At 63.0% G+C, this 57,671-nt stretch carries 44 protein-coding genes, 2 tRNA genes and 1 pseudogene (1 of these 47 running past the window's edge); 28 read left to right on the top strand and 19 right to left on the bottom strand.

The genetic code is table 11. The features are described 5' to 3' along the window. Window positions 1-140: 140 nt before the first annotated feature. From DW136_RS03625 to DW136_RS03650, 6 genes are all read left to right on the top strand, one after another. Window positions 141-1,073, top strand: coding sequence for a 1-phosphofructokinase family hexose kinase (locus DW136_RS03625; protein WP_118289096.1), 933 nt, complete (start codon window positions 141-143; stop codon window positions 1,071-1,073). Window positions 1,074-1,274: 201 nt separating this feature from the next. After that, on the top strand, window positions 1,275-2,669 hold the full coding sequence (locus DW136_RS03630; protein ID WP_118289097.1) for a CCA tRNA nucleotidyltransferase: 1,395 nt from the start codon (window positions 1,275-1,277) through the stop codon (window positions 2,667-2,669). A 127-nt stretch (window positions 2,670-2,796) separates the two neighbouring features. Next, window positions 2,797-2,873: transfer RNA gene (locus tag DW136_RS03635), tRNA-Glu, on the top strand. A gap of 22 nt (window positions 2,874-2,895) precedes the next feature. Beyond that, a tRNA-Glu gene (locus DW136_RS03640) sits at window positions 2,896-2,972 on the top strand. Window positions 2,973-3,122: 150 nt separating this feature from the next. Continuing rightward, on the top strand, window positions 3,123-4,430 hold the full coding sequence (locus tag DW136_RS03645) for a lysylphosphatidylglycerol synthase transmembrane domain-containing protein (RefSeq protein WP_117765642.1): 1,308 nt from the start codon (window positions 3,123-3,125) through the stop codon (window positions 4,428-4,430). Window positions 4,431-4,546: 116 nt separating this feature from the next. Further along, entirely contained in the window at window positions 4,547-5,158 is a 612-nt protein-coding gene (locus tag DW136_RS03650) for a TetR/AcrR family transcriptional regulator (protein ID WP_158565217.1), read from the top strand. Window positions 5,159-5,161: 3 nt separating this feature from the next. Here the strand turns inward: DW136_RS03650 and DW136_RS10105 are convergent. The 6 genes and pseudogenes from DW136_RS10105 to DW136_RS03680 all read right to left on the bottom strand — a co-directional run. Then, window positions 5,162-5,386 (bottom strand): annotated as a pseudogene (locus DW136_RS10105) (DDE-type integrase/transposase/recombinase); the annotation flags it as partial. Window positions 5,387-5,415: 29 nt separating this feature from the next. After that, on the bottom strand, window positions 5,416-6,744 hold the full coding sequence (locus DW136_RS03660) for an ABC transporter ATP-binding protein (RefSeq protein ID WP_118289098.1): 1,329 nt from the start codon (window positions 6,742-6,744) through the stop codon (window positions 5,416-5,418). Next, window positions 6,745-7,767, bottom strand: coding sequence for an iron ABC transporter permease (locus tag DW136_RS03665; RefSeq protein ID WP_118289099.1), 1,023 nt, complete (start codon window positions 7,765-7,767; stop codon window positions 6,745-6,747). A 22-nt stretch (window positions 7,768-7,789) separates the two neighbouring features. Then, a complete protein-coding gene (locus DW136_RS03670; RefSeq protein ID WP_147351637.1) occupies window positions 7,790-9,361 on the bottom strand; it encodes an ABC transporter substrate-binding protein in 1,572 nt (523 codons plus the stop codon). A 4-nt stretch (window positions 9,362-9,365) separates the two neighbouring features. After that, a complete protein-coding gene (locus DW136_RS03675) occupies window positions 9,366-9,899 on the bottom strand; it encodes a hypothetical protein (protein ID WP_117639387.1) in 534 nt (177 codons plus the stop codon). A 144-nt stretch (window positions 9,900-10,043) separates the two neighbouring features. Beyond that, window positions 10,044-10,970, bottom strand: a complete 927-nt coding sequence (locus DW136_RS03680) for a sirohydrochlorin cobaltochelatase (RefSeq protein WP_117639389.1) — start codon at window positions 10,968-10,970, stop codon at window positions 10,044-10,046. 458 nt (window positions 10,971-11,428) lie between these two features. Here DW136_RS03680 and cobM point away from each other — a divergent pair, with 458 nt between their 5' ends. From cobM to cobK, 17 genes are read left to right on the top strand one after another with little or no spacing between them, the layout of a single operon-like run. After that, entirely contained in the window at window positions 11,429-12,220 is a 792-nt protein-coding gene (cobM, locus tag DW136_RS03685) for a precorrin-4 C(11)-methyltransferase (protein WP_118289101.1), read from the top strand. Then, window positions 12,189-13,406 (top strand): cobalt-precorrin-5B (C(1))-methyltransferase CbiD, encoded by a 1,218-nt coding sequence (gene cbiD / locus DW136_RS03690; protein ID WP_233546528.1) that lies wholly within the window; start codon window positions 12,189-12,191, stop codon window positions 13,404-13,406. Before cobM ends, cbiD begins: the two co-directional genes overlap by 32 nt. Further along, window positions 13,399-14,088 (top strand): precorrin-2 C(20)-methyltransferase, encoded by a 690-nt coding sequence (gene cobI / locus DW136_RS03695; protein WP_118289102.1) that lies wholly within the window; start codon window positions 13,399-13,401, stop codon window positions 14,086-14,088. Before cbiD ends, cobI begins: the two co-directional genes overlap by 8 nt. Continuing rightward, complete coding sequence (locus tag DW136_RS03700) at window positions 14,089-15,222, top strand: cobalt-precorrin 5A hydrolase (protein WP_118289103.1); 1,134 nt, start codon at window positions 14,089-14,091, stop codon at window positions 15,220-15,222. Then, window positions 15,222-15,965, top strand: a complete 744-nt coding sequence (gene cobJ, locus DW136_RS03705; RefSeq protein ID WP_118289104.1) for a precorrin-3B C(17)-methyltransferase — start codon at window positions 15,222-15,224, stop codon at window positions 15,963-15,965. Before DW136_RS03700 ends, cobJ begins: the two co-directional genes overlap by 1 nt. Further along, complete coding sequence (gene cbiE / locus DW136_RS03710; protein ID WP_118289105.1) at window positions 15,953-17,425, top strand: precorrin-6y C5,15-methyltransferase (decarboxylating) subunit CbiE; 1,473 nt, start codon at window positions 15,953-15,955, stop codon at window positions 17,423-17,425. Before cobJ ends, cbiE begins: the two co-directional genes overlap by 13 nt. Further along, complete coding sequence (locus DW136_RS03715; protein ID WP_233546529.1) at window positions 17,422-18,804, top strand: cobyrinate a,c-diamide synthase; 1,383 nt, start codon at window positions 17,422-17,424, stop codon at window positions 18,802-18,804. Before cbiE ends, DW136_RS03715 begins: the two co-directional genes overlap by 4 nt. Then, window positions 18,797-19,939 carry a nicotinate-nucleotide--dimethylbenzimidazole phosphoribosyltransferase gene (gene cobT / locus DW136_RS03720; protein ID WP_117842463.1) on the top strand — a complete coding sequence of 381 codons (1,143 nt, stop codon included), beginning with the start codon at window positions 18,797-18,799 and terminating at the stop codon, window positions 19,937-19,939. Before DW136_RS03715 ends, cobT begins: the two co-directional genes overlap by 8 nt. Beyond that, window positions 19,936-20,484, top strand: coding sequence for a bifunctional adenosylcobinamide kinase/adenosylcobinamide-phosphate guanylyltransferase (locus DW136_RS03725; protein ID WP_118289135.1), 549 nt, complete (start codon window positions 19,936-19,938; stop codon window positions 20,482-20,484). Before cobT ends, DW136_RS03725 begins: the two co-directional genes overlap by 4 nt. Beyond that, a complete protein-coding gene (cobS, locus tag DW136_RS03730) occupies window positions 20,481-21,248 on the top strand; it encodes an adenosylcobinamide-GDP ribazoletransferase (RefSeq protein WP_158571429.1) in 768 nt (255 codons plus the stop codon). Before DW136_RS03725 ends, cobS begins: the two co-directional genes overlap by 4 nt. 41 nt (window positions 21,249-21,289) lie before the next feature. Continuing rightward, window positions 21,290-22,246, top strand: coding sequence for a histidine phosphatase family protein (locus DW136_RS03735; protein WP_233546530.1), 957 nt, complete (start codon window positions 21,290-21,292; stop codon window positions 22,244-22,246). After that, entirely contained in the window at window positions 22,246-23,220 is a 975-nt protein-coding gene (gene cbiB / locus DW136_RS03740; protein ID WP_118289108.1) for an adenosylcobinamide-phosphate synthase CbiB, read from the top strand. The genes DW136_RS03735 and cbiB overlap by 1 nt, the downstream gene beginning before the upstream one ends. Beyond that, a complete protein-coding gene (locus DW136_RS03745; RefSeq protein ID WP_158571430.1) occupies window positions 23,217-24,440 on the top strand; it encodes a histidinol-phosphate transaminase in 1,224 nt (407 codons plus the stop codon). The genes cbiB and DW136_RS03745 overlap by 4 nt, the downstream gene beginning before the upstream one ends. Continuing rightward, complete coding sequence (locus tag DW136_RS03750) at window positions 24,433-25,932, top strand: cobyric acid synthase (protein ID WP_233546531.1); 1,500 nt, start codon at window positions 24,433-24,435, stop codon at window positions 25,930-25,932. The genes DW136_RS03745 and DW136_RS03750 overlap by 8 nt, the downstream gene beginning before the upstream one ends. Next, window positions 25,929-26,444, top strand: a complete 516-nt coding sequence (locus DW136_RS03755; RefSeq protein ID WP_118289111.1) for a cob(I)yrinic acid a,c-diamide adenosyltransferase — start codon at window positions 25,929-25,931, stop codon at window positions 26,442-26,444. Before DW136_RS03750 ends, DW136_RS03755 begins: the two co-directional genes overlap by 4 nt. Then, complete coding sequence (locus DW136_RS03760) at window positions 26,445-27,086, top strand: precorrin-8X methylmutase (RefSeq protein WP_118289112.1); 642 nt, start codon at window positions 26,445-26,447, stop codon at window positions 27,084-27,086. Then, window positions 27,083-27,856, top strand: a complete 774-nt coding sequence (gene cobK / locus DW136_RS03765; protein ID WP_118289113.1) for a precorrin-6A reductase — start codon at window positions 27,083-27,085, stop codon at window positions 27,854-27,856. The genes DW136_RS03760 and cobK overlap by 4 nt, the downstream gene beginning before the upstream one ends. Before the next feature lie 233 nt (window positions 27,857-28,089). Here the strand turns inward: cobK and DW136_RS03770 are convergent, their stop codons facing one another. The 6 genes from DW136_RS03770 to metK form a co-directional block, all read right to left on the bottom strand. Beyond that, window positions 28,090-29,304: an ABC transporter permease gene (locus DW136_RS03770; RefSeq protein ID WP_118289114.1), complete on the bottom strand. Its 1,215-nt coding sequence runs from the start codon at window positions 29,302-29,304 to the stop codon at window positions 28,090-28,092. Beyond that, window positions 29,301-30,074 (bottom strand): ABC transporter ATP-binding protein, encoded by a 774-nt coding sequence (locus DW136_RS03775; RefSeq protein WP_089571814.1) that lies wholly within the window; start codon window positions 30,072-30,074, stop codon window positions 29,301-29,303. Before DW136_RS03775 ends, DW136_RS03770 begins: the two co-directional genes overlap by 4 nt. Then, window positions 30,074-31,486, bottom strand: coding sequence for an efflux RND transporter periplasmic adaptor subunit (locus DW136_RS03780; protein ID WP_118289115.1), 1,413 nt, complete (start codon window positions 31,484-31,486; stop codon window positions 30,074-30,076). The genes DW136_RS03775 and DW136_RS03780 overlap by 1 nt, the downstream gene beginning before the upstream one ends. 132 nt (window positions 31,487-31,618) lie before the next feature. Next, window positions 31,619-33,334: a L,D-transpeptidase gene (locus DW136_RS03785; RefSeq protein ID WP_158571431.1), complete on the bottom strand. Its 1,716-nt coding sequence runs from the start codon at window positions 33,332-33,334 to the stop codon at window positions 31,619-31,621. Window positions 33,335-33,483: 149 nt separating this feature from the next. Next, the gene (gene sdaAA, locus DW136_RS03790) at window positions 33,484-35,091 is read right to left on the bottom strand and encodes an L-serine ammonia-lyase, iron-sulfur-dependent, subunit alpha (protein WP_118289117.1); all 1,608 of its coding nucleotides are present in this window, start codon (window positions 35,089-35,091) and stop codon (window positions 33,484-33,486) included. A gap of 310 nt (window positions 35,092-35,401) precedes the next feature. Continuing rightward, window positions 35,402-36,682: a methionine adenosyltransferase gene (gene metK / locus DW136_RS03795; RefSeq protein ID WP_089571822.1), complete on the bottom strand. Its 1,281-nt coding sequence runs from the start codon at window positions 36,680-36,682 to the stop codon at window positions 35,402-35,404. A gap of 238 nt (window positions 36,683-36,920) precedes the next feature. On the opposite strand from metK, the gene gltX reads away from it, so the two are divergent. The 5 genes from gltX to DW136_RS03820 all read left to right on the top strand — a co-directional run bounded on the left by gltX (window position 36,921) and on the right by DW136_RS03820 (window position 44,231). Further along, window positions 36,921-38,396 (top strand): glutamate--tRNA ligase, encoded by a 1,476-nt coding sequence (gltX, locus tag DW136_RS03800; protein ID WP_118289118.1) that lies wholly within the window; start codon window positions 36,921-36,923, stop codon window positions 38,394-38,396. 210 nt (window positions 38,397-38,606) lie between these two features. After that, complete coding sequence (priA, locus tag DW136_RS03805) at window positions 38,607-41,033, top strand: primosomal protein N' (RefSeq protein WP_118289119.1); 2,427 nt, start codon at window positions 38,607-38,609, stop codon at window positions 41,031-41,033. A gap of 18 nt (window positions 41,034-41,051) precedes the next feature. Beyond that, window positions 41,052-41,588: a peptide deformylase gene (def, locus tag DW136_RS03810; protein WP_117790334.1), complete on the top strand. Its 537-nt coding sequence runs from the start codon at window positions 41,052-41,054 to the stop codon at window positions 41,586-41,588. 325 nt (window positions 41,589-41,913) lie between these two features. Beyond that, entirely contained in the window at window positions 41,914-42,834 is a 921-nt protein-coding gene (gene fmt, locus DW136_RS03815; protein WP_118289120.1) for a methionyl-tRNA formyltransferase, read from the top strand. Continuing rightward, on the top strand, window positions 42,831-44,231 hold the full coding sequence (locus tag DW136_RS03820; RefSeq protein ID WP_118289121.1) for an RsmB/NOP family class I SAM-dependent RNA methyltransferase: 1,401 nt from the start codon (window positions 42,831-42,833) through the stop codon (window positions 44,229-44,231). Before fmt ends, DW136_RS03820 begins: the two co-directional genes overlap by 4 nt. A 141-nt stretch (window positions 44,232-44,372) precedes the next feature. On the opposite strand, the gene DW136_RS03825 is transcribed toward DW136_RS03820, so the two are convergent. The 7 genes from DW136_RS03825 to glgB form a co-directional block, all read right to left on the bottom strand. Then, the gene (locus tag DW136_RS03825; RefSeq protein WP_118289122.1) at window positions 44,373-44,609 is read right to left on the bottom strand and encodes an FmdB family zinc ribbon protein; all 237 of its coding nucleotides are present in this window, start codon (window positions 44,607-44,609) and stop codon (window positions 44,373-44,375) included. An 88-nt stretch (window positions 44,610-44,697) separates the two neighbouring features. Next, on the bottom strand, window positions 44,698-47,994 hold the full coding sequence (locus DW136_RS03830) for a 4-alpha-glucanotransferase (RefSeq protein WP_118289123.1): 3,297 nt from the start codon (window positions 47,992-47,994) through the stop codon (window positions 44,698-44,700). Window positions 47,995-48,424: 430 nt separating this feature from the next. Beyond that, on the bottom strand, window positions 48,425-50,746 hold the full coding sequence (glgA, locus tag DW136_RS03835; RefSeq protein WP_199580155.1) for a glycogen synthase GlgA: 2,322 nt from the start codon (window positions 50,744-50,746) through the stop codon (window positions 48,425-48,427). Window positions 50,747-50,836: 90 nt separating this feature from the next. Next, window positions 50,837-51,964, bottom strand: a complete 1,128-nt coding sequence (glgD, locus tag DW136_RS03840; protein ID WP_118289124.1) for a glucose-1-phosphate adenylyltransferase subunit GlgD — start codon at window positions 51,962-51,964, stop codon at window positions 50,837-50,839. A gap of 4 nt (window positions 51,965-51,968) precedes the next feature. Continuing rightward, window positions 51,969-53,117: a glucose-1-phosphate adenylyltransferase gene (locus tag DW136_RS03845; protein ID WP_035138263.1), complete on the bottom strand. Its 1,149-nt coding sequence runs from the start codon at window positions 53,115-53,117 to the stop codon at window positions 51,969-51,971. 106 nt (window positions 53,118-53,223) lie between these two features. After that, window positions 53,224-55,650: a glycogen/starch/alpha-glucan phosphorylase gene (locus DW136_RS03850; protein WP_118289125.1), complete on the bottom strand. Its 2,427-nt coding sequence runs from the start codon at window positions 55,648-55,650 to the stop codon at window positions 53,224-53,226. A 94-nt stretch (window positions 55,651-55,744) separates the two neighbouring features. Then, window positions 55,745-57,671, bottom strand: the 3' portion of a protein-coding gene (gene glgB, locus DW136_RS03855; RefSeq protein ID WP_199580161.1) for a 1,4-alpha-glucan branching protein GlgB. Its footprint extends 335 nt past the window's final position; 1,927 of the gene's 2,262 nt are visible here — the last part of the coding sequence; its start codon lies beyond the right edge, outside the window — the gene reads right to left on this strand; it ends in the stop codon at window positions 55,745-55,747.

The raw sequence follows: 57,671 nt of genomic DNA on the forward strand, positions 1-57,671 counted from the left end.
GCTGAGTCCTGAGGCTGTTGCAATGAAAATGAGAATCAAGGTACTTCATCGCTTCCACACCGTTCACCGAGTTGTTGTAGCCTTTTATCGATGCGTGGAATATACTTTCATTAACTCGTTGCCTTGTGAAAGGAACATTCATGATTTATACGCTCACTGCAAATCCTGCCATTGACTACAACATCGCCTGCGACGGCCTTTCGGCCAACACCGTCACCCGCACGCGTAACGCGGTCTACACGCCCAACGGCAAGGGCCTCAACGTCTCGTTCACCCTCGATCACTACGGCGTCGACACCACAATCCTGGGCTTTTTTGCCGGCTTCTCGGGCGAGTTCATCGTCAAGGGCGCCGCGGCCCTGGGCGTGCCCGTCAAGCCCGTGTGGACCGACGGCATTACGCGCGTCAACGTCTTCCTCAACGCCGGTCCCGATACCGAGTACAACATGGTCAACGCCGGTGCCGCCATCAACGAGGCCAACGAGCAGGAGATGTTTGAGCTCATCGATTCACTCGACGATATGACCTGCCTGGTCATCAGCGGCTCGCTGCCTCCCAACACCTCCGAGGGTTTCCTGGCCGAGGTGCTTCGCCGTGTTAAGGCAAAGGGCGCCGAGTTCGTGCTCGATATCTCGAGCCATCAGCTGGCCGACCTTATTGCCATGGAGCCGTTGCTCATTAAGCCCAACGACGACGAGCTGCTCGACATCTTTGGCATTAAGGTGAGCGGTGGCGACGACGAGTCTGTCAGGGGCGCGATGGCCGAGCTGCATGCCAAGGGCGCCAAGAACGTGTTGCTGACCCTCGGCGGTGCCGGTGCATACTTCTCCAACGGGGAGCACATCTGGTTTGCCAAGCGCACCTTCGACGTCAAGCTGCTGTCGACGGTCTGCGCCGGCGATTCCTCGCTGGCCGCTTTCCTGTCCGTGTGGCACGACGCTCCCGAGCGCGTCGAGGACGCCCTGCGCCTCTCGATGGCCACCGGCGCCAACGTGGTCGAGTGCCCGGGCCTGGGCGACTTTGCCAAGGTCGATGAGTATCAGAAGGGCATTGCCATCCGTCAGGTCTGCTAGCGCAACGTACGGGCCTTGGTTTCTTGCTTTGTTGAGCACCCGTCTCGGATTACCGAGGCGGGTGCTTTTTCATTTTGGTAGCCGAGGACTTGGCACTCAATCACGCGAGATGTGGGTTCGCGTGTGCGCCCGCTCTCATTTCTTGCTAGACTTCTTGGAAACCGTCAATCGATATGCCCGCAATTGCAGGAGGCCACAGGAATGTGCAATGTTTCGCTCAACGCTACGCAGCCGTCAGCCGCCTCTCTGTGCGTGTTGCGAGCCCTCGAGGATGCCGGTCTTGAGGCCTGGTACGTGGGCGGTTGGGTACGTGACGCCCTGATGGGACGTCCCAGCCACGATGTCGACATGTGCTGTAGCGGCCTGTGGCTGGAGTCCAAGGCGGCACTCGAGGCCGCCGGCATTGCGGTAGTTGAGTCGGGCATTAAATTTGGCGGCATTACGGCTATTTGCGATGGCGAGCGCATTGAGGTCACCACCTATCGCCTGGACGGCTTCTATACCGACGGTCGTCATCCTCAGAGTGTGGAGCGCGCCGCTTCGCTTGAGGACGATCTGGCGCGCCGCGACTTTACCGTCAATGCCATGGCGTGGCATCCCGAGCGCGGCCTTGTCGACCGCTACGATGGCCAGGGCGACCTAGACCGCAAGCTGATTCGTGCCGTCGGAGATCCCAAGCGCCGCTTTAACGAGGATGCCCTGCGCATGTTGCGTGCGGTGCGTTTTGCCTGCCGCCTGGACTTTGTGATTGAGCCCGAGACCAAGTGTGCCCTTGCCGAGTGCGCGCCGCTGCTCGATGCCGTGGCGCGCGAGCGCGTGGGTATTGAGCTCGAGGGCATTCTATCGACCGGCCACGGGGGAGACGCGATGCTGCGCTACCCCGAGCTCATCTGCGCCGCCGTGCCCGAGCTTGCGCCGGCTCGTGGGTTTGACCAGCGCAGTGTCTATCATGCGTTTAACGTCTACAAACATATCGCCCGCGTGCTGACGGTGGCAGGGGAGCTGGCGCTGTGCGATGGCGTGGCGCCTTCGCCGAGCTTAATGTGGGCAGCGTTTTTGCATGACGTCTCCAAGCCCGATTGCTTTACGGTCGATCACGCCGGCAGCGGCCACTTCTACGGTCATCCCGAGCTCGGCGCCAAGAAGGCGCGCGTCATTATGGATCGCCTGGCGCTCTCGCACGATTTGGTGCGCGATGTGTGCCTGCTCATCAAATACCATGACAAGCCGCTGCGCCCCGAGCGCTCCTGCCTGCTCAATATGATGCGCGCGCTTTCGGGCGAGGGCGTCGACACGCCGCGTCTGATGGACGAGCTCATGGATCTTAAGCGTGCTGACACACTTGGTAAGGCCCCGTCGTGCTTCTATTACGTCGAGACGATTGAGGAGATGCGCGCGATGGCGCACGAGCTGCTGAAGGCGGGGGAGCCCTATACGCTCAAGATGCTCGCCATTAACGGCGGCGACCTGATCCGTGCCGGAGTCAAGCCCGGGCCCGAGCTAGGCCAGCTACTCAACTCCGCCCTCGACGCCGTGATCGAAGACAACATTTCCAACGAGCGCGAAGCTCTTTTGGTCCATCTCAACTTGAATTAGCTATCCTGTTTACCTGCGTGTTCCATAACCTGCCGACAATTTTTCGGCAATTTGGAATTTCTTCTTGCGCTGACGTTTTTTGTCCCGTAATATACTTCCTGGCAGCACGGCAGTGCAGATGTCATGTGGCCCGTTCGTCTAGCGGTTTAGGACGCCGCCCTCTCAAGGCGGAGATCACCAGTTCGAATCTGGTACGGGCTACCACTTCTTTTCTGCTGAGGCTTATGGCCCGTTCGTCTAGCGGTTTAGGACGCCGCCCTCTCAAGGCGGAGATCACCAGTTCGAATCTGGTACGGGCTACCACGCATCTGATACCCGGACTTCCCATGGAAGGCCGGGTTTTTTATTATCAAACAACCGTCTGCAATTCCCGTTTGAACAAGAGCTTTGCGTTCTGCTTATGGCCCTTACGGGTACAATTACCAAGATATTTTGACTGTTAGAAGGAGTCTCATGACGGAGTCCTCTCAGCATACGTCCAAGCCCCAGGTCGAGGTTGAGGCCTCGGGCGGCGATGACAATAAGAGTGCACGCCGCGGCGCCATCTTTATCGGCGTCGTGCTGGTGGGTTATATCGTCTATCTGGTGGTAACCGGGCAGATGGGGCAGTTTTGGGCCGCTATGTCGAGCGTCCAGGCGCCCTGGCTCGTTGCCGCGTGTCTATGCATGTTCATGTATCTGTTCTTTGGCATTGTGGCCTATGCGATCGCCGTCTGGCTCGACCCCAATTCACCCGTCGGCATTCGCGACCTGATCTCGGTCGAGGCGAGCGGCATCTTTTTTGGCAATCTCACGCCCATGATGATGGGCTCGACTCCCGCCCAGATCTACCGTCTGACCAAAGCGGGCCAAAATGTCGGCGAGGCCGGAGCCACGCAGTTCACGCGCTTTATCGTGTATCAGTTTGGCCTTGTTGCCTGGGGCGCCATTCTGCTGCTTGCCCGCATGCCGTTTTTCGCCGAGCGCTATGGCGACATGACGCTGCTGTGCGTCTTTAGCTTTGGCGGCCACTGCTGCATCTTGCTTGGTATCTTCGCCGTCGCGCTCATGCCTAAGACCGTCACGCGCGTCGCCCATTGCATCATCAATTGGCTCGAGCGCATAGGTGTCTCGGCCACTAAGATCGAGGGATGGCGCACGTTTGTCGACGGCGAGATCTACTCCTTCTCCGAGAAGTTCAAGCTTTCGGCCGGACATTTTTCTTCCATGCTGCTCACCGTGTTTATCACCATGCTGCAGCTCGCGTTTTTCTATCTGGTTCCGTATTTCCTGATGCTTGCCTTTGGCCATCACGAGGTCGACTTTTTCTCGGTCATGGCCGCGAGTGCCTTTGTCCAGCTGCTGAGCTCTGCGGTTCCCTTGCCCGGTGGAACTGGTGGCGCTGAGGGCGGCTTTGCATTGTTCTTGGGTCATTTCTTTGGGTCGGCTTCGACCGCCGGCTATCTGCTGTGGCGCCTCATTACGTTTATTGCGCCGACCATTTTGGCTGCGCCCCTGCTGGGACTTAAGAGCGCCCACAACGAGAGCATCCATGCGCGCTGGGATCGCGTGATGCGCAAACTCGGCCGCACGTCTCAGACGCCCTCTGCGCCCACTAAGCCGCACCCTACGAATGCGGTTACCGTTGATCCCAAGAAGCACGCTCAGAAGGCTTCTGGGACCGCTAAGCCGGCTCATAAAGCCTATGTGCGCCAGACGGGCGACGGTATTCGCGTATCTCCGTCGGCACTCAATAAGAAGAAGCACCCTAAGTCGCAGTAGGGCAGTCGTGCGTTCTTCATGATGCGGGGCATATTTGTGCTGTATGGGGGATAATCCTCTTACGTAGATTATCTCTCATCTGTTGATGAATGCCCGTATATCGAAGGGACACACCCATGGCCACCAGTAAACCGCGTATTGATCGCCGCATCGTTCGCAGCCGCAATGCCATCCTTTCCGCTTTCGAGCGCCTGCTCATGGAAAAGCCGCTGGCAGACATTACGGTGAGTGCCATCGCGCGCGAGGCCAATGTCGACCGCAAGACCTTCTACGTGCACTTTGGTACGGTTGATGGCTTGCTCGATGCCATTGCCGTCGATGTGGTGGAGATGATTGTCGACTCGGTCGAGAAAACGCTTGCTTCCATGGACGGTGACACCAACGAGCGCGCCCTGGGCGCGGCGGCGACCTTCTTTAAAACCGTTAACGAGGCGCTGTGCAACAACCTGGTGCTCAATCGTCAGCTGATCGAGAACATTCCGCTCGATGATTTTATGGCTCGTCTTCGTGCGCCGCTCGAGCACGAGATTGCCGAGCGCGATCTGCTGCCCCAAGGTCTCAAGGACGAGATGTTCGACTACTATCTGGCGTTTTTGCTGTCGGGTATTATCGGAATCTATCGCACATGGGCGCTGTCTGACGGCTCGGTTCCTATCGAGCGCGTCTCGGAGGTCGCCAACGACCTGACTCTCAATGGCCTGTCGAGTCTGGAATCTCGCTTGGATTAGGCGCAGGCTTGAGTTCGCGAGGCGCTTGTCGGGGTGCAGCCCGATCGACCAGGCGACGAGCATCCCGCCGAAGCAGTCGATGACCGGGCTCAGGTAGACCTTCTCGCCGCCCGGGAGCCTGAACTCGGTGATGTCGGTGAGCCACAGCAGGTTGGGCTCGTCGGCGTGGAAATTCCTGTTTACGAGGTTCTCCGGCGCCTTGTAGACCTCGCCGGCGTAGGAGCTGTAGCCTGAGGATCCTTAAAAGAAAGTCCAGTTTATCCTTTCCACCCCAATTGGGAATCCTCCGATGCGCCTTCGCACGCTCGCATGACCTCGATACCGTGCGAGCGTGCGAACTCGACGAGCTCTGCGTTGCGGGCGTTTATGGTGCCGAAGGCGGCGGGACACACGATAAGGCGCGCGCAGTGGACGAGGAGCTCTTTGGCGCGGGCTATGGTTCTATCCCCGATCGGCTCGAAGGCGCGCTCGGTCACGCATTCCGCCGCCAGGTCGCGCGCGAGCTCGCAGTCGATGTCCCCTTCGTGCAGAACGCCCGTGTAGAACGCCTTGCCCTGCCGAATGAGCTGGCGAAACACAGCCGACCCCGTACCTGCGCCGGCGATGACGAACGTGTGCGCATCGCCGTGCGGGCGCCCAATTTCCACGCTGCCGAAGCGCTCGTTGAAGGTGCCATGTTGAAGACCGTAGAGCTCGCCAATCGTCTCGCGCGTGAATATGTCCTCGGGTGCGCCGGCGCGGAAGACCCGGCCGTCCTTCACGCAAATCACCTTGTCGGCGCTTTTCTGCGCGAGCTCGAGTTCGTGGATGGACATGATGACAGCCACATTCCGCGATTTCGCAAGGTGGCGAAGTATTCGCAGCAGGTCGATCTGGTAGCGGATATCGAGATGCGACGTGGGCTCGTCGAGAACGAGCACACGCGGATCCTGCGCGATGGCGCGTGCGAGCATGACTCGCTGGCGTTGCCCGTCGCTTATCTGCATGAAGTCGCGCTCGGCGAGCTCTTCCACATGTGCGGTTTTCATGGCCTCATCGACCCGACTATGGTCGTCGGGCGAGAGTGTGCCCATTCGCCCGGTGTAGGGATGCCTTCCCGCCTCTACGATATCGCGGCAGGTGAGGAGCTCGGTCCGGGGGCGATCCGTCAGCATAACGGTAAGGTTCCTTGCGAACTCCGCCGTCTTCCATCGGGAAATCTCCCGTCCGTCGAGCTCGACCGCACCGGCAAGCGGTGCCAGATGGCGTGTGATGGTTTTCAAGATGGTCGACTTGCCCGAGCCGTTCGGCCCGATGAGCGCCACGACGTCGCCCGCGCGAACCTCCAGATCGACGCCTTTGACTACAACCTTCTTGTCGTAGCCCGCCGACAGGTCGCTTATGCGGAAAAGCGGCGCTCCGTCAGCCTGCGTTTCGACCTGGGTTTCGACCTGGGTTTCGAGGTTCGATTCCGCTCGGAGGAGGCGTTCCGCGCGCGGTTCCGCATGAGCCGAAAGTGCCTTCTGGCGCTTTCGTGCGAGCTCAGGACTGTCTATGCATGGAATGTCCCCTCCGGGCGTTTTGGGCCGCGGCACGAATTCCCCCATCTACCTCACCCGTTTCTTCAACATGAGCGCGATAACCACCGGCGCGCCGAAGATGGCGGTGACGGCGCTGATGGAAAGCTCGACGGGAGAGAACAGTGTGCGCGCGATCAAATCGCAGCCCGCGCAAAAGATGGCGCCTCCCAAGAAGCACGCAGGAATCACGCGGATGGGCTTCGACGTCTTTAGCGCCGACTTCACGAGATGCGGAACCGCGATGCCTACGAACGACACCGGACCAGCGAACGCGGTCACGCAGGCGGAGAGCATGCTCGCTAGAAGGACGAGCACCACGCGGAAGCGTGCGACGTTCACGCCGACGCTTTTCGCGTAGGCCTCTCCCAGCTGGAAGGCGGAAAGGGGCTTCGATATCGCGAATACGCATGCGCTCACGGTGATCACCACGACCGCGATGACCGCGACGTCGTCCCAGCTCGAACCCGAGAAGCTACCCAAAGACCAGTTGTGCAGGTTCACGATGGACTGGTCGTCGGCGAAGGCGATGAGGAAGTTCGTCGCCGCCGAGCAGATGTATCCCACCATGACCCCCGCCACGATGAGCATGGCCATGGAACTTATGCGCCGTGCGATGAGGAGCACGAAGCCGATGGTGATAAGCGAGCCCAGAAACGCTGCGGCCACCATGGCCGGCGAGGACATGGCCTGGTTCGCGCCTAGAAGTACGATCATCGTAAGCGCGACGATGAACTTTGCGCCCGAGGAGACGCCCAAGATGAACGGGTCGGCGATGGGGTTGTTGAAAAACGTCTGCAGTAGGAACCCGGAGAGCGAAAGTGCCCCGCCGAGAAGCACGGCTGAAAGCACGCGCGGCAGGCGAATCTCCCAGATGACCTGGCTTTCCATGGAATTGGCCGCGCCGCCCGAAAGGATGCCGGGGATGTGGTCTGCGGGCACGAGCACGCTCCCGATGCACAGGTTGGCCCCGACGAGCACGATGAGGGCAACAGCGAGCAGCGCCGTCACGACGCGACACCGCGCGGCGCGCCCCGATTCGTCATATGTCATGGAAAGTCGGCTTCTCATGGTGCTAGCCGAGCTTCCTCAGATAATGGAAGTCGCTCGCGTCATCGCCGGTGAACGCCCCGTGCAGCTCGTCGATAATGTCGGCGGTAGAAGTCATCTGCTGGTACATGTCGGCGCTTGTGACCCAGACGTTGCCGTTCTTCACGGCTTTGAACTGCGACAATAGCGCGTTTTTGCTTACGAAGTCGTTCAAGGTGGCAACCGATTCGTCGATGGTGCCGTTGTAGACGATGATGTCGGTATCCTTCGCCGTCGCGTAGAAGCGCTCCATTTCGAGCGTTACTGACGAACCTGACGTCGACGCCGTCTGCGCGTCATCGAGCGCGTAGCTGCCGCCTGCAAGCTCGATCATCTGCGCCACGTAGTCGCCCGCCCGCCGCGTGACGGCGGCCCCGTTCGAGTTAATGTAGAAATACGCCACGGTTTTACCTGACGACGCGAGCCCCGACGTTTGCTCGACGCGGGCCTTCTGCTCGTTGAACAGGTGCGTGGCCTCGTCTTCCTTGTCGAACAGGACGCCGAAAAGCTTAATCCACTCGACGCGCCCGAGTGCTTCGGGCTCGCTTGACGACTGCTCGGTGAGCACGACGAGCCCGAGCTTCTGCAGCTTTTCCTTCACATCGGGTGTGTGGTTGATCATGGTGTTCTCGATGGCGAGCGTGCAGCCCGAGGCCGATATTCGCTCGTAGTCGGGCGCGCTGTACTTGCCGCCGTAGGCGATCGCCCCACTTTCGAGCGCGCTTTTGAAGCCCGCGACCGAGCAATCGTCGGCCTTCGTGCCCGACATTAAGATATTGTCGTTCGCATCGAGCGCGTCGACCAGGCACATCGTCGCCGACGACACGAGGTACACCTTGTCGGCGGGGCGCCTTATGACCGCGATGTCGGAGCTCAACCCATCAGGTACCTTCGCATCTTGCGGCACCACGAGGAAGCGCTCCCCGTTCGAAATGCAGATAAGCCGCAGGCCGCCTTCGTACTCGTCGACAGTGAAGAGCTTGGCGTATTCAAGCTGAAGCGCCCCCGTCGGCTCCCAGCCGCAGCCCAAATCGGCGTTGTGGAAGTCGGCCGCGGCGCTTGAAGCCGTTCCTGCAGGGGAGCCGCCGCTTGCATCGTCGCCCGATTTCTCCTTCATGGTGGATGAGTCGAAGTGGATCGTGTAGTCGATGGTGTGCGGCGTCGACATGGCGACGGTCTCGGCCGACACGGCGATGTCCTCGTCGAGCGTGACGGGTATCTCGAACGTGGAGTTGCCGCCGTCGTTTACGGGCGCGTAGTCCACGCCGTCGACGGTCATCTTGTCGTAGTTCGAACTCGACCAGGTGATGGTCGCGGTGTAGGTGTCGCCATCCTTCACAATTGTGGTGGGTGAGGCGATGCTTGCGCGCCCTGACCCGCCGGAAAGCGAGACGCTCACAGTGTATTCCTGAGAGCCCGCCGTGCCACCGGTCGCGTTCGGGCTCGCACTGCACCCCGCGAAGGGAAGCGCGAGCAGGGCGACGAGAGCGCAGGCGATCGCGCGCGCCGCGATGCTGTGGCGCTTCCTGTTTTCCCCCTTGGGAAGAATCGACCGCATGGCGTTACTTCAGTGCGTCGGCGCGCAGATCGACGCCGGCGGATTCGAACACGAGCGTGCGGTCGTACCACCGCTCCCTTTTAATGCTCCACGCGGCGCAGGCGGTGTCCTCGTCGAGCGCTTCAACGGGCACGTCGTAGGTGTACTTGCCTTCCGCGTTTTCCACATAGGGGATGAAGTCGGCCTCGCTCGCGGCGGCAGCCTCGTCGCCCGTGCCCATGAAGAGTTTGCCGTAGCCCGTGCCGGAAAGCGTCATCACGCAGTGCATGGAGCCGTTTTCCACGATGAGCTGTGCGTCCACAATCCTGAACATGTTTGAGCTGGAATCTACGGTGATCGGATAGGTGCCGTCGGCCACCTTGTCGGCGGTGATGGGGGCAGCGCTTGTGCCCTCGGGCGCATCTGCCGCCTGTTCGGTCCTTTCCTGGGAATCGGCATCGCTTGCCTTTGCGCTGTCGCTTGAATTTCCGGCGCAGCCGGCGAGCGAGAACGCGAGAAGCGCCGCCGACAGGGCGAAGACGAGGGTTTTCTTCAACATGGAGGGGTTCCTTTCAATCGCTTCGACCGCCCGCGCCGTGCGGTGGTCGGGCGGGATGCGAATGCAACGGGCATGCGCCGTCGGTCGGGGAAGGCGCATGCCCGTTGCACGGGGACGCGACCGGCGCCCCCGTGCGCGGCGAGTTTAGAGCTTGGCGATGGCGTCGTCCACGTGTGAGACGTAGATGTCGTCGACCGCGACGTTCTGTCCCAGACCCTGGAGCAGGCACGTCACTTCGAAGCCGGCGGCCACGAACTTCGCAGCCCAGCTGTCGGGGTCGGTCTCGTCTGCCATGTCGTTGTTCGCGTGGTCGCCCGCGACCACCATGAACGGCGCGAGCACGGCCTTCTTGTACCCTGCGGCGCTCGCGGCGGCGATAACATCCTCGCAGGTCGGTTCAGCCTCGACGGTGCCGACGAAGAACTGTGTCAAGCCCTCGTTCTTGAACACTTCCTGCATCTTGGCATAGTCGGCGTTGGAATCGGCTTCGGTGCCGTGGCCCATGAGGCACAGCGCCGTCTTGCCGTCGTCGAAGGACGCCATGTTCTCCTTAATGGCTGCGGCCACCTTCTTGTAGTCGTCGTCGGAGGTGAGCAACGGGTCGCCGAGCGAGATCTTGTCGAACTTGTCGGCGTACTTGTCGAGCTCGTCTTTCACGTCGGTGTATTCCAGGCCACCCATGAGATGCGTCGGCTGCACGACGATTTCCTTCACGCCGTCTTTCACGCAGCGGTCGAGCGCCTCGGTCATGTTGTCGATCGTGATGCCGTCGCGCTTCTTCAGCTTGTCGATGATGATCTGCGCGGTGAAGGCGCGGCGGATGTCGTAGTCCTGCCAGTACTTCTCGCGGATAGCGTCTTCGATGGCGCCGATGGTGATGTGGCGCGAGTCGTTGTAGCTCGTGCCGAAGCTCGTGACGAGGATGACCGGCTTCACGGCCTTCTCCTTTTCGCTCGATTTCTCGGAACTTGCGGAGGTGCTGGAGCAGCCCGCGAGCGTGATTCCGGCGAGCGCGACGGCTCCGGTTGCTGCGGCGCCCATGAAGCTGCGGCGTGACATCTGGTCGGACATGGTTTTTCCTTTCCTCGGTTTGCCGGTCCCCCGGCGACAGTTGCTTGTCGGCACAAGCGAAAGAAAAGCGCACCCCTCGGGGTTCACAAGGAGCTAACGCCACGGCGATGCCGTGAGGAAAAGGCGAAGCAGTCTGGCTTGGGGCGCGAGGCGGTTCGCCCGCGCGTCCTATACAGTAATGTCCCTTGCCCAGGATTCCCACCTGGTTCCCTCCGCAAGCCAGCGCGGGCTGTGCGGGCGCCGCGCCGGTCATTTCCTTTTATCCGATTGTCATATGCTCGTTGCCGAATCTTTTACTATGATAGTGGGCACTTGTGAACGTGTCAAAGCCAGGGCGGGCGGCATTGCGCCTCCTGCCTGCGTATTTGCGCCGATTGCCGCTGCGGGCGCCGTGTTTTGCCCGCTGCGCGAAGGGCGGCGTAAACGGTTGCGATGAGAAACGGGAAGGGAAGGCTCGGATGATTCATATCGTTGGCGCAGGCTCGGGCGCCGCCGACCTTATCACGCTGCGCGGGGCGCGTCTTCTGCGCGCGGCCGACGTGGTCGTTTGGGCGGGGAGCCTTGTGAACCCTGAGCTGCTCGCCGAGTGCAAGGAATCCTGCGTCGTCTACGACAGCGCGCACATGACCTTGGAGGAAGTGCTCGACGTGATGTGCGCGGCGGATGCGCGGGGCGAGGAAGTGGTGCGCCTGCACACGGGCGACCCGTGCCTGTACGGCGCCATTCAGGAGCAGATGGACGCACTCGACGCGCGCGGCGTGGACTACGAGGTGGTGCCCGGTGTGTCGAGCTTTTGCGGTGCCGCGGCGGCGCTTCGCCAGGAATACACGCTGCCGGGAATCAGCCAGTCGGTCGTGATCACGCGGCTTTCCGGGCGCACCCCCATGCCCGCGGGCGAGGGCATGCGCACCATGGCGGAAAGCGGCTCGACTATGGTCATCTTCCTGAGCTCGGGTATGCTCGCCGAGCTTTCCGCCGAGCTTTTGGCCGCGGGCCGCAGCTCCGACGAGCCGGCGGCGCTCGTGTATAAGGCAACCTGGCCTGAGGAGCGCGTGGTGCGATGCACAGTGGGCACACTCGCCGATGCGGGCGCGCGAGAGGGCATCGACCGCACGGCGCTCGTGGTGGTGGGCCGCGTGCTCGGAGCTCGCGGCGGGCTTGCGCACATCGGCGCGCAAGCGGAGTCGTACGAGCGCAGCAAGCTTTACGACCCTTCGTTTGCCACAGGGTATCGAAAGGCGAGCAGCTAGCGTGGCCTTCGAGCACTACATATATACCGGGACGACCCGCCTGCGCTGCGGCTACACCACGGGGAGCTGCGCCGCGCTCGCGGCGAAGGCGGCCTGTGAGATGCTCTTGTCACGAAAGCCCGTCGGCCGCGTGTCGATCGTCACCCCCGGCGGGCTGCCCGTCGAGGCGAACGTGGTAGACGCATGTATCGGCGAGGGGTGCGCCCAGTGCGCCGTGCGAAAGGACGCAGGCGACGATGCCGATGTGACCGACGGCGTACTCGTGTACGCGCGCGTGGAACATGCGGGGTCGGGCACGGGCGCTGCGGGCAGCAAGGGCGTGCCCGCGCGCGAATCGGAAGTTTCCGTCGATGGCGGCGTGGGCGTGGGGCGCGTGACATTGCCCGGGCTCGAACAGCCGGTGGGGGCGGCCGCCATCAACGCGACACCGCGCGCGATGATCACTTCGGCGGTGCGCGAGGTGTGCGCCGCGCACGGCTTTTCTGGAAATATTGCTGTGACGATTTCGGTACCCGAGGGTGTTGCCCTTGCCGAAAAGACCTTCAACCCGCACCTGGGGATAGAGGACGGCATCTCCATCCTGGGCACGACGGGCATCGTCGAGCCGCGCAGCCTCGCTGCCTTGCGCGACAGCATCGAGCTCGAGATCCGGCAGCATGCGGCTATGGGGCGGCGCGGAGTCGTGCTCACGCCCGGCAACTACGGCGCGCAGTTCATCTCGGGGCATTTCCACCTAAACGGTGCGCCGGTGGTCTTCATCTCCAACTTTGTGGGCGATGCGATTGATTGCTGCGTTCGCGAGGGATTTACCAATGTCCTTCTTGTGGGACACATCGGCAAGCTGGTGAAGGTCGCGGGCGGCATCATGGACACCCATTCGCGTACCGCCGACTGCCGCGCGGAGATTCTGGCCGCCCACGCGGCCTTGGCCGGCGCGGGCGCGAAGACCGTGCGCGAGATCATGTCGTCGGTCACGACCACGGCGGCGCTCGAGGTAATCGAGGCCGCCGGCGTGGGGGACGCTGCGCGCGCCTCGCTCGCTGCGGCAATCGAGGACAGGTTGCGCCGCCGCGCGGCGGGCGCATGCGACATCGCCGCGGTCGTGTTCGACGCCGAGCGCTGTGAGCTTTTCCGCACGTCGGGCGCCGATGCAGTTATCGGGGAATTGGGGGCGACGTATGAGTAAAGGCGTGCTGTACGGGGTGGGCACGGGGCCTGGCGACCCCGAGCTGCTCACGATCAAGGCCGTCCGCACAATCGAATCGTGTCCGGTCATCGCCGCACCGCAGACGGCGGACGGGGTCATGGTCGCGCTCGACATCGTGCGCGGCGCCGTCGACCTTACAGGCAAGACGGTGATCCCCGTGCGATTCTCGATGACGCGCGACGCCGAGCGCCGCGCGGCCGAGCATGCCTCGCTTGTTCGCGAGCTTGTCGCGCACCTGGATGCGGCCCGCGACGTCGCGCTGCTGAACCTGGGGGACCCAAGCATCTACGCCACCTTCCAGCGCATAGCGCCCGACGTGCGCGCCCGCGGGTTCGAGGCGCGCGCCATTCCCGGCGTGCCGAGCTTCTGCGCGGTCGCCGCAGCGCTCGAGCGCGACCTCACGCCCGAGATGTCGTCGCCTCTGCACATCGTGTCCGGCGGCTACGACGACGTGCGCCGCGCAATCGGCTGGCCGGGGACGAAGGTGGTCATGAAGGCGCGCCGCTCGCTTGCGGACACGAAGCGCATCCTTCGCGAGGAGGGCGCCTTCGACGGTTCCGAGCTCGTAGAGGACTGTGGGCTTCCGGGCGAGCGCGTGTACCGCTCGCTCGACGATGTGCCCGATCGGGGCAGCTACTTCTCGACGATGGTGGTGCGCTAGATGAGGGTTTCCTGCATAGCGTTCACTGAGAGGGGATATGCGTTGGCGGAGCGCACCGCACGCGCGCTTTCCGATTGCGCGCAGACAGGTGAAGATGACCCTGGCTGGGACGTTTCCGTTTCGCGCGGGTTCGGCGAGGGGAAGGCCGACCTGCGCGCATGGACGGCGCTCGCGTGGGAAGCGTCGGACGCGCTTCTGTTCGTGGGCGCGGCGGGCATCGCCGTGCGGGCGATCGCGCCGCATGTCGCCTCGAAGGCAACCGATTCCGCGGTTGTGGTGATCGACGAGGCGGGGCGCTTTGCCGTCCCACTTTTGTCGGGGCATTTGGGCGGTGCGAACGAGCTTGCGCAAACTGTGGCACGCGCGGCAGGGGCCATCCCCGTCATCACCACGGCGACCGACGTCCGCGGCGTGTGGGCGGTGGATACGTGGGCGTGCTGTGCGGGGCTCGCTGTTTCGAATCCCGAGGCTATCAAGCGAGTGTCGGCACGGCTGCTTTCGGGCGGGCGCGTGGCGCTCTATTCCGACATGCCGATTTCGGGACAGCCGCCTGAGGGGGTTGACATTGCGTCCGACCGCGCTCGGGCCGATATCGTCGTGTCGCCGTTCGCTGGCGCGAATGCAGGTGCGTCCGTTCGCGCGGCGGAGACAACGGGCGAGGTCGTACCCGCCGGTGAGACGGGGAAGCCGGCGGGCGTGCGGGCTCAGGCGCCTGCGCCCGAGCCGCTTCGCCTTGTCGTGCCCTGCATCGTTGTGGGCATAGGGTGCCGCCGCGGTGCGTGCGCCGAAGCGATCGGGGAGGCGTTTCTTCTCGCGTGCGGGCAGGCGGGTATCTCGCCTTCGGCCGTGTGCGAGGCGGCGACGATCGACGTGAAGGCGCGCGAGGAGGGTCTGCTCGCCTTCTGCCGCGCGCGCAATATCCCGCTCGCGACGTATTCCGCAGAGGAGTTGTCGCAGGTCGAAGGCAGCGTTTCGCCATCTGATTTCGTGCGCGCGACGGTGGGAGTCGACAACGTGTGCGAGCGTGCGGCGCTCGCGGACGGGGGCATACTTATCTTCCCGAAGCTCGCTCACGGCGGCGTGACCGTCGCGTTTTCCAAGGTAACTATCGAACTTTCGTTTAAGGAGCGGTGATGGGAAAGCTCTTCGTAGTGGGGATCGGCCCGGGCGGCCCCGACGGCATGACGATTGCGGCTCGGCGCGCGCTCGAGGCGGTCGACATCGTTGTGGGGTACACGAAATACGTGGAGCTCGCGCTCGCCGCCGTGCCCGACGCGGCGCATCTCGCGACGCCGATGATGCACGAGGTCGAACGGTGCCGCGTGGCGCTTTCGCGCGCGCAGAGTGGAGAAGCGGTGGCGCTCGTGTGCAGCGGTGACGCGGGCGTGTATGGCATGGCGAGCCCCGTGCTGGAGCTTGCGGAGGACTACCCCGATGTAGACGTGGAAGTTATCGCCGGGGCCACCGCGGCTCAGAGCGGGTCGGCGGTGCTCGGCGCCCCGCTTGCCCACGATTTCGCGGTCGTGTCGCTTTCCGACCTGCTCACGCCGTGGGAGGTCATCGAGCACAGGCTCGCCGCCGTGGCGAGCGCCGACTTCTGCATCTGTTTGTACAACCCGCGCAGCAGAAAGCGCGCCGACAGGCTCTCGCGCGCGGCGAAGATTATGCTCGAATGGAAGGCCCCCGACACGCTCTGCGGTTGGGTACGCAACATCGGGCGCGAGGGGCAGCAATCGGGCATGTGCAGGCTCTCCGAGCTGGGGGAGTTCGACGCCGACATGTTCACTACCGTGTTCGTCGGCAACGCGGACACGAAGCGCGTAGGCGGCCGTATGGTCACGCCGCGCGGGTATCGGGAGATTCCATGCGAAAGGTAACGATCATCGGGGCGGGGCCCGGAAACCCCGACTTGCTCTCTCGCGCGGCGCTCGACGCGATCGACATCGCCGACGTGGTCATCGGCGCTCATCGCGCGCTTGTCGGCATCGACGTGCCGCCCGACGTGGTGAGATGCGAGCTCGTGAAGACGGCGGACATCGTCGCCGCGCTCACCGATGCGGCGTCGTGGCAGCGCGCCGTGGTCGTGATGACGGGCGATGTGGGGCTGTTCAGCGGCGCGCGCCGCCTGGTGGAGGCGCTCTCCGGCGACGCGCAGGTGGACGTGCGCGTCATTCCCGGCATAAGCTCTGCGTCGTATCTCGCCGCGCGCCTCGCGCGTCCATGGCAGGATTGGCGCTTCGTGAGTGCTCACGGCGTGGCGTGCGACATCGTGGCCGAGGCCGAGCGCGCAGGTGAGCTCTTCCTCGCCACGTCGGGCGGGGAAGACCCCTCGCGGCTTTCGGGCGAGCTTGTGCAGGCGGGCTTTGAGGACGCGCGCGTGACGGTGGCCGAGCGCCTGTCGTACCCCGACGAGCGCATCACCTGCGCGACCGCAAGTGAAATCGCAGGTCAGACGTTCGACGACTTGAACGTGATGCTTATCGAGTTCGCAGGCTGCGCCGGGTCGCCTGCGAACTCTAGCGCAGCCTCCGAGTCGCCGGCCGGCGCGTCTGCGCCCGCGGCGGCTTCTTTCGCGGCGGACTCTGCGGGCGCATCCCGCGCCGCGAGCTCCCGCTGGCCGTACGCTTCCTCCGGCATTCCCGACGAGCTCTTCATCCGCGGCGACGTTCCCATGACCAAGCAGGAGGTGCGCGCCGTCGCGCTCGCGAAGCTGCGCCTTACCGCGACCGACACCGTGTGGGATGTCGGCGCCGGCACGGGGAGCGTGTCGATCGAGGCGGCGCTCGTCGCGCGAGCGGGGTCGGTATGGGCGGTCGAGCGCAACGCGGCCGGCGTGCGGCTCATCCGAGAGAACGCGGATGCATTCGGGTGCGGCAACGTTCATGCGGTCCCCGGTGTCGCCCCCGAAACGCTCGCGAAACTGCCCGTCCCCGACGCCGTGTTCGTCGGCGGGAGCGCGGGCGAGCTTCCCTCCATCGTGGAGGCGGCGCTCGAGAAGAACTTGCAGGTTCGCCTGTGCGTGCCATGCGTCACCGTTGAGACGCTCACCGAGGCGTGCGCGCTCCTCTCGGGTTCGCGCTTTAAGGGGTTCGAGGCGTGCCAGGTGTCGGCCGCCCGTGCCGAGGCTGTAGGCTCGCACCATCTTATGAAGGCGCAAAACCCCGTGTTCCTCGTCAGCGCGCGTGGTGCGGGCGCGGATGCCGAGGAGCTTGCCGATGTCGGGGCGCTTGTTGAGTCGCCTGTCGGGGAGGACCCCTCTACCGAGGGGATACCATCCGTTGAGGTGGTCTCGCTTGCTAACTGCAACGCCGCAGGTGGGGAAGGCGGTGCCCGGTGAGCACGTCCATCCCGCGCTTCATGGTCGCTGCGCCCTCGAGCGGGAGCGGCAAGACGGTCGTCACGTGCGCGCTCCTGCGCGCGCTCGCGCGTCGCGGCCTTGCATGCGCGGCCTTCAAATGCGGTCCCGACTACATTGACCCGCTCTTTCATCGCCGCGTCGTGGGTGCGCGCTCGGGCAACTTAGACGGCTTCTTCACCGACGCCCCGACGCTGCGCGCCCTGCTCGCACGCGGCGCCGCGGGCGCGGATGTCGCGGTGCTCGAGGGGGTCATGGGCTTCTACGACGGCATGGCGCCCGGCGTGGCCGACGCGAGCAGCTACCAGGTTGCGCGCGACACGGAAACGCCGGTCGTTTTAGTGGTGAACGGGCGCGGGGCGTCTTTATCGCTCGCCGCCGTAATCCGCGGCATCGCCGAGTTCCTGCCTTGTGCGAACGTGCGCGGCGTCGTGCTGAACAAGACGAGCGCCGCTGCCTGCGCCTACGCGGCGCCTGCGATCGAGAAGCACACGGGCGTCGCGGTTTTGGGGAATATCCCCGCCGACGAGGCGTTCTCGCTCAAAAGCCGGCATCTGGGGCTTGTGACCGCCGACGAGGTCGAGCAGCTCTCCGCGCGCATCGACAAGATGGCCGAGCTGGTGGAAAAGAGCGTCGACGTCGACCGCTTGCTCGAAATAGCGGCGACGGCACCCGATATCCGCGAGGAACCTTACCGGTTGGAGCCGATCGCGGGAACGCGGCCCATCGTCGCCGTCGCGCGTGACGAGGCGTTCTCGTTCTACTACGAGGAGAACCTGCGCGCGCTCGAGGACCTGGGTTGCGAGCTGGCCTTTTTCAGCCCCCTGTGTGATAGCGAGTTGCCCCGGGGGACAAGCGCCCTCTATCTGGGGGGCGGCTACCCGGAACTCCATGCGCGGCAGCTCTCCGAGAACGCGCCGATGCGCGAGGCGGTGCGGCGCGCGGTGGAATCCGGCATGCCGACGGTCGCCGAATGCGGTGGGTTTCTGTACCTGCAGCGCGAAATCGCCGATAGCGAGGGGCGGCGCTGGCCTGTTGCGGGCGCCCTTGAGGGCGCAAGCGAGAACGGGGGAAGGCTGTCCCATTTCGGGTACGTGGAGCTCACTTCCCAACGCGACGGGCTCTACGGGCCGCGCGGCACACGCATCCGCGCGCACGAGTTCCACTACTGGCAGTCCGCCTGCCCGGGCGGCGACTTCTGGGCGCAGAAGCCCCGGCGCGACAAGGGCTGGCCGTGCATGACGACTACCCCGTCCCTGGTGGCGGGCTTCCCGCATGTGTACTATCCTGCGAACCCCGACGTTGCGCGCGCGTTCGCGTCTGCCGCAGCGTCGTTCGTAGAGAGGAGACTGCATGGCTGAAGCAACCGAAACCGCGCTTGCCTGCATCCGCGAGGAAGTCGAGCGTGCGTTCTCGTCGGCGCCGGGCGCCGTGCTCGAAGCCACGCTCTCCCGGATCGCGCCCGCAGACGAGTGTGCCCGCGCCGCCGCGTACGCCGCGTGGGATTCCATCGCGCACCCCTTGGGGGGATTGGGCGACTTTGAAGACGCCGTCGCGTGTATCGCCGCAGCTCAGGGGAGCGCCGAGGTGGCCGAGTTTCCCCGTGCGCTCGCGGTATTCTTCTCCGACAACGGGGTCGTTGCCGAAGGCGTGTCGCAAAGCGGGCAAGACGTGACGCGAGCCGTCGCGCGCAACATGTGCGAGGGGGCCACGAGCGCCTGCCGCATGGCGGCGTTCGCGGGTGCCGAGGTCGTGCCCGTCGACGTGGGTATGGCCCGGGGTATAGAAGACGCGCGCATGGTGCGCGCGAACGTGCGGCGGGGGAGCGGCAACATCGCGCACGGCCCCGCTATGTCTCGCGATGGGGCCGTGCGCGCGATCGAGGTCGGTATCGCCGTCGCGTGCGGGCTTGCCCGCGCCGGCGTGCGCCTTCTGGCCTCGGGCGAGATGGGCATCGGCAACACGACCACCTCGGCGGCGGTGGCCGCGGTGCTCATCCGGGCGGACGCGCGGAGCCTCGTCGGGCGCGGCGCGGGGCTCTCGGACGCATCGCTCGCGCGCAAGCGCGACGTGGTCGAGCGCGCTATCGACGCGAACTCGCCCGATCCCGCCGACCCGATCGACGTGCTCTCGAAGGTGGGCGGCTTCGACATCGCGGCGATGTGTGGCTTCTACCTGGGGGCCGCGGCCTCGAAGGCGCCGGCGCTCCTCGACGGGGTCATATCCTGCACGGCGGCCCTGTGCGCGGCGCGCCTGTGCCCCAACGCCTTGGGCTACCTCGTGGGCACCCACGCATCAAGCGAACCCGCAAGCCAGGAGCTCCTTCGCGAGCTCGGCATAAAGGCACCACTCGACGCAGGCATGCACTTGGGCGAGGGCGCGGGCGCCATGGCGTATCTGCCCCTTCTGGATTCGGCGTTGCGCGTGTACCGGGATGGGAAGACGTTCACGGCGACTGGCATGGCTGCTTACGAGCATTTCGAGGCCGGGAAATGACGGTGACACTCGTCATCGGCGCCGCCGCGAGCGGCAAGAGCGCCTACGCCGAGTCCCTGTGCCTCGGGCACGACGGCCCCCGCGTGTACCTGGCAACGATGGAGCCCTTCGGGGAAGAGGGCGCCCGCCGCATCGCGCGCCATCGGGGGCTGCGCGAGGGCAAGGGGTTTTCTACCCTCGAGTGCACGCGTGACGTGGGCGCCGCAGTGCCCGGGCTTCCGCGCGGCTGCACGCTTCTTTTGGAGGACGTGGGCAACCTGGTTGCGAACGAGCTCTTCGCGGAAGGCGGCTTGTCCCCGCGTGACCCCGACGCTGCGGCGCGCGAGGTGCTCGGAGGCATTGAACGGCTCGCTCAGGCCGCTGCGTATACGGTGGTGGTCACCGTCGACGTGTTCGCCGATGGGATGCGCTACGATGAAGGGACCGAGGCATGGAGGCGCGCGCTCGCGCGCGTGAACGCGGGTGTGGCGGCGCTGGCCGACCGCGCAGTCGAAGTGGTATGCGGGATTCCCGTGTGGATGAAAGGCGAAGGACCTACAAGGTGAAGATAGTAGAGGCAATCGGCGCGGCGTTCGGAACGTTCTCGCGCATCCCCGTCCCGAAATCGGCCTGGACCGATTTCGGGTCAACCCATGCGCTTGCCGCGTTTCCCCTGGTGGGCCTTGCGGAAGGCTTCCTCATGACGGCGTGGGGGTACGTGGCGAACTTGCTCGGCGTGCCCGCGACCATCGTCGCGGCCGTGCTCGTGGCGCTGCCTGTGGCGGTGACGGGAGGCATCCACCTAGACGGGCTCTGCGACACCTCCGATGCGCTTGCAAGTTGGGCCCCGCGCGAGCGAAAGCTCGAGATCATGCACGACCCGCGAGCGGGCGCCTTCGGGGTCATCGGTGTTGTTGTGTACCTTATTCTGCAGTTTTCCCTTTTCACCGCGCTGTCGCTTACGGCGGGGGCGTTCCTCGCGCTTCTGTGCTCTCTCGTGTTCTCCCGCTCGCTTTCGGGGCTCGCCGTTGAATGCTGGCCTGCCGCGCGGGCGGACGGCATGGCCGCGGGGCTCTCGCCTGCGAAGAAGCGCGCGGCGATCATCGTGCCGCTTTGCGCTTTCGCTGCGGCTTCGGCTGCAGGGATGGTCGCGTGCGCTCAGGCCGTCGGCGCCCTTATGGCTGTGGCGGGGCTTTTGGCGCTCGCGTGGTACCGCCATGTTGCCCTGTCCCGCTTCGGCGGGGTGACGGGGGATTTGGCCGGATGGTTTCTGCAATGGGCCGAGCTCGCGATGCTTGCCATGCTGGTGGCGGGGGGCATGCTCCTATGATGCTCGTGGTAGGTGGCGCGCATTCGGGGAAGAGGACCTTCGTGCGCGAAAAGCTCGGGTTCGCGGCGGACGATTTCGTCGACGCGGCGCAGTTTGCGGAGGGCGGCGTGCCCGCGGCTTTTGCCGGCCGTGTCGCTTACCGTGCTGAGGAACTCGTACGCGCGCTCGACGCTGACCGGGCGCTCGAGCGGCTGATCGGCTTCGACGTAGTGATTCTGTCCTTGGTCGGCTCGGGGGTCATCCCTATGCGTGCGGAAGACGCCCAATGGCGCGAGCGCGCGGGGCGCCTGGGATGCGCGCTCGCTGCGCGCGCCGATGTCGTCGTGCGCATGACGTGCGGGATACCCCAGGTCATCAAAGGAAACCTTGTCGATGCGCCTCGAGGGGCGCAGGGTGCGGGCGCGCCTTTGGAAGTCGTCTTCGTGCGCCATGGTGCCACGGCGGGCACGGAAGACCATCGCTACAGCGGGGCGGGCACCGACGAGCCCCTGTCGAGCGCGGGTGAGCGCGCTTTGCGCGACCTCGCGTGCTATCGTGACGTGTTCCGTGTTATCACGAGCGGCATGGCCCGCACCGACCAGACGGCGCGCATCCTCTTCCCGAACGCGGAGTTTATTGCGTGCCCCGGTCTGCGCGAGATGGATTTCGGCGACTTCGAGGGGCGAAGCGCCGCCGAGCTTAAAGAGGATGCGCGCTACCGCGCTTGGGTAGACTCCTGGTGCGAGACGCGCTGCCCGCATGGCGAGGGCAAGAGCGATTTCACCCGCCGCGTCGTCGCGGCGTTTCGGGAGGCGTGCGAATCGGAGCGCGTCCAGGGGAGTGGGCGCGCCGTCTTCGTCGTTCACGCGGGTACCGTGAAAGCATTGCTCTCCGAGCTAGCTGTCCCGAAAATTGGATACTTCGACGTGCATACCGAGCCGGGCGGCGCATGGGCCGCCACCTGGGATGGGCGCTGCCTTCGCGACGTTCGCCCCGCTTCGGGGGGCGATGCCCGGTGATGACGATTCTTGCCGTCGCCGCCGGGTTCGCGACCGACCTTGCCTTCGGCGACCCGCGCTGGCTTCCCCATCCCGTCGTCGCCATGGGGCGCGCGATCACGTGGGCCGAAGGCCGCCTGCGGCGCGCATTCCCGCAAACGTCCGCGGGCACGCGCGCCGCAGGACTTGTGCTCGCCGTGGCGCTTCCGCTTGCGTGTGGGCTTTTGACCTGGGGAATCCTGCATCTTTGCGGCATGGTTCACTCCGGCCTGCGCTTCGTGGCCGAGGCATGGGCGAGCTATCAGATTCTCGCGGCATGCGAGCTGCGCCGCCAGAGCCTGGCCGTGGCCCGTGCGTTCTCGAGGGGCGGCCTTGTCGCGGCGCGTGAAGCTGTCGGGCTCATCGTGGGACGCGACACGTCTGTTCTCGACGAGCAGGGCGTCGCGCGCGCCGCCGTGGAAACGGTGGCGGAGAACGCGAGCGACGGTGTCATCGCGCCGCTTTTCTACCTTATGATCGGGGGTGCGCCTTTGGGCATGGCGTACAAGGCGGTGAACACGCTCGACAGCATGGTGGGCTACAAAAACGAGCGCTACATCGACTTCGGCTGCGCCTCGGCGCGCCTCGACGATGCGGTGAACTGGATTCCCTCGCGGTTATCGGCCCTGTTCATGATCGCCGTGTGCCCGATCGTCGGGCTCGACGCGCGCGGGGCGGCGCGCATCTGGCGCCGCGACAGGCGTCGCCATGCGAGCCCGAACGCGGCGCAGACCGAGTCGGCGTGCGCGGGTGCGCTCGGACTGCGCCTGGCAGGACCCGCGGTGTATTTCGGCAAGCTCGTTGAGAAACCGACGATAGGCGACGCGTCCCGCGAAATCGAGTGGGGCGACATCGCCCGGGCGACAAGGCTCATGCTCGCCGCGTCCGTATGCGCGCTCGTCGTCTTCGGCGCCGCGCGCGCGGCGGTCGTGCTCGCCGTGGGGGCGATGGCATGAGGAAAGACCACGCCGCGCCCCGGGCTGCCGGGGGAATCCTGCGCGCCCGCACGCATGGGGGCAGCGCGCAATCGCTCGGCATCGCTTGCGAAGGGGGCGCCTCCAACCTCATCGACTTCTCGGTGAACGTGAATCCGGCAGGCCCCTCGCCGCGCGCCGTCGCCGCAGCTTGCAAGGCGCTTTCTCGAATCGACGCCTACCCCGATAGGGAAAGCCTCGCCCTCGTTCGCGCCCTGGCGCGCGACCAGGGCATTCCCGAAGATACTATCGTCTGCGGCGCGGGCGCGTCCGACATCATCTGGCGGCTCGCCGCGGCGGTGCGCCCGAAACGCATCGTCGTGTGCGCGCCGACGTTCTCTGAATATGCGGAGGCGGCATCGTACTACGGCGCATGCGTGCAGGAGTTCCCGCTCTCCGAAGCGGACGACTTCGACGTGCCCGCCTCCTTCGCCCGCGCGATCGAGGGGCCGGGAGACGTGGCGTACCTCTGCAATCCGAACAACCCGACGGGGCGCCTCGTCGACCCCAGCGTGATCGATGCCGCGGCTTGTCGCTGCGAGCAGGTGGGCGCGCTGCTCGTCGTGGACGAGTGCTTCCTCGGATTTGCGCCCGACGCCCGCGAAAGGAGCGTGGCCGCACGCGCCGCGTGTTCGCGCCATGTGGCCGTGCTCTCCGCGTTCACCAAGCTCTACGGAATGGCGGGGTTGCGGTTGGGATATCTGATCAGCGGAAACACCCAACTCATCGAGGGGATTCGCCGGGCGGGGCAGGCGTGGCCCGTCTCCTCGGTCGCCGAGGCCGCGGGCATCGCCGCCCTGGAAGACGTCGAATACGTCTCGCGCACGCGCGATGTATTGGCGGGCGAGCGAGCGTGGCTTTCCCACGAGCTCTCCTCGCTCGGGCTTTCCGTCGTGCCGTCGGATGCGAACTTCCTTTTAGTCCGCACGCCGGCGAAAGACATCCCCGAGCGCCTGTATAAACAGGGGGTTTTGGTCCGCACGTGCGACTCGTTTTCGGTACTGTCCCGTTTCTGGTGCCGCGTCGCGGTGCGCACGCGCAAGGAGAATGCCCGGCTTGCGATGGCGTTCAGCTGCGCGCTTCGGGCGGAAGGTGCATCGGGCGAAGGCGAACCCGACGAACGAGGCGGCGCTTCTTTCAGCGGCGCTATGGCGGGCGCGGATGGCCGAGGCTCGGCGAAGGAGGTCGATACCCGTGGGTAGGGCGAAGCCCATCATGATCCAGGGCACCATGTCGAACGCGGGGAAGAGCCTGCTTGCGGCGGGGCTGTGCCGCGTGCTTTCGCAGGACGGCCTACGCGTGACTCCCTTCAAGAGCCAGAACATGGCACTCAACAGCGGTGTCACGGCTGACGGGCTCGAGATGGGGCGCGCCCAGATCATGCAGGCCGAGGCGTGCGGCATCGCGCCCGACGTGCGCATGAACCCCATCCTGCTCAAGCCTGAAAGCGGCCACCGAAGCCAGCTCATCGTGGCCGGCAAGGCGCAGGGAGCCTTCGCTGCGAGGGACTACTTCGCGCGAAAGAAGGCGCTCATGCCGCAGATTTTGGAGGCGTTCGATTCGCTCGCTGAGGAAAACGACGTCATCGTCATCGAGGGCGCCGGCAGCCCCGCCGAAATCAACCTTGCCGAAAACGACATCGTCAACATGGGGCTCGCGCGCGCCGTGTCCTCCCCCGTGCTGCTCGCGGGCGACATCGACCCAGGCGGGGTGTTTGCCCAGCTCTACGGCACGGTCGCGCTCCTTGCGCCCGAGGACCGCGCGCTTTTGCGGGGGCTTGTGGTGAACAAGTTCCGCGGCGATGTGGAAATCCTGCGCCCGGGTTTGGCCCCGCTCGAGAAGATGTGCGGGGTTCCCGTCGTGGGGGTCGTGCCGTATCTTACGCTCGACCTGGACGACGAGGACTCGCTCGCGCCGCGCCTATCTGCCCGCGAGGCGCGCGGCGTCATCGACGTTGCCGTCGTGCGTCTTCCGCATCTGTCGAACTTTACCGACTTCGACCCGCTTTCGCGCGTGCCCGGCGTGGGCGTGCGCTACGTTTCCTCGACGACCGATCTGGGCCGACCCGACCTGGTGGTGCTCCCCGGCTCGAAGACCACGCTCGACGACGCGCGCTGGCTTGCGGCTAGCGGCATCGGAGCCTGTGTACGCGCGCTTTCGGGCGCGGGCACGCCGGTGCTCGGCATATGCGGAGGCTACCAGCTTTTGGGAGACGAGCTTTCCGACCCGCACGGCAGGGAAGGCGCTGGCACCGCGCGCGGGCTCGGGCTCATCCCTGCAAGTACGGTGTTCAAGGAGGAAAAGCGCCTCGCCCAGTCGGCACTGCGCATCACGGGCGCCCAAGGCGCGTTCTCGGTGTGGAACGGCATGACGGCGCGCGGGTACGAGATTCACGACGGCGAAACGACCGTCTCCTGCGCTCCTGCGGGCACGATTGGCGGCAAACCAGAAGGCGCGGCCTGCGGAAACGTGTTCGGAACCTATCTCCACGGCCTGTTCGACGAACCGGGGGTGGCGCTCGCCCTCGCGCGCTCGCTCGCGCGCATGCGCGGCCTGCCCGAGAACGTCGTGGGTGCTGCGGGCGCGGCGTCCGCGGCCGATCACCGTGCGCGCGAGTTCGACCGCCTGGCCGACGTCGTGCGCGGGGCGCTCGACATGGAGTATGTCTACCGCATTATCGAGGAGGGCGTATGATCCACGTGTATCATGGCGACGGCAAAGGCAAGACCACGGCGGCGATGGGCCTCGCCCTTCGCATGCTCGCTGCAGGCCGCCGCGTCGTCGTCGTGCAGTTCCTGAAAGACGGCGAAAGCGGGGAGGTGCGCCTGCTCGCCGAGCATTTCGGCGTGCCCGTGTTCGCGGGGAAGGTGTCGGACAAGTTTACCTGGTCGATGACGTCGGAAGAACTTGCCGCGACGTGCGAGCTGCACGATGGGAACCTCGCTTCCGCGCTCGCCGAGCTCGAGGGCGCGCAAGAGGGACTGCTCGTGCTCGACGAGGCGCTCGACGCGCTTTCGAAGGGGCTTGTCGACGAGGCGCTCGTGGAGCGCGCGCTCGATATGTCCGCGCGCGGCGTCGAAGTAGCGCTCACCGGGCGCGCGCCTTCCCACAAGATCGTGGAGAAGGCCGACTACATAACCGAGATGCGGTGCAAGAAACATCCCTACGAGCAGGGGATATGTGCAAGGGAAGGAGTGGAGTACTAGATGGATTCCAAGGAGATGGCGCCCGGCGACATCGAGCGGCGCAGCTTCGAGATCATCACCGAAGAGCTCGGCGGCCGCACGTTCCCGCCGCTCGAAGAGCCCGTCGTGAAGCGCGTCATCCACACCACTGCCGACTTCTCGTACGCCGATTCCCTCGTGTTTACCCATGACGCCGCGCACTGTGCGCTCGACGCACTGCGCGCAGGGGCCACGGTGCTCACCGACACGAACATGGCGCTCGCAGGCATAAGCAAGCCCGCGCTCGCGAAGCTCGGCTGCAAGGCCGTGTGCTTCATGGCCGACCCTGATGTCGCCGCAACGGCGCGCGCCGCGGGCACGACTCGCGCCGTTGCGAGCATGGACAAAGCTTGCGGCATCGAGGGTCCGCTCATCGTGGCCGTCGGCAACGCTCCCACAGCACTTCTGCGCCTCGCCGAGCTCATGGACGCGGGGAAGATCGCGCCCGCGCTCGTCGTTGGGGTGCCGGTCGGGTTTGTGAACGTGGTCGAGGCGAAAGAGGAGCTACTCGCACGACGCGTGCCAGCCATCGTCGCGAGGGGTCGCAAGGGCGGCTCGACCGTGGCGGCTGCCATTATGAACGCGCTGCTCTACCAGATCACGCGCCCAGGCGGCCCGAAGTGACGGCGCCCGCATCCGCGCCGGCGCTGCGCATCTTCGCCGGCACCACCGAGGGCCGCCTTCTGTGCGAATGGGCGAGCAGGGCGGGCATCCCCGCCCGTGCCTACGCGGCAACCGAGTACGGAGGCGAGCTTTTGGGCGAGCTTCCGGGCATCGAGGTGCATGCGGGCAGGCTCGACGATGCCGACATGGAGCGCGAGCTTTCCGGCGCGTGCATCGTCGTCGACGCCACGCACCCCTTCGCTACGCTCGCAAGCGGCAACATCCGGGCCGCTTCGCTCGCCGTGGGTGCACGATGCCTGCGCCTTGCGCGCCCGGTCGAGGCGCTGCCCAAAGGCGTCGTGGCGGTCGCGTCGATCGCCTGCGCGGCGCGCTTTCTCTCCGAGAACCCGGGTCGCGCGCTTCTCACGACGGGGAGCAAGGAGCTTGCTCCCTACACGAGCGTCGCCGATTTCGCGGAGCGCTTCTTCGTGCGTGTGCTCCCGCTGCCCGGTGCTATAACGAAGTGCATCGACGCGGGGTTTTCGCCGTCGCACGTCATCGGCATGCAGGGGCCCTTCACCCGCGAGCTCAACGAGGCGATGCTTCGGCAGGTGGGCGCCCAGTGGCTTGTGACTAAGGACTCGGGAACCGTAGGCGGCACGGCCGAGAAGCTCGCCGCCGCGCGCGACGTGGGAGCGCGCTGCATCGTGGTCACCCGTCCCGCCGAGGGAAGCGGGGCCCTTTCGCTTCGGGAAGTGGAAGACGCGCTCTTACGGGAGTTCGCGCGCTAGGCGCTTGCCGCGCCTAGCGCGCCCTCCCGTCCGCGAGGAGGAGCGTCCCGAGCAAGCTCGACCCGTACAAGCCCGTCATCCATCAATAGCTCGAGGACGACGCCCAGAACTGGCGCAAACAGCCCTTCAATAAGTTGCGGTGAAATAGTGTCTGTTTTTGCTGCTAGATAGCATATTCAGTCCCTAATTCACCGCAACTTGTTGGTGGTGGCTTACTGGTAGCTGGTGGTGGCTTACTGGTAGCGTAGGCACTCCACCGGGTTGAGCTTTGCCGCGCGGCGAGCGGGGTAGAAGCCAAAGATTACGCCGATGCCGACGGAGACGCCGAAGGCCAGCAGCACCGTGGCGATTGAAAAGCTCGGTGTGATCTCCCCACTGGCACCGAGCTCGTTGAGAACCCCTGATCCTGCGGCAAACATCGCGAGGCCCCAGGCCAGCAGATAGCCAATCAGGACACCCAGCAGGCCACCGGTGACGCACAGCGCCGAGGACTCGGCCAAAAACTGCGCGGTGATATCGCGGCGACTGGCGCCCAAGGCACGGCGAATACCGATCTCGCGGATGCGCTCAGTCACGTTGGTAAGCATCATATTCATAATGCCGATTCCGCCGACAAGCAGTGAGATACTGGCGACAGCGCCCATGATGAGCGAGAAGGCGCCCATAAACGAGTTGAGTGCATCGATGGCGCTTTTCATGGAGGTCGTCGATACGCTGTCGTACTCATCATCCTCCGAGATGCCCTTCATCGCGCGCACCTTAGACTCGATGGTCTTGCAGAGCTCGTCCATGTCTGTGCCCTCGGCGGCAAGTGCCGTCACGCTGGGAAATGAAGGATTCTCGTCGCCAAACAGGCCGGAGATGGTTTCGCGTGGCATATACAGCGTGAGCGAGCCCATGGAGTCGCTGCCGCCATCAATCACGCCTACAATCTGCACCTCGCCGTTGGACACCTTGATGGTTTTCCCCAGTGCGTCCTGTTCGTTGCCGTAAAGCTGATCGGCGCCGCCGCGGCTGATGAGCGCCACGCGCGAGCCTGATTGAGTCTCTGCCTGTGAATAGACACGTCCCGCAACGAGCTTGCTGGCGCCCACGGCATCGAGCATGTCGCTATCGACGCCGTGTGCCATGACGGTATAGCTTTTATCCCCGACCTTGTACTCGGAATAGGCGCTATCGACGATGCCGATCTGCTCAATCTGCGGCACCAGTTTGCGAAGCTTTTCCACATCCGAATCGGTGAGTTCTTGGGACGAATAGATCTCTACCATGCGGGCTGCATTGAGGCCCAGGCTGTTGACCAGGCTGTTTTGGATACCGCCGATGAGCGAAGTCATGGCGATGACCGAGGCGATGCCAATGACGATGCCAAGGATGGTGAGCAGGCTGCGTCCCTTGTTGGCCTCGAGCGAGTGAAGGGCTTCTTGGACAAGATCGCGGGTGCTCATGCCTTCGCTCCTTTCGGCTGATTGGTGGTTGCAGAAATCTCGGGCAGGTTTTTGACGGCCCCGCGTAACGTATTCGGTGTATGCGCGACATATGCGCCGTCATGGATTCGCCCGTCACGGATGGTTACGGCTCGATCGGCCTCGGCGGCGATGCCGGGGTCATGCGTAATGAGTACGATGGTCTTGCCGCGTTTCTGGAGCTTGTGGAAGGTTTCCATGACGAGCGCCCCGGTTGTCGAGTCTAGATTTCCCGTTGGCTCGTCGGCCAAAATGATGGGCGGGTCGTTGACGAGGGCGCGCGCGATGGCGACGCGCTGCATCTGTCCGCCCGAGAGTTCCGATATGCGGTGGTCCCAATGGTCGACCGGCAGTGTGACGGCTTGCAGCGCGTGCACGGCGCGCATCTCGCGCTGGCTACGCGGCACATTGGTGTAGGACAGCGGCAGCATGACGTTTTCGATCACCGTCAGACGCGGCAGCAAGTTAAAACTCTGAAAGACAAAGCCGATGCTCAGCGCGCGCACCTCGGTGAGCTCATCATCGTCGAGCTCGGCGACGTTGAGCCCTTGCAGGAAATAATCACCCGCCGTCGGCTTGTCCAGGCAGCCCAGGATGTTCATGAGCGTCGACTTGCCCGAGCCCGAGGGGCCGGTGATGGCGACGAACTCACCGGGGTTCACCGCCAGGCTCACGTTGTGCAGGATGTGGGCGCAACCGGCCTCGCTCTCAAAGATGCGGTGCACGTTGCGGATGTCGATGACGGGACGCATTACTTGCCCTCGTCGGCAGACATATTGTCGCCGCCGTCTGCCGTCATGCCTGCGCCGGTATCCGTCACGATGGTGTCGCCGTCGCGTAACTTGGTAACCGGGACGTCTGGGTTGATCTCGTTGCCCTGGTCGTCGCGCTTGACCTGCGTCTTACCGACTACAGCCTCGTTGTCGTTTTGCGTCACGACGGTCACCTTCACGCGGCGCGTCTTCTTGCCTTCCGAATCGGTGGCCAGATTGACGTAATAGTGCTCGCCATCTTCGGTCATCAGCGCCATGGTCGGCACCATAACCACGTCGTCGAGCTTCTCGGTCACTACCGAGACCTCGGCAGTCATACCCGGCTTAAGGCGACTGTCGGGTGCTTCGATGAGGATGTCGACGTTAAAGGTCACGCTGCCGCCGCTACCGGAGCCGGAGTCAGAGTTTGCCACCGAGGCGATAGCCGTGACGGTGCCCTGGCTCACGATATCGGGAAACGCGGGATAGGTCACGTTGGCGCTTTGGCCCACGGCAATTTTGGCGATATCCTTTTCGCCCACCTGAACCGTCACCTTCATCTTGGACAGGTCGGCGATTTGCATGCACTGCTTGCCGCCGCTCGTGTCGCCTTCGCCCATGATCGTGCCTCCGGTCACCGTGGCACCGACTTTGGCGTTGAGCTCGACGATGTTGCCCGAACTGGGGGCCTTTACGGTGCGCTCGGCCGCCTTTGCAGTTGCCTGCTCCAGCGTTGCCTGGGCCGAGGCGAGGTTGCGCTGGGCGGTCGAGACGGCATTTGCGTTGGCGTTTGCGTCCGATGGGCCGGTCGATTCGTCACTGTCCGTTGTCGGTGCGGCCTGTGCGGCCGCGAGTGCCACCTTTGCATTGTTCAGGTCTTCCTGGGCGGCCGCGACCGCGCGCTGCGCCTCGGAAACAGCGCTATCGAGCGCGTCGTTCTTAATGGTCATGAGTACGTCGCCCTCGTTGACGCTCTGTCCGGCCTGCACGTTGATCTTTTCAACCGTACCGTCGACAGAAGGGGAGACGACCGATGCCGAGATGGGCTTAAGCTGCCCCTTGGCTTCGACTGTGGTGGTAAACGTGCCTTCGGTGACCATGTCGGTCACCGGTCCGTTGGTGCCTGCGGGTTGCGCGTTGATGACCAGCGTTGCGATGATGGCAATGAGCGCGATGGCAACAACGACGCCGGCGGCAATACCGCGTCGAATCAGCTTTTTGCGCCGACGCTCGGCACGCTTTGCCTTGAGCTTTGCATAGGCTTCTTCATCGGAGATATCGGTCGAATCGTCGAGACTCGTTTGGGGCTGCTTGGTGTCTGCAGCGCTGATAATCGGCAGGGTCTCGGTGGCATCTTGGGGCATGCGATCGGAATCGTCAGGACCCGGATTGATCGTGGGGACCTTGGACATAGCGTCTCCTTTATCGATATGGCTCCGATAAGTATATACGCCCGTCGCGATAGGCGGGCGTATAGAAGTTGCGGATGACGGTACTGTAAGTTTTGTCGCCGTGCTGTTTACTTGTTGTAGACGTTAGCTGCGTTACGAGTGCACGACCACGCAGAGGCCGACTTTGATGCGCTCGTGGAGCGACTTGGCATCGGCCAGACGCAGGTTGATACAACCGTGGCTACCGCACCACTTGTACGATTCGGCGTTATCGAAACTCGAATCGTTTTGCCAGGTGGCGTCGTGGAATCCGACCATATTGCCCTCGAACGGCATCCAGTAGCTTACCGGGCTCTCGTATTTGGGCTTGCCGGTCTCGGGGTCCTTGGCACCGATGAGTTTGCTGGCGCCATCGTTGCTGTTGATCTGCCATACGCCCTCGGGGGTGGCGTCTTCGCCCGGTTTGCCAGAAATAAAGTTGGCCTCCCACACGATGTTGCCGCTCTCGTCGTAGTAGCGCGCATGCTGCTCGGACAGGTCGACGTCGATATAGGCCTTCCAGTCGGGCTCGCCCTTGGCGGTAAATGTGTCGGCCTTCTGGGAGTACTTGATCTCGATTTCGCCGGTCTGCTTGTTGTTAATGGCGTCTTCGACCTGCTTGGCGAGCGAGCTGCTGTCGATGGACCAACCAAAGTCGCCGCCTTCGACGGCGCACTGCTTGCCATCGGCGCGCGTCCACCAGCGAGTGGAGCCCACGGTATTAAAGCCGTTGGCGAGCTCGGCTGCCCAGCTGCTGATCTGCGACGTATCGAGCGTGGGGTTGGCCGGATCGGCAAAGCTGATCCACTGCAACACGGAGCTGCCATCAACCTTGCCGGCATCCTCGCCGTTAAGCTTGAGGATCACGTTGACGCCCAAGAAGTTATTGGCGGCATCGCATGCGGCCTGAATCTGATCATCGGTCAGCGTTCCATTGAGCGGTTCATAGGCATCGTTGCCGAGCTTGGAAAGGTCTACGGTCTCGGACAGCGAGGCAAGCTCGAGTTCGGCATACTTAATGACATGCTCGCGGTCGAGTTTTTCGTTGGAGCGCGCCTTCTCGACGGTAAACTTGCCGGCCTGCTCGTCATAGGAGCTATTGGCCTCGAACGTGCCCGAACGGCCCTCGTTAAACTCGTCGATGGCGGCGCCCAGATCCTTCTCAAACTTCTTTTGGTCAAAAGTGTCGGAGAGCATGGACAGGTCGACGTCTTGATCAAGATCGACTTCGTTGGAGGTAGCGGTTGTTTTGGTCTTTCCGCTTAAGGATTCCACAAGGCGGACCGGCCATACAAAGGCTTCGTTGTGGCTGATGATCTCTTTTGCGGCAGCTTCGCCGTCGACGATGGGCTCATCGGACTCGGGCTGATACGTCCAGCTAAAGTCATCGCCTGTCACGGTGAGCTTATAGTGCTTCCATGCCGAGTTGACCTTGGTGGCGGCAGACGAAGCGTTGGAGAACGAGACGTCGACGCCGGCGATGGTGGTGTTGGGGTAGGCTAGCTGGGAAAACGCTACGACGCCTACGATATAGACAATGACGATAAGACCCAGGACGACAAAGAGCGTCGTCTTTTTGCCCGACTTATTGTTCTCGGCGGGTTTGCGCGCGGGGCCGCGATCGCCCTGAGCGTGCGTGGGGGGCTGCTTGGGCGCATTGCCGTTTGCCTGGCGCTGCTGACGTTGCTGGTTCGGGCGTTGGGAAGCGTTTGCCGCACCACGCTGCTGACCGTGACTCGGCGCGATAGGACGCGGCGACTGAACGCCTCCGGTGTGCCTGCTCGGTTGCTGCGGATCGGGAATCAGTTGAGTTCGATCGTTTTGCGACATCGTATGCATATCCTTCGAATTTCGCCTTGCGGCTCATCGTGTTTTTACTGGGCTTGCATTATAGCGATTACCTAGTTGTTTGTGGTACGGAAACGGTGGCATTCAAAAGAGGTGGGACATTTGTCCCACCTTTGAGTCGTCCTTTGTTGCTATCCGCACACACCGCATTTTGCGCAGGCCGAAAGTGCGGCCGGAGCCTGCGCGATGCCGCCCTTTGCCGTCTCGCGCAGCGTGGCCGGCAACGCGTGGCCCACTGAGAGCATGACATGTGCCATCTGGTCAAACGGCACCAGGCTCTTAATGCCGGCGAGGGCGAGTTGTGCCGAGCTAAAGGCCGCTGCCACGCCGATGGCGTTGCGGTTTTGGCAGGGCACCTCCACGAGGCCACCGACGGGGTCACAAACGAGGCCCAGCAGGTTACTCAGCGCGATGGAACTGGCGTCGAGCGCCTGCTCGGGCGTGCCGCCGAGCATCTGCACCAGCGCGGCGGCAGCCATGGCGGCGGCGCTTCCCACCTCCGCCTGGCATCCGCCCTCGGCGCCGGCAACGCAGGCGCTCGTGGTGAGGTTGAGGCCGATGGCGGCTGCGCAGTAGAGCGCGTCCATGACCTGTTCGTCGTCGAGCTGCAGGTGGTCGGCGAGCGCCAGCACGCAGCCGGGCACGACGCCTGCGGAGCCCGCCGTGGGGGCGGCGACGATCACGCCCATGGTGGCCGAGCGCTCGAGCACGGCCATGGCGCGGGCCACGGCGTCAGTCTGGACGGCGCCCATTAAATTGGAGCTCAGGTCGTTGCTGCCGGTGGCATCGACAAGCTTTGCTTCGCCGCCGATAAGCCCGCCGAGCGAGCGCTGCGGATTGACGATGGGGGCCGTGGTCTCCTCGCGCATGACGTCGAGCACGCGGTGCATGGCGGCGACGGCGTGGGCCTCGCCGGTCAGACGCGCCTCGCGCAGGGCCATGACGGCGCCGATGCTGAGTCCCCGTTCCTCGCACGCATCGAGCAGCTGCTCGCCGTCGTCGAAGATTTCCTTTGCTGAGACGCCGGGGGAGAGCGACGAGGCAGAACCGGGGAGCTCGATAAAGGTCGCGTAATCGACATTGTCGAGCTTGCGCAGCATCGGGACGACGGTGTCGTCGGGTGCGCCGTCGGTCTCAAAGACGGAGTAGGCCTGGCCGCCCACCTCGGTGCGGTAGGTGCGGCAGAAGGCGATGTTCACATGGGCGTAGGCGAGCAGGTTGGTGAGCGCTGCGAGCACGCCGGGGACGTCCTGGTGCGCCACGAAGAGCGTGGAATACATACCCGAGATGTCGACGCCGACGCCGTTAATGCGGCTGATGCGCATCTTGCCGCCGCCCAAGCTCTCGCCGCGGACCTCTGCTGTGGCGCCCGTGGCGTCGACCATATCGATGTCGACGGTGTTGGGGTGGATGGAGGCGTCGTCGCCCTTGATGTCAAAGTGATATTCGAGGCCCTGCTCACGTGCGAGGTCAAAGGCCTGCTTGATGTTTTCGTCATCGGTGTCGAGGCCCAGGATGCCCGCGACGAGCGCACGGTCGGTGCCGTGGCCGCGGTAGGTGTGGGCGAAGGAGTTCCACAGGCCAAAGGTGACTTTGGTGATGCGGCCTTCCAGCAGGCTGGCGGCAACTTGGGCGCACCGCAGGGCGCCGGCGGTGTGCGATGAGCTGGGGCCGACCATGACGGGCCCCAAGATCTCGAATGCCGAGGTCGTAGCTAGTGTTTGCGGCTTGCCTGCCATATGCGCTCCTGTTCTATCCCGTCGTTCCGAGGGCTTTGGTATTTGGTCGCCTGCTCTACAGTCCTGGCTCGCACGGAGGCCACATTAAGTGGCCTCCGGCTCGTGCGGAACTCGCGATCGACCAAATACCAAAGCCCTCGGAACTTAGGATACATGGTAGGGGCACGCTTGCTGCAAAATTCATCAGCTGGGAACCTATTCTGCGTCCCAGGTCGGCTCATCTTCACCACCGGTTAATAAAAAAGAGGTACCGGTTGGTCCGGTACCTCTTTTGGTGCGTTTCGATTTGGCTGTAGCTTTTGCCGCTAGCTTACAGGCCGCAGGCTGCTTTGAGTTCTTCGACTCGGTCGGTATTCTCCCAGGTGAAGTCGGCGTCTTCGCGGCCGAAGTGACCGTAGGCTGCCGTCTTTTCGTAGATGGGGCGACGCAGGTCTAGGTCGCGGATGATTGCGCCCGGGCGCAGGTCGAAGGTCTTCTCGACGGCCTCGACGATCTTGTCCTCGGCAACATGCGCGGTACCGAAGGTGTCGACCATGATTGAGAGGGGCTTGGAAACGCCGATGGCGTAGGCGAGCTCGACTTCACAGCGGTCGGCCAGACCGGCGGCGACCACGTTCTTAGCGACCCAGCGCGCGGCATACGCGGCGGAACGGTCGACCTTGGTGCAGTCCTTGCCGCTAAAGGCACCGCCGCCGTGACGGCCGTAGCCGCCGTAGGTGTCGACGATGATCTTGCGGCCGGTGAGGCCCGTGTCGCCCATGGGGCCGCCCACAACAAAGCGACCGGTGGGGTTCACGTAGATGTCCGCGTTGTCCCACGGCATGTTCTCAGCGGCCATGACCGGGGTGATGACGTGCTCGATGAGGTCGGCCTTGATCTTACCCATGTCCTCGATCTCGGCGGCATGCTGCGTAGAGATGACGATGGTCGTGACCTCGACGGGCTTGCCTTCCTCGTAGCGCACGGTGACCTGGGTCTTGCCGTCGGGACGCAGATAGGCGAGGGTGCCGTCGTGACGCACGGCGGCCAGGCGCTCGGCCAGGCGGCTCGCCAGGTAGTGCGGCATGGGCATGAGGGTCTTGGTTTCGTTGGAGGCATAACCGAACATCATGCCCTGGTCGCCGGCGCCGATCAGGTCAATCGGGTCGGTGGTGGCGCCGGTCTGGGTCTCGAAGGACTCGTCGACGCCCTGGGCGATATCGGGCGACTGCTCGTGGATGAGGCTCATAACGCCGCAGGTGTCGCAGTCAAAACCGAACTTGGCACGGTTGTAGCCAATGCGGCGGATGACGCCGCGGGCGATTTCCTGTACGTCGACGTAGGCCTGGGTGCGAATCTCGCCGGCGACGATGACGGTGCCGGTGGTCACGAGGGTCTCGCAGGCGCAGCGGACGTTCTCCACGTTGGCAGGCACGCCGTTGGGGGCGATGTAGCCCTGCTCCTGGAGCTCTATTTCTTTGGCGAGGATTGCGTCGAGGACGGCGTCGCTGATCTGGTCAGCGATCTTATCGGGATGACCTTCGGTCACCGACTCCGACGTAAAAACAAAGGACCCGTGTTGGGGTGGGATGGAACGAAGTTCTTCTGACATGATTGTCCTTTCAAAAACGTGTCCCGGCGACCGTTACCATTCCGACGGGCTCTCTATGCAAGGGCACATCATAGCGCGTAAATCAAACATTCACACCCTTTCCGCACCTACTCATTTAAGTCTGTCCCCAATGAGTGGGTCGTCCCCAATGACTGGGTCGGTGCCCTTTGTGCGGAGGTTGCTTTGATGCTTTATACTGATGCGGTTAGACATCCATCCTGCAATCGAGGAGATTTCCATGGCATCAGACGTTCGCGTCCGCTTTGCACCCTCACCGACGGGCAAGCTGCACATCGGCGGCGCCCGCACCGCTATCTATAACTGGGCTTTCGCCCGTGCAAACGGCGGCACGTTCATCCTGCGCATCGACGACACCGATCCCACCCGTTCCACCGACGAGAACACGCAGATCATCCTGCGCGCCATGCGTTGGCTGGGCCTGGACTGGGACGAGGGTCCCGAGGTGGGCGGAGACTTTGGCCCCTACGCCCAGACCGAGCGCCTGGACCTGTACAAGCAGGCTGCCCAGAAGCTTTGGGACGAGGGCAAGGCCTATCCCTGCTTCTGCACCAAGGAGCAGCTCGACGCCGATCGCAAGGCCGCGCAGGAGCGCAAGGACCCCTTCCAGGGCTATCAGCGCCGTTGCCGCGATCTTGATCCCGAGGAGGCCCGCCGTCGCATCGAGGCTGGCGAGTCCTACGTCCTACGCATCAAGGTGCCCGAGGACCGCGGCGACGTCCGTATCCACGATGCCGTCCACGGCGAGGTGACCTTCGACGCCAAGGAGCTCGACGACTTTGTGATCTTCCGCTCCGATGGCACGCCCACGTACAACTTTGCGACCGTCGTTGACGACGCCATGATGAAGATCACCCATGTCATCCGCGGCGACGACCACCTGTCCAACACCCCGCGTCAGGTCATGGTCTACGAGGCCCTCGGCGCGCCCGTGCCCACGTTCGCCCACATCTCCATGATCCTGGGCGCCGACGGCAAGAAGCTCTCCAAGCGCCATGGCGCCACCTCGGTGGAGGAGTACCGCGACGCCGGCTACCTTTCCGACGCCTTCGTCAACTACCTGGCGCTGCTCGGCTGGTCGCTCGACGGCGAGACCACAATCATCCCGCGCGATGTCCTGGCCAGCAAGTTCTCGCTCGACCGCATCTCCAAGAACCCGGCGACCTTCGACCCAAAGAAACTCGACTGGGTCAACGCCGAGTACATCAACGGCATGTCCGATGCCCAGTTTGCCGACGAGATCATGGTCCCCGAGCTGCACGAGGCGGGTCTCATCGAGGGCAACATCGAGTACGGCGAGGACTGGATCGACGCGCTTGCCGCAATCGTCAAGCCGCGCACCAAGATGCCGGCCGACGCCGTGACCGTCGCCGCTCCCATCTTCGCTACGGCCGAGACGCTCGAGTATGACGAGAAATCCGTTAACAAGGGCCTGGCTAAGGAAGGCATGGGCGTCATTCTGGATGCCGCCAAGGCCGCGCTCGAGGGCGTGGACAAGTGGACCGCCGAGGCCATCGACGCCGCGCTTGAGCCGCTGCCCGAGCAGATGGACCTTAAGAAGCGCGTGGTGTTCCAGGCCGTGCGCGTCGCCGTCTGCGGCAACATGGTGAGCCCCCCGCTGGGCGAGACCATGGCGCTCGTCGGCCGCGACGACTGCCTGGCACGCATCGACCGCGCCCGCACGATGGCGCTATAGTAGACGCGTAAACGCATGTATCCGAGCCCCGTTCCCCCGAGCGGGGCTCTTGTTTCTGTACCGATGAGTGGGTTGCTGGGACAAAATAATCAGTAGTGTTTGTCCCATGTTCGAGTGACGCAACAAGCTCGACACTCGTATCGGCCATGGGACAAACTCTACTGATTATTTTGTCCCACCCCTTTCAGGTCCGTTCGTTAGAGGTGGTGTATGGCTCAACAACTGTCGCTGTTTGGTTCGCCGGAACCGGAGGAGACTCCGGTGAAGCCTAAGCCTGCACCTGAGCCCATCGCCGCCTACGCGAGCGTGGTCCTCGACATCCCCACCCGTGCGCTGTCGGAACCGTTTGCTTACGGCATCCCCGAGTCCCTTGCCAACGAGGTCCAGATCGGATCCACGGTCCTGGTCCACTTTGGTAACCGTGCCGCCGCGGGCTATGTCGTTGACATTGCGCCTGATTTGGGCGATCTGCCGGGCAACAACGCCCTCGACCCCGTGCGCATCAAGCCCATCGAGGCCATCCTCAGCAAACCGCTCTTTACCGCCGAAGTCGCCCGCATCGCACGTTGGATGAGCCGCGAGTATGTCGCGACGCTTTCCGAGTGCCTGCGCCTGTTCTTGCCTCCGGGTGGCGGCCCCCGTGTGGTCAAGGGCGACGACGGTGTGTGGACGGTTGAACGTCCCGCCGTCAAGCCTATCCAAAACCGCTGGGTCATGCTCACGCCCGAGGGCTTCGACTATACGCCGCCCAAGACCGCGGTCCGCCAGCGCCAACTCATCGAGGCGCTCCAGTGTGGTCCTGTCACGATGCGCGACCTCAACCTTCTCTATAACAGTATGTCGGCGACCATCAAGGCTCTCGAAAAACGCGGCGTCGTGGTGGTGGAGGAGCGCCGTGCCTGGCGCGGTTGCAGCGAGCAGACCACGCTGTCCTCGGCAAGCGGCAAGGCGCCGGTCTCCCTTACCAACGGCCAGCAACAGGCACTCGCGCAGATTGAGCGCGCCCGTCTGGACGCTCATGGCGACGTGGTGTTGGTCGACGGCGTCACCGGCTCCGGCAAAACCGAGGTTTACCTCTCCGCCATTGAGCGCGTGCTTGCAGCCGGTCGCTCGGCCTGCGTGCTGGTGCCCGAGATTTCGCTGACGGCCCAGACCGTCGGCCGCTTCCGTTCGCGCTTTGGCGAGACGGTCGCCGTGTTTCATTCGCGGCTTTCGGCCGGCGAGCGCCTGGACCAGTGGGATATGGTTGCCAGCGGTGCGGCCCGCGTGGTCGTCGGCGCACGTTCGGCGCTCTTTTGCCCGCTTGACGACCTGGGCCTCATCATCATTGACGAGGAGCACGAGACCAGCTACAAGCAGGGGTCCAGTCCGCGCTACCATGCGCGCGAGGTGGCAGCCGAGATGGCGCGCCGCTTTCGCTGCCCGCTCGTGCTGGGGTCGGCCACGCCTTCTGCCGAGGCCCTCGACCGCTGCCGCCGCGGCATGTATAACGGTGCCACCTGGACGCGTGTCGAGATGCCCGAGCGCCCCGGACACGCCGTGCTGCCTACGGTCCGCATTGCTGACCTGCGTCGCGAGTTCTCGCACGGCAGCCGCTCCATGTTCTCAAAACCCTTGATGGAGGGATTGGAGCGTGTGGTTGGGCGCCGCGAGAAGGCCGTGTTGCTGCATAACCGCCGTGGCTTTGCGCCATTCCTGATGTGCCGCGAGTGCGGCTGCGTCCCCACCTGCAACCACTGCTCCACAGCGCTTACGTATCACGAGCGCACACACACGCTGCAGTGTCACACATGCGGTTCGTCTTGGCGCGTGCGGCCGTATCCCGCGCCCACGAGCCGTTGCCCCAAATGTGGCAGTCGCTACCTGGCAAAAATGGGCCTGGGCACGCAGCAGATCGAGGACGCTCTCCACCAGATGTTGCCCGACGACGTCGCCATCATACGCATGGACGCCGATTCCACGCGCGGCAAGGACGCGCACAAAAAGCTGCTCGAGCAGTTCGATGCGGCCGATTGCGCGGTGCTGCTGGGCACCCAGATGATTGCCAAGGGCCTCGACTTTCCCGAGGTCACGCTTGTGGGCGTGGTCAATGCAGACTTTGCGTTAAAGCTGCCCGATTTTAGAGCAGGGGAGCGCGCCTACGATCTGCTGGAGCAGGTCGCGGGCCGTGCCGGTCGCGGCGATCGTCCCGGCGAGGTCATCATCCAGACCTACCTGCCCGAGGATCCGGTCATTCGTGCCGTCGCTGAGCACGACCGTTCGATCTTTACCGACTACGATCTGGACCAGCGCCGCGACGCGCTGTACCCGCCGTTTGTTCGCCTGGTCAACATCTTGGTGTGGTCGGCGAACCGAGACGACGCGCAGGACTACATTGGGCGCATTGCAAAGCTTCTTAAGCGCCGCTGGCATGCCGCCGCGCCCGACTTTTTGCGGGCGGGGAGCGCCGTGCCCCAGGTGCTGGGCCCGGCTTCGTGTGTAATCGAGAGAGCCAAGGACCGTTACCGCTTCCATCTGCTTGTGAAGTCGCCCGTGGGGTACCATGTCTCTGATGATATCGACGCCTGCCTCAAAGAGGTGGGCTCTGTGCGCGGCGTGAGCGTGAGCGTTGACGTCGATGCCTATGATTTGATGTAACAAACCGAAAGGATGGCCATGGAAGCCAACGGAATCGTACTGTCGCCCGACCCTCGTCTGCGCCAGGAGTGCGCCGTCATCGAGGAGATCACCCCGGCGATCGAGGCGCTTGCCGAGAAGATGAAGAAAATGATGTTCGATAACGGCGGTTGCGGCCTGGCTGCTCCGCAGATCGGCGAGCTCATTCAGCTCGTTACCATCGACTGCGACTACAGCGACAAGAACGACTACGACCCGTACGTGCTCATCAATCCCGTGATTGTCGAGCAAAGCGACCATCTCGTTCCGTATAGCGAGGGCTGCCTATCCATTCCTGGCATTAGCTGTGAGATCGAGCGTCCCGACCATGTCGTCGTCGAGGCGTATGACCTGGACGCCAACCTGATTCGCTATGAGGCCTCGGGCGATCTGTTCTGCGTGTGCCTACAGCACGAGATCGATCACCTGCACGGCAACACCATGTTCGAGCGCCTTAAGCCCATGCAGAGGATCAAGGCAGTCAAGGAGTACCAGGATGCCCTGGCCCGCGGCGCTCGACCGGGCGAGACGGAGTAGGTTTGTCCGTCCCCGGTGCTGAGCGCCCACATATCATCCCGTGCTCAAACATTCTCGCTGCGCTGCGAAACTGCGCGCGGGACGATATAGGCAGGCGCCCCGGGGACTACGTTGACGCTGCTTGTCTCGCCCAGGTGCCGTCGGGCCAGGGATGGGCGTCTTCGCTGATAGGTGCTTTGCTGAAAGAGCTGCTTTTATTGCGGCTCTTTCTTTGGTTTTGGGTATATTTGTTCTTGTTGAAATGTTATTGCGGATGGGCTGGTGACTTGGCTTTCCGCTGTTCTTTGTAGCCGTCTCGGCTTTGGTTGAGAGGAGACTAACTTTTATGCGTATTGTGTTTATGGGTACGCCTGATTTTGCTGTGCCTTCGCTGACTTCGCTTGTTGCGGCTGGTAATGAGGTTGCGCTCGTTATTACTCGTCCCGATGCTGTTCGTGGGCGAGGTAAGAAGCTAGAGCCGTCTCCTGTTAAGGCTAAGGCGCTTGAGCTGGGGTTGCCGGTTGTTGAGGCTAATCGTATGACGCCTGAGGTTGTTGAGGTGCTCCAGGCTGCCCAGGCTGATATTTTCTGTGTGGCTGCTTATGGCTGTATTTTGCCTGATGAGGTGCTGCATATGGCGCCGCTTGGTATTGTGAATGTTCATGCGTCCTTGCTGCCTCGTTGGCGTGGGGCTGCTCCTATTCAGCGTGCCATTCTTGCTGGTGATGAGATTGCTGGCGTTTCTATTATGCGCATTGGGCATGGCGTGGATACCGGCGCCTATTGTGCGCAGGCCTCGACCTCGGTTGCCGGTAAGCATGCCGAGGCGCTGACCATGGAGCTCGCTGAGCTCGGCGGCAAACTGCTTACCGATACGCTTCCCTCTCTTGCCGATGGCACTGCCGTGTGGACTGAACAGGATGAGGCGCTCGTTACCCATGCTGCCAAGATTTCTAAGCAGGAGATGCGCTTGGATCCGCAAATGGCGGCGCTCGATTGCGTGCGTCATGTGCTCGCTTCGTCCGATACCGCGCCTGCTCGTTGCGTGATTGCCGGCAAGACCGTGCGTGTGCTCGATGCTGCGGCGGCTGATGTGTCGCTCGGCGAGGGTCAGGTTCTCGTTCAGGCCAAGCGTGTTTACCTGGGCCTTTCTGATGGCTCGGTTGAACTGCTCGAGGTTAAGCCCGATGGCAAGCGTGCTATGACTGCTTCTGCTTGGTCTGCTGGCCTGCAGGGTGCCGATCTTATCTGGGGTGTTTTGTCATGAGCAGGCTGTCTCCCGCGCGCAAGCTTGCGCTCGATGTGCTGATGGAGGCCGATCGCCGCGGCATGTATGCACGCGACGTGCTGTCCTCTCGCGCATCGGCCAAGGCTATTGACCAGCGCGATTCCGCTTTTGCCGCCCGCTTGGCGCTGGGTGTTGCCGCCACGCAGGGTATTTTGGACGAGCTGCTCGATCAGTTTCTCGATAAGCCCAAAAAGGTTGCGCCGCGCGTTCGCATGGCGCTTCGTATTTCTGCCTTCGAGATGCTCTACCTGCATACGCCTGGCCGCGTTGCCGTAAGTCAGGGAGTTGAGCTGGTTCGCTGCGGTGCTAAGTCCGCCGCCGGTCTGGCGAACGCCGTTCTGCATAAGGTTGCGGACAACGTCGATGATTTTGCCGCCGCGGTGGATGCCGATGAGTCTGAGCGACGCTTGGTTCGCCTGTCTCGCCTGATGGGCTTGCCGCGATGGCTGTGCGCTCGCATTATGGCATCGTTTGACACGCCAGAGGGTGCGCTTAACTTTGCCGGCAATCTGGCCCCCGCGCCGCTGGCCCTGCATGAGAACGCTTTTGCTTCCAAGCCCGATCCGTATATCTCGCAGCTCGTCGCGCCTGTCTTCCCGGGCTGCCATGCCCCGGTTGATGCCCAGGTTACCGTTGCTTCGGGTGTGTTTGAGCGTGCTGCCGCGGTGGCCTCTGATCTCAACGCGCAACTTATCGCCACAGCTGCCACGCGCCCTGGTTGCTGCCTTGAGATTGGTGCCGGCCGTGGCACCAAGACCTATGTGATGATGTGCCAGGCCAAGCGTGCGGGCTATGAGCGTCAGCATACGGCGCTCGATTTGCATGATCGCAAGTGCGACCAGAATCTCGCTCGCCTGCATAAGGCAGGTATTCAGGGCGTTCGTACGGTTTCGGGTGATGCTTGCGAGCTTGATGAAGTACTGACGTCGTTTGATGCCATGCTTGGCGAGCCGGTTAAGTTCGATACGGTCTTTATCGATGCGCCGTGCTCTGGCACCGGCACCATGCGTCGTCATCCCGAGATCCCTTGGCGCCTGACCGAAAAAGATGTGACGGTTGAGCTGCCCAAACTGCAGCTTACGATGCTCAAGGAGGCTGCTGCCCGCGTGGCTGCCGGCGGCGAGCTTATCTATGCCACCTGCTCGGTCTTTGATGAAGAGAACACGCAAGTCGTGGATGCGTTTTTGGCTTCTCCCGAGGGCGCAGGTTTTAGCTTGGCACCCCTCTCCGAGGCGCAGATTCTGCAGTTACCCGAGTTCGAACAAGCCAAGAAGCTCGTCTCCGTACGTCAAAAAGACCGCGGACTTTTCCAAAGCGTGCCGGTAAACGCCGACTCCTACGACGGCCACTTCTGCGCCCGCCTGGTCCACAAGTAGCTACTAAGTTGCGGTGAAATAGGGATTGAATAGCGGCTTCTGCCCGCCAAACAGTCCTTATTTCACCGCAACTCATAAGGAAACCTGGGCTGCTAAAGAATCAGCCCCGCGATCGGAGTTGATCACGGGGCCACGTTGTTATTAGTGGTTATGCGGGCAGTTGGCGCAACAGCCGCTGGTGGCGTTGGTGCTGGAGCCGCCGCTTCGCTGGTCGGTGTTGTAGAAACCGCTGCCGTCGAACTTAATGCCGCTGGCCGAGAATGTCTTGGACGCCGGGGCGCCGCAGCTGGGGCATACGACCTCGGGCGTCTCGGACATGGGGTGCTCAACCTCAAACACATTGCCGCAGCTCGTGCACTTGTAATCATAGCGCGCCATAATACTTCCTTTTCAGCACAAAGCGGGCAGATCGCTCTGCCCGCAAAAATTCAAACAGCTGTAACTGTACCCTATATCGGGGGTTTTATCACGCTTCGCCCCAGAATCTATGGGTGTTGCGCAGGAGCTTCGCAGTTTTGCCCTCGGCTGCCTCAACGTCGGCCTCGTCAGCCTGCCAAGTCCAGTTGCCCGTGGCCACGCCCGGCACGTTCATACGTGCATCGTCGCCCAGCCCCAGCACGTCCTGCAGCGGCATCATAACGAGCGGAGCATCGCTGGCCAGGGCGTTGCGCATGAGCTCGCCTGCCAATGCAATGCCGCTCGGTTCATCGCCGCCCGCAAAGGAACGCGTGCACCAACCGGCCAACGTCGACGTATCGTGTGTCGAGGTATACAGGATCTTGCCCGATGTGGGATGAATTCCGCAGCGAACGTCGTAGTCGCTAAACTCCAGCACGTCCATGCCGGGGAAGCCGCAGGTGGAAGCCATCGCACGAACGCCAGGCGTCAGATAGCCTAGATCCTCGGCAATAAAGTTGAGCGGACCTAGCTCGTCGTAGGCCGTCTGGAACAGGTCCTTGCCCGGTCCCGCAAGCCAGCGACCGTCGGCACAGGCCTTACCGGCAGGGATGCTAAAGTAGCTGTGGAAGCCCAGGAAGTGGTCCAGACGCACGCGGTCGTAGAGCGAAAACGCACGACGCAGGCGATCCATCCACCAGCTATAGCCGTTCTGTTTCATGTGATCCCAGCGGAAGGTGGGGTTGCCCCAGACCTGGCCCTCGGGTGCAAAGTTGTCGGGCGGCGCGCCCGAAATCTCAATCGCCTTGCCGGTGTCGGACAGCCAGAAGTTTTCGGGCTCGCTCCACGCGTCGGCCGAATCGTCCGAGACATACATCGGGATATCGCCGATGACCTCGATGCCCTTCTTGTGTGCATAGTTCATGAGCTCGCACCAAGCCAGGTCAAAGCGGTACTGCATGTACGCCTGAAGCTCGGCCTCGTCGTGGAAACGCTTATCGTCGATCAGATGCTCGTTGTAGCGCGCAACATCTGCCGGCCAATCGTGGCGCGATTCGCCCTCAAAGTATTTTTTGACGGCCATATAGACGCAGTACTTCTCGAGCCAATCGGCGTTGCGATGTTTAAACGCCGTGTACAGCGGGTCAGCATCCTCGCCGCCGCGGGCCTTCCAGGTGACGAAGTCGGCGGCCAGCTCCTCGTGGCTCTCGGGCAGCAGGTCGATATTGCCTGCAAAGGCCGAAGGACCGGCATAGGGGGAGCGGAAGAAGTCTGTGGGATTGACGGGCAGGACCTGCCAGTAACGCATGCCCATGGCGGCCAGATGGTCGATAAAGCGACGCGTGGGCGCACCGATTGTGCCAGGCTTGCCGTCATCGGTCGGCACCGAGGTGATGTGGCACACAACGCCTGCGCCATGATCGAGCGGCTCCTGCAGGCGCTCCTCGGCATGGTGATAGATGATCGAAGAGCCCAGCGGGTACAGATCGAGCGTGACGGTACCGTTGTGAATCTCGCACTCCTGGCCGCTGATAACGTCGCTCGCACATTCGCCGAGTGCCGGAATCGTCACGCAGTGCGAATTGCGCAGGCTGCGGTTGATGATAACCGTCGCGGCCTCGCCGTCTTTGCCCGTGCGGGTGTAGGCCAAGACGTCGTCGTTGAGCGCGAAGGCCTTGATCTCGCCATCAACCATAAAGGGCAGCGCGCGGCGCACGGCCGACGCGTTTTTAAGGATGGCCAGCGTATCGAAGTCGTGTAGGTCTTCCTTCATAGGCAGCGTGCGGCGGTTGCCCGGATCGGTGAGGCCCTCCAGGCCGTACTCATCGCCGTAATAGATCGAGGGAACGCCCGGGAAGGTCATCTGCATGAGCGTTGCCAACCAAAAACGGCTCTTGGCCAGGCCCATCGAGTTCTCGTCCAGGCGCCATTTGCTGCGCTCGCTCTCGGGTAGCTGCGACTCGTCGGGGCCACCGCCGAGCACCGAGATAATGCGCGGGCGGTCGTGGCTCGAAAGCAGATTGAGCGCGCAGGCCAGTGCCTCGCGCGGGTAGTTCTCGCGCAGGGTCTCGATGTCCTCAGCAGCTTGATAGGCATTCTTGTAGCCCATCAAAAAGCCGATGACCATGTCGCGGAAGGGGTAGTCCATGGCAGAGTCGAGCTCAGAGCCCTGCAGGTAGCGGCGCAGATGGCCGTAGCTGATCTTGTTGGAGGCGTCTTCCCAGACCTCGCCGAGCAGCAGCGCGTCAGGTTTCTCGGCGAGCACGGCCTTTTTGATCTCGGCCAGGAAGTCATCGGAAAGCTCGTCGGCCACGTCCAGGCGCCAACCATGGGCACCGGCGCGCAGCCATTTGCGGATCACGCCGTCCTTGCCCAGGAGCCGCTCGCGCACCAGTTCGGAGCTCTCGTTGATGGCGGGCATGTTGCCCACGCCCCACCAGCAGTCATACGAACCGTCTTCATGGAAGTAAAACGCATCGCGCCACGGCGAGTCCTCGCTTTGCCAAGCACCGACGCCGGGATAATTGCCGTAGCGGTTAAAGTAGATCGAATCGTCGCCCGTGTGGTTGAAGACGCCGTCCAGGATGATGGAGATGCCCAGCTTCTCGGCTGCCTTGCACAGCTCGGTAAAGTCCTGCTCGGTGCCCAGGATCGGGTCGATCTTGGTGTAGTCGGCCGTGTCGTAGCGGTGGTTACTCGCGGCCTCAAAGATGGGGTTGAGGTAGATGGCCGTAAAGCCTAGCTCGGCAATGCGGGGCAGGTCATTTTGGATACCCTTGAGCGAGCCGCCGTAAAAATCCCAGGTCTTGATGGAGCCGTCTTCGGCACGCTCGTACTCGGGCGGTTCGTTCCAGTCCTCGACCATGCGGCGCTGGATTCCGTTGCGCGGTTTTTCAACTTCGGCAAGCGTGCGTTCGCGCCAGTTTTCGTCGCGTGCATAGCGGTCGGGGAAGATCTGGTAGACCATACCGCGCTCGTACCAAGTGGGACGGTTCTCTCGGTGCTTGTAGACGGTAATCTGGAAGGACGGAACCTCGGCGTAGTTGTAGGTCACACCCTCGCCACCGGTGCGACCCTGCGGTGCACCCAGGCGTACCACAGGCTGGCCCTCGATGTTGCAGATAAAGCTGTACCAGATAAGACAGGGCTCAGTGCACTCAAGCTCTACGGTAAATATGCCGTCGCCCTCGTGCGTCATGGGATACAGAGACTCACCGATTTCATCGACCCAGGTGCGCAGGGTGAGCGTTGCCTGGTTGGGGTCGGCATCCTCCAAAATCACCGAGAGCGAAACGGAAGTTCCTGTGGTCACAGCGCCAAACGGAGTACGAAACTGCGACAGACGGCTGTTGTGAATCAATCTCATAATACGGTCCAGTTCAATAGAATCACGGCCTGCGGGCCATGGGCTTTACGCACAGGATGTAAGTATATCTGTTGTACACAGGCTGTATAAACAACATCCGTTTACCATCGGCGAACGGTTGTCCTAGAAAATCGTTTTACCATTCAAATTATCGCGATATTCAATAATGCCTATACCGATACTATTTGTAGCCAAACAAAAGTACCCCGGTTTACTATGATAAATTGAATGATCTCAACTACGGTCATTTTGGTGATATTAAAACCGCAGGTAGAGGCGTTGCCAATTTCGTAGATTACCAGCCGTGGTCGGCCGGAGCCATTTTGTCGTAGTAAACCGGCCCTCTTTTTAATAGAGAAGTTCAACGCAAAAGAGGACGCCTGGTTGAGCGCCCTCTTTTGCGTTGAGGATTAAGTTTTAATCGTCCGGATTAGCGGCGCTTGCGGGCGGCCGTTGCCTTGCGGACGGAGGTCTTCTTGGTAGGAGCCTTTTCCTCAGTGGGAGCGGCGGGGGAGACCGAGACCTCCTTGGCGGGCTCGGTCTTTGCCGTAGCCTTCGGAGCGGTCTTGACCTCAGCGGCCTTCGGAGTCGGCTCGGCCTTTACTGCGGGCTTTTCCTCGGCCTTAGCCTCTGCCTTGGGAGCAGCGGTCTTGGCCGTGGCCTTTTTGACCGTCGTCGTAGCGCGCTTGCGCGTTGTGGTTTTGGCGGCCGGCTTGGCCTCGACAGCTGCCTCGGCCTTGGACTCGGCAGGCGTCTCCTCGACCTTGGCGGCCGGCTTTGCGGCAGCCTTGGTTTTGGTCGACTTTGTGACCGTGGCCTTCTTGGCGGTCGTGGTCTTGGTCGCGGTCGTCTTCTTGGCTGCAGTCTTGGCCGGAGTCTTCTTGGCCGGCTTGGTCTCGGCGGTCTCGGCCTTTACCTCGGGAGCAGCCTCGGCCTCGGCGGCCTTCTTGGCAGCGGCGGTCGTGCGCTTGCGCGTAGTCGTTGCCTTGGCGGTAGTTGCCTTGGCAGCGGTGGTCTTGGTGGCAGCGGCCTTGGTTGTCGTAGCCTTCTTGGCCGTCGTCTTGCGCGTCGTGGTCTTCTTGGCAGCAGGCTTCGCAGCCGGCTTAGCCTCAGCCTCGGGAGCAGCCTCGGGAGCTGTCTCAACCTTCACCTCAGATTTAGCCTCAACCGGCTTCTCCTCAGCCTTAGGCTCGGGCTTGGCCACAACCTCGGCCTGGGGCTCGGGCTCGGCCTCAGCCTTCTCAGCCACAACCACAGGCTCGTCGACAACCGCCGCCGGCCTCTCAATCTCCGGGTGCATAAAGAAGTACAGATCCAGATACTTGTCGGCCGAGCGCGTCCAGCTAAAGTCCTGGCTCATGGCCTGCGTGACCAGTTGGTTCCAGGCGTCACGGTTGTCCCAGAACAGGCGAGCCGCGCGGAACACCGCGTCGCCCATCTCGTCGCCGTTAAAGTTGGTAAACGAGAAGCCCGTGCCCTCACCAGTGAACTCGTTGTACGGAACAACGGTGTCCTTCAGGCCACCGGTCTCGCGCACGATGGGCAAGGTGCCGTAGCGCATGGCGATGATCTGCGACAGACCGCAGGGCTCAAACTTCGAAGGCATCAGGAACATATCGGCGGCAGCGTACATGCGCTGCGACAGCGCCGGGTCAAACTCGATGCGCGCGGCCATGGTGCCGGGGTACTTGTCCTGGAAGTAGCGCAGGCCGTCCTCGTAGTCGCGGTCGCCAGTACCCAGAACGGCCACCTGAACGCCGCCGGCCAGGATGCGGTCGAGCGCGTACATGACCAGGTCCATGCCCTTCTGGCGCGTCAGGCGCGTGACCATCACCATAAGCGGGCGGTCGTCGCGAACCTCGAGACCCAGCTCCTCCTGCAGCTTGGCCTTGCACACGGCCTTGCCGGAACGGTCGTCAACCGTGTAGTTGGCGGCAATGCGCTTGTCGGTTGACGGGTCAAAGGCCGCCACGTCAATGCCGTTGAGGATGCCCTGCAGCGCGTAGGAACGCTCGCGCAGCACGCCGTCCAAGCCCTCGCCAAACTCGGGTGTCTGGATCTCGCCCGCATAGGTGGGGCTCACCGTGGTGATGGCATCAGCATAGTGCAGCGCACCCAGCATATAGTTGATGCTGCAAGCGTCGCAACGCAGCTGCGAGGCGGCCGCCGGAATATGCGCCACACCCAGGATGTCCTCCATCACGGTGTCGCTAAACTGGCCCTGGAACGCCACGTTGTGGATCGAGAACACGGTCTTGACGCGGTCGTACAGCGGCAGGCCCTGGTAGAACTCGCGCAAGAACACGGGCGCCAGCGCCGTCTGCCAGTCGTTGCAGTGCAGGATGTCGCACTCAAAGCCGGCCGGCAGGTGCTGCAGGCTCTCGGTGATGGCCTTGGAGAAGAACGCAAAGCGCTCGCCGTCGTCAAAGAAGCCGTACGGATAGTCGCGCGCAAAGTAGCGCTCGTTGTCGATGAACATATAGGTGACGCCGTCGTGCTCGAGCTTCTCGAGCCCGCAGTACTCGTTGCGCCAGCCCAGGCTTACGTAAAAATCGGAGAAGTGCTCCATCTGCGCCTTATACTCGTCCTTGATGGTGGCGTACTTGGGCACCATCACGATAACTTCGGCGCCGGCGCGCACAAGCGCCGCAGGCAGCGAGCCCGCCACGTCGCCCAGGCCACCGGTCTTCACAAACGGTGCGCACTCGGCCGAGGCAAACACGATCTGCATCTTTTTGCTGGAATCTGCCATATTGTCTCCCATGTTGCAATTCGAGAATAGCCGCCTGGCGCTAACCGGGCGGCTATTCTACATTTTACGAGCGATGTTGCGGTGCCAACGTTAACGTACGATGGTGGTGTCGGAAGTTAACGGAGCCTTGCCCAGCACCAGGATGTTCTCGGGCGTGCCGCGAAGCTCGGTGTTGGTGGGAACCACGTTGTTCTTGTCCAGAATGGCGTTCTCGACGCGTGCGCCGCTCTTGATGATGCAGCTCTGGTTGATGATCGAGTTAGTCACCGAAGCGCCTTCCTCGACCACGACGCCGCGCGACAGGATCGAGTTGCGCACGGTGCCCTTGATGATGCAGCCGGCCGAGATGATCGAGTTGCACGCGTGGCTGCCGGTCGCATAGCGCGAAGGCGGCACGTCGTGAGCCTTGGTCAGGATCGGGCGCTCGGGATCGAAGAGATGGTCGGCCACGGTCTGGTCGAGCAGGTCCATGCTGCGGCGATACAGCGACTTCTCGCTAAACACGCCTACGACCTCGCCCTTGTACTCGTAGCTGCACACGTCGATGTTGCCAAAGTCGCCCTGGAGTGCCTCGAGCAGGTCCAGATAGTCGGCGGCCTGGTAGTGGTCGATGATCTCGAGCAGCGTATCGCGGTTGACGATGCAGCAGTCCATAGAGGCGTTGTCGCCGTACACGACGCCAGCGCTCACGCCCGTCAGGCGGCCGTTCTCGTTAATCTCGAGCTTGGTCTCGTCATCGACGTTGCGCGTGGCCTTGCAGTACACCACGGTCATCTGGGCACCGGAGTTCTCGTGCGCGTCGATGATGGTGTTGAGGTCCATGTTAAAGATAATGTTGGTGCCCATCATCACAACATAGGGCTTGTCCGAGCGCTGGAACAGCGTCTTGTTGGAGATGATGTCGCGCAGCAGGAAGCGCATGCCGCCCTTGGTGGTGCCATACGCGTTGCCGGGCACCATGAACAGGCCGCCCTTCTTGCGGTCCAGGCCCCAGTCCTTGCCCGAGCCCACGTGGTCGATCAGCGAGCGATAATTGCCCGGCATGACGACGCCGACGGTCTTAATGCCGGCATTCATCATGTTGGATAGCGGGAAGTCGATCAGGCGGTAGCGGCCCAAAAACGGAACGGACGCGATGGGGCGGTCCTTGAGCAGCACGCTGCCGTAGGTCGAAGAGTAGTTAGCGGTGATATAACCGATGGCCTTGCGATTGATCATCGGATCATTCCCCCTTCCCGATAACGACGTCATTTCCAACGACGGCCGTATCCTTGGTGGTATCGACAGAGCCGAGCTTCACGCCCTCTTCGACCGTGGAGTTCTCGCCCAAAATAGCGCGGCAGATGTGCGCGCCGCTCTTAACGTGCGCACCCGGCAGCAGCACGGAGTCCTCGACCACGGCTCGCTCCTCGATGATGACATCGGTCGAAAGGATCGAGTGGCGAGCGGTGCCGTAGATCTTGCAGCCGTTGGAGACCAGGCAGTCGTCCAGGCGGCCGTCCGGACCAATGTAGTGCGGCGGACGTGTGGTGATGTTGGACATGATGGGGAAGTTCTTGTCAAACAGATCGAACTCGGGGTTGTTGCCCAACAGGTCCATCGAGGTCTCGTGGAAGCTGGCGATGGTGCCGACGTCCTTCCAAAAGCCGTGGAACTCGTAGCTGTACAGGCGCTTGTTCTCGCCGAGCAGCTTGGGGATGATGTCCTTGCCAAAGTCGTGGCTCGAGCGCTGGTCCAGGGCGTCCTCCTCGAGCGCCTCGATCAGCACGTCGGCCGAGAAGATGTAGATGCCCATGGACGCGAGGTTCGAATCGGGCTTCTCGGGCTTCTCGGTGAACTTGGTGATGCGGCCGTCCTCGGGGTCGGTGGTCAGGATGCCAAAGCGGCTGGCCTCCTCCCACGGCACGGGCATAACGCTCACCGTGAGGTCGGCGTTGTTCTCAATGTGCGTCTTGAGCATCTTACGGTAGTCCATGCGATACAGGTGATCGCCCGAAAGAATCAGGACGTACTTGGGGTCGTTGGCCTTGATGTAGTCGAGGTTCTGCGTAATGGCGTCGGCCGTGCCCGCATACCAGGCGCCACCGGTCTGCGTCTCGTACGGCGGCAGGATCGACACGCCGCCGTCGCGGCTGTCCAAATCCCACGCCTCGCCGGAGCCCACGTAGGCATGCAGCAGGTAGGGACGGTACTGCGTCAGAACGCCCACCGTGTCGATGCCCGAGTTGGAGCAGTTGGACAGCGAAAAGTCGATAATGCGGAACTTGCCACCAAAGCTAACCGCCGGCTTGGCGATCTTTTGGGTGAGTGCCCCCAATCGGCTGCCCTGTCCTCCTGCGAGGAGCATCGCGATGCATTCTTTCTTACTCATCGATTTCTCCTTCTGTCATCGATGTTCCTAAACCCATTAGCGACGGGCGCGGCGCTCGGTCGCGCCCGTCGAGTAATGCCGTGCGGCAAAGGGAGCTCGCGCGCCTTTACGCGTGCCAGATCTCGTCGCGGTACTCGCGAATGGTACGGTCGGACGAGAACCAGCCGCTCGAGGCGGTGTTGAGCAAGGCCTTGCGGTTCCAGGTCTCCTGGTCGCCATAGCTGTTCGTGAGCTTCTCCCACGCATCCACGTAGCTGCGGAAGTCTGCCATGACCAGGTCGGGGTCGTTGTTGTTCATGAGCTCGTTGTAGATGCTCTCGAAGTTGCCCGAAAGACCCGCAAACGTGTTGTCCTTGAGCTCGTCCATCACGCGGCCCAGACGCTCGCGGTCGCCGTTGAGGGTATCCCACGCAAAGTAGCTGTTGGATGCCCAGAGCTGCTCGACCTCGGGGGCGGTCAGGCCAAAGATGGCCTCGTTCTCGCGGCCGGCCAGATCGGCGATCTCGATGTTGGCGCCGTCAAGGGTACCCAGCGTAATGGCGCCGTTCATCATGAGCTTCATGTTGGACGTGCCCGAGGCCTCCTTGCCGGCCGTGGAGATCTGCTCCGAGATCTCGGCGGCGGGGTAGATGAGCTGGGCGTTGCTCACGCGGAAGTTGGGGATAAAGCAGACCTTCATGACCTCGTTGACGCGCGGGTCATTGTTGATGACGTCGGCCACGGAGTTAATGAGGCGGATGGTCTCCTTGGCGAAGGTGTAGCTCGAGGCAGCCTTGCCGCTAAAGATGAAGGTCGTCGGCGTCACGTGGAAGTTGGGATCGGCGATGCGACGGTTGTAGATGTCCATCACCTTCATGATGTTCATGAGCTGGCGCTTGTAGGCATGGAAGCGCTTAACCTGAACATCGAAGACGGTGTTGGGGTCGATGACCAGACCGGTCTCGGCCTTGACGTAGGCGGCCAGGCGCTCCTTGTTGGCGCGCTTGGAGGCGCCCACGGCCTTCAGGAACTCGGTGTCGTCCTTAAACTCCTTGAGCTTCTCCAGCTCAAAGGCGTCCTTCAACCAGCCGTCGCCAATGGCCTCGGTCACGAGCTTGGCGTAGGTAGGGTTGGCCTCGGCAAAGAAGCGACGGTGCGAGATGCCGTTGGTCTTGTTGTTGAATTTCTCGGGCGTCAGGGCATAGAAGTCCTTGAGTACGATGTTCTTGATGATGTCAGAGTGGATCTTGGCCACGCCGTTGACGCTGTGGCTGCAGATCACAGACAGGTTGGCCATGCGAATCTCGCCGTCCCACAGGATGGCGGTCTGGCGCAGACGCTCCTGCCAGCCCTCCTGCGTGGTGTCGAACGACTCATGCCAACGACGGCTGATCTCGTCGATGATCTGGTACACGCGGGGGAGGAGCTTGGAGAACGTGCCGATGGGCCACTTCTCCAGAGCCTCGGGCAGGATGGTGTGGTTGGTGTAGCTCACGACCTGCGTCACGATGTTCCAAGCGTCATCCCACTCGAGCTTCTTCTCGTCGATGAGGATGCGCATGAGCTCGGGGCCGCACATGGCGGGGTGCGTGTCGTTGGTGTGGATGGCCACAAGCTGCGGCAGCAGCTCCCAGTTCTCACCGTGCTCCTTCTCAAAGGTGTCGAGCAGGCTGTAGATGCCGGCCGAAACAAACAGGTACTCCTGCTTCAGGCGCAGCAGACGACCGTGCTCGCCGGCGTCGTTGGGGTAGAGGATAGCGCTGATGGCCTCGGCCTCGGCGCGCTCGGCGTCGGCCAGGGCATAGTCGCCGCGGTTGAAAGCCTCCAGATCGAAGTGCTCCTCAACCGGCTCGGCGGCCCAGACGCGCAGCTTGTTGACGGTCTCGCCGGCATAGCCCACCACGGGGATGTCATAAGGGACGGCCAGGATGTCCTGCGTGTCCACCGTGCGGTAGAACGTGCGGCCGTTCTCCTCAAAGCCCTCAACATGGCCACCAAACTTAATGGTCACGGCCTTGTCCTGACGACGGACCTCCCAGGGATAGCCGTGGGTGAGCCACTCGTCGGTGGCCTCGACCTGGCTGCCGTTGACGATCTCCTGCTTAAACAGGCCGTAGCGGTAGCGCATGCCGTTGCCGTAGCCGGCAATGCCCTCGGCTGCCATGGAATCCAGGAAGCATGCGGCCAGACGGCCCAGGCCACCGTTGCCCAGCGCCGGGTCGGGCTCCTGGTTCTCGATGACGGACAGGTCAAAGCCCATGTCGTCGAGCGCCTCGGCGACCATGTCGCGCACGCCAAAGTTGAGCAGGTAGTTGTCGAGCAGGCGGCCGATCAAAAACTCGATCGAGAAGTAGTACACGCGCTTCTTGCCCTCGGAGGTCACACGGGCGTCACTCTTGGTGGCAACGGTGCGTGCCTTCTCGGCCACGAGCTTGGCCAGGGCGTTAAAGCGGTCCAGGTCACTGGCAGCCTCGACGCTCTTGCCACTGATGCTCATGACGGCATCGCGATAGAGCTCGGTAAACTCCTGCTTGTTGTCGAAGATCTTATTCATACGTTCCTTTCCCCCGGGGATGTTTCTCCCGGAACGGTTATGGCTTGTATCCTACGCCCCCCCGGGGCGGGTAATTACAGTGGTAACGACTTTGTTACGCTTTCTTGGCAGGAGCCTTAACAGCAGCTGCCTTTGCCTTGGGAGCAGTCTTTTTAGCTGCTGCCTTCTTGGTCGTGGTGGACTTGGCCAAAGCCTTGGCAGCGGGCTTGGTGGCCTTCGCCTTAGCCGGAGCCTTTTTAGAGGCCGCGGCCTTGGGCTTCACCGAGGACGTGCGCTTGCGCGTCGCCTTCTTGGGCTCCTCAACCACGGGCGGCTTATAGCTGCTGGGGCCGCGTCGCTTAAGCACCACGCCTGCCAGGCCGGGCACCTTCATCTCGATGGAGTCCATTTGCCCGTTCCAGGGATAGGGCTCGCTCGAGCAGGTGTAGGGTTCCTCGCCGGCGTATCCGCTGCCGCCAAACTCGGGACGGTCGGAATCGAAGATGACCTCCCAGTCGCCCTCGCGCGGCACACCCACACGGAAGCTCTCGTAGCTCGCCGGGTCAAAGTTGATCAGGATTACCAGGTCGTCATTGACGTCCTCGCCCTGACGCACAAAGCTCACGATAGACTGCTTGGAGTTGTCCGCGTCGATCCAGGTAAAGCCGTCGTCGGTGTAGCCGCGCTCGTACAAGGCGGGCTCGGCGGTGTACAGGTGGTTGAGCGCCTTAATGAACGCCTGATGATGACGGTGGGTCTCGTACTCCTCGGTCAGGAACCACTGAATGGACTCGTAGTAGCGCCACTCAATAAACTGGCCGATCTCGTTGCCCATAAAGTTGAGCTTGGCACCGGGGTGCGTCATCTGGTAGAAAGCCAGCGTGCGCAGGCCTGCAAACTGGCGCCACCAGTCGCCCGGCATGCGGCCGATCAGCGAGCACTTGCCGTGCACGACCTCGTCGTGGCTCAGCGGGCAAATGAAGTTCTCGGTAAAGGCGTACATGATGGAGAACGTGAGCAGGCCGTGGTTGCCGGGGCGCCATGGAAAATCGGTCTGCATGTAGTGCAGGGTGTCGTTCATCCAGCCCATGTCCCACTTGTAGTGGAAGCCCAGGCCGCCGTCCTGCGGCGGATAGGTCACGAGCGGCCAGGCGGTTGACTCTTCGGCCATCATCATCACGTCGGGGTAGTGCGTCTCTACGGCGCAGTTGACCTGACGGATAAACGCGCTGGCGTCCAGATCCTCCTCGGTGCCGTACTTGTTGAACTTCTTTTGGCCCGGATCGTCGATGCCAAAGTTGAGGTACAGCATGCTGGACACGCCGTCCATGCGAATGCCGTCCACGTGGAAGTTTTCGAGCCAGTACAGCACGTTGGAGACCAGGAAGGAGCGGACCTCGCCGCGGGCGAAGTCAAACTTGTGCGTTCCCCAGTTGGGGTGAATCTCGTGCTCAAACAGCATGTGGCCGTTAAAGGTGGCAAGGCCGTGGGAGTCGGCGCAAAAACCGCCGGGCACCCAGTCCATGATCACGCCAATGCCCGCCTCGTGGCATGCATCGATAAAATGCATGAGCTGCTGCGGGTTGCCGTAGCGCGACGTGGCGGCGTAGTAACCGGTCGTCTGGTAGCCCCAGGAGCCATCGAAGGGATGCTCCATGAGCGGCATGACCTCGATATGCGTGTAGCCCATGTCGCGCACGTAATCCACGAGCTCCACCGACAGATCGTCGTAGGTATAGAACTCGCCGCGCTGCGCGGGGAAGGGATCCATGGGGCCAGGATAGTTGCCGTACTCGTCCGGATCGCCCTGTGGCGCGTCGCCGTGGCGCTTCCACGAGCCAATATGCACCTCGTAGATGTTGAGCGGCTGTGACATGTGGTTATGACTGGCGCGGCGCTTGAGCCATGCGGCGTCGTTCCACTTGTAGCCATCGAGGGTCCACAGCACGCTCGCCGTTCCCGGAGGGCACTCGGCCTTAAAGGCATACGGATCGGCTTTGTAGAGCTTCTCACCCTCATTGGTCTCGATAAGGTATTTATAG

The sequence above is a fragment of the Collinsella sp. AM12-1 genome, assembly GCF_003472325.1.
Lineage (GTDB): Bacteria > Actinomycetota > Coriobacteriia > Coriobacteriales > Coriobacteriaceae > Collinsella.

What these genes read in the sequence shown, in the direction of transcription:
- priA (WP_118289119.1), top strand. Translation starts at nt 38,607, where the DNA reads ATGGCTCAACAACTGTCGCTGTTTGGTTCGCCGGAACCGGAGGAGACT.
- DW136_RS03650 (WP_158565217.1), top strand. Translation starts at nt 4,547, where the DNA reads ATGGCCACCAGTAAACCGCGTATTGATCGCCGCATCGTTCGCAGCCGC.
- cobJ (WP_118289104.1), top strand. Translation starts at nt 15,222, where the DNA reads ATGGGAAAGCTCTTCGTAGTGGGGATCGGCCCGGGCGGCCCCGACGGC.
- cobI (WP_118289102.1), top strand. Translation starts at nt 13,399, where the DNA reads ATGAGTAAAGGCGTGCTGTACGGGGTGGGCACGGGGCCTGGCGACCCC.
- DW136_RS03760 (WP_118289112.1), top strand. Translation starts at nt 26,445, where the DNA reads ATGGATTCCAAGGAGATGGCGCCCGGCGACATCGAGCGGCGCAGCTTC.
- DW136_RS03670 (WP_147351637.1), bottom strand. Translation starts at nt 9,361, where the DNA reads ATGCGGTCGATTCTTCCCAAGGGGGAAAACAGGAAGCGCCACAGCATC.
- DW136_RS03775 (WP_089571814.1), bottom strand. Translation starts at nt 30,074, where the DNA reads ATGCGTCCCGTCATCGACATCCGCAACGTGCACCGCATCTTTGAGAGC.
- cobM (WP_118289101.1), top strand. Translation starts at nt 11,429, where the DNA reads ATGATTCATATCGTTGGCGCAGGCTCGGGCGCCGCCGACCTTATCACG.
- DW136_RS03785 (WP_158571431.1), bottom strand. Translation starts at nt 33,334, where the DNA reads ATGTCGCAAAACGATCGAACTCAACTGATTCCCGATCCGCAGCAACCG.
- DW136_RS03850 (WP_118289125.1), bottom strand. Translation starts at nt 55,650, where the DNA reads ATGAATAAGATCTTCGACAACAAGCAGGAGTTTACCGAGCTCTATCGC.
- metK (WP_089571822.1), bottom strand. Translation starts at nt 36,682, where the DNA reads ATGTCAGAAGAACTTCGTTCCATCCCACCCCAACACGGGTCCTTTGTT.
- DW136_RS03630 (WP_118289097.1), top strand. Translation starts at nt 1,275, where the DNA reads ATGTGCAATGTTTCGCTCAACGCTACGCAGCCGTCAGCCGCCTCTCTG.
- DW136_RS03820 (WP_118289121.1), top strand. Translation starts at nt 42,831, where the DNA reads ATGAGCAGGCTGTCTCCCGCGCGCAAGCTTGCGCTCGATGTGCTGATG.
- def (WP_117790334.1), top strand. Translation starts at nt 41,052, where the DNA reads ATGGAAGCCAACGGAATCGTACTGTCGCCCGACCCTCGTCTGCGCCAG.
- DW136_RS03825 (WP_118289122.1), bottom strand. Translation starts at nt 44,609, where the DNA reads ATGGCGCGCTATGATTACAAGTGCACGAGCTGCGGCAATGTGTTTGAG.
- DW136_RS03625 (WP_118289096.1), top strand. Translation starts at nt 141, where the DNA reads ATGATTTATACGCTCACTGCAAATCCTGCCATTGACTACAACATCGCC.
- gltX (WP_118289118.1), top strand. Translation starts at nt 36,921, where the DNA reads ATGGCATCAGACGTTCGCGTCCGCTTTGCACCCTCACCGACGGGCAAG.
- DW136_RS03725 (WP_118289135.1), top strand. Translation starts at nt 19,936, where the DNA reads ATGACGGTGACACTCGTCATCGGCGCCGCCGCGAGCGGCAAGAGCGCC.
- DW136_RS03755 (WP_118289111.1), top strand. Translation starts at nt 25,929, where the DNA reads ATGATCCACGTGTATCATGGCGACGGCAAAGGCAAGACCACGGCGGCG.
- DW136_RS03700 (WP_118289103.1), top strand. Translation starts at nt 14,089, where the DNA reads ATGAGGGTTTCCTGCATAGCGTTCACTGAGAGGGGATATGCGTTGGCG.
- glgA (WP_199580155.1), bottom strand. Translation starts at nt 50,746, where the DNA reads ATGGCAGATTCCAGCAAAAAGATGCAGATCGTGTTTGCCTCGGCCGAG.
- DW136_RS03845 (WP_035138263.1), bottom strand. Translation starts at nt 53,117, where the DNA reads ATGAGTAAGAAAGAATGCATCGCGATGCTCCTCGCAGGAGGACAGGGC.
- DW136_RS03780 (WP_118289115.1), bottom strand. Translation starts at nt 31,486, where the DNA reads ATGTCCAAGGTCCCCACGATCAATCCGGGTCCTGACGATTCCGATCGC.
- DW136_RS03745 (WP_158571430.1), top strand. Translation starts at nt 23,217, where the DNA reads ATGAGGAAAGACCACGCCGCGCCCCGGGCTGCCGGGGGAATCCTGCGC.
- DW136_RS03675 (WP_117639387.1), bottom strand. Translation starts at nt 9,899, where the DNA reads ATGTTGAAGAAAACCCTCGTCTTCGCCCTGTCGGCGGCGCTTCTCGCG.
- fmt (WP_118289120.1), top strand. Translation starts at nt 41,914, where the DNA reads ATGCGTATTGTGTTTATGGGTACGCCTGATTTTGCTGTGCCTTCGCTG.
- glgD (WP_118289124.1), bottom strand. Translation starts at nt 51,964, where the DNA reads ATGATCAATCGCAAGGCCATCGGTTATATCACCGCTAACTACTCTTCG.
- cbiE (WP_118289105.1), top strand. Translation starts at nt 15,953, where the DNA reads ATGCGAAAGGTAACGATCATCGGGGCGGGGCCCGGAAACCCCGACTTG.
- DW136_RS03660 (WP_118289098.1), bottom strand. Translation starts at nt 6,744, where the DNA reads ATGGGGGAATTCGTGCCGCGGCCCAAAACGCCCGGAGGGGACATTCCA.
- cbiB (WP_118289108.1), top strand. Translation starts at nt 22,246, where the DNA reads ATGACGATTCTTGCCGTCGCCGCCGGGTTCGCGACCGACCTTGCCTTC.
- DW136_RS03770 (WP_118289114.1), bottom strand. Translation starts at nt 29,304, where the DNA reads ATGAGCACCCGCGATCTTGTCCAAGAAGCCCTTCACTCGCTCGAGGCC.
- DW136_RS03830 (WP_118289123.1), bottom strand. Translation starts at nt 47,994, where the DNA reads ATGAGATTGATTCACAACAGCCGTCTGTCGCAGTTTCGTACTCCGTTT.
- DW136_RS03645 (WP_117765642.1), top strand. Translation starts at nt 3,123, where the DNA reads ATGACGGAGTCCTCTCAGCATACGTCCAAGCCCCAGGTCGAGGTTGAG.
- sdaAA (WP_118289117.1), bottom strand. Translation starts at nt 35,091, where the DNA reads ATGGCAGGCAAGCCGCAAACACTAGCTACGACCTCGGCATTCGAGATC.
- cobT (WP_117842463.1), top strand. Translation starts at nt 18,797, where the DNA reads ATGGCTGAAGCAACCGAAACCGCGCTTGCCTGCATCCGCGAGGAAGTC.
- DW136_RS03665 (WP_118289099.1), bottom strand. Translation starts at nt 7,767, where the DNA reads ATGACATATGACGAATCGGGGCGCGCCGCGCGGTGTCGCGTCGTGACG.
- DW136_RS03680 (WP_117639389.1), bottom strand. Translation starts at nt 10,970, where the DNA reads ATGTCCGACCAGATGTCACGCCGCAGCTTCATGGGCGCCGCAGCAACC.